Source organism: Fluviicola taffensis DSM 16823 (genome assembly GCF_943372375.1).
GTDB classification, from domain to species: domain Bacteria; phylum Bacteroidota; class Bacteroidia; order Flavobacteriales_D; family Crocinitomicaceae; genus Fluviicola; species Fluviicola taffensis_A.
Genome location: NZ_CALRYJ010000001.1, coordinates 1 through 57,671, shown reverse-complemented (window position 1 = coordinate 57,671; position 57,671 = coordinate 1). Strand labels below are relative to the sequence as shown.

The following is a 57,671-nucleotide window of genomic DNA, read 5'->3' as shown; positions in this document are numbered from 1 at the left end:
AGCTGCCCTTGAAAAAGTGAAATTGAGCGTTTCATTATCCGGTTACGGAGATGAGACTGCTACAAAATGTTCATACATTGCTCCTGATCACCATGCATTGGAATCTTGGATGGATTTCAATCCTAAAGCTGGTCATTACGCAATCGCACAACCAACTATTCGTCCTTTATTTGACACAGCTTCTTCTATGGAGTCTTTGTTAGTTTGGGCAGGGTTGAAAAACCGTGGAGGAAAAGATTCACGTGTAGCATACGAATACATTCAAAAGAATTGGGAACTATATGGTTTCCCTGGTCAAACGAAATATACAGACTTCAGTACTTATTGGGAGATGGCTATTCACAATAGCTGTAACGAAGACATGGTGATGCCTCCAATGGCAGCTCCGGCTTTCAATGACGCTTCCATGGGCAAAGTTGCTGGTAAATTGCCAAAAGCGGGTTCTATTGAAGTAGTGTTATACCAAAAAGCAGGTATTGGAAATGGTGATATGGCAGGTAACCCATGGTTGCAAGAGATGCCGGATCCAATTTCAAAAGTGACTTGGGATAACTACATTACCATGTCTCCTGAGACAATGAAGAAAGATGGTTATGCAACTACTTTCGACCAGGAGAACGGATTGAACATGGCAACTGTGAAAGTTGGAAATGAATCAATCACACTTCCTGTTTATCCATCACCGGGACAAGCTGCCGGTACTATCGGTATCGCTTTGGGTTACGGACGTGGTGAAGGGAATGAAGAAATCGGAAATGCAGCTTTCGTAACGAAAGAGTATGGAGGTTTCCAATTAGATGAGAAAGGTAACCGCGTATCGGTTGGTAAAAATGCATTCCGTTTCCTTACATGGGAAAATGGAACTTACCAAAACAATGTTGCTGGTACTTTGACATCCGAAATCGCAAAAGGAAAATACCCGATCGCAGCTACGCAAATTCACCACACGGTGATGTCCCGTAACTCAATTGTGAAGGAAACTACTTTAGATATTTATCAAAACGAAGAGCCTGGAACTTACAATCACAAGCACGTGTTACATACACATGAAGGTGAAGTTCCGATTTCAGAGTTTGACCTATGGGATGCACATCCTATTGAACACGTTGGTCACCGTTGGGGAATGGCAATCGACTTGAACCAATGTTTTGGTTGTGGAGTTTGTATCGTTGCTTGTCAATCTGAAAACAACATTCCGGTAGTTGGTAAAGACGAAGTTCGCAGAGGTCGTGAAATGCACTGGTTGCGAATTGACCGTTACTTCGCTTCAAGCGAAGAGGCTGCAGTAGGAACACGTAAGGATCCTGTTTTAGGACATTTGGATTATGTTGAATCTGAAATCCCAACTGCAAATCCTGCGGTAGTTCACATGCCGATGATGTGTCAGCAATGTAACCACGCTCCGTGTGAAACGGTTTGTCCGGTTGCTGCTACAACACACTCCAATGAAGGATTAAATCAAATGACTTATAACCGTTGTATCGGTACACGTTACTGTGCTAACAACTGTCCTTACAAGGTTCGTCGTTTCAACTGGTTTAACTACCCATCTTACAAGAAATTTACTGAAATCAATCCTGCTCAGGACGATATAGGACGTATGGTATTGAATCCGGATGTCACAGTTCGTACTCGTGGTGTGATGGAGAAATGTTCATTCTGTGTTCAAAAGATCCAATCAGCTAAATTGGATGCGAAAGTTCAAAACAGAACCGTTCAGGATGGAGAAGTTCAAACTGCTTGTTCTGATGCTTGTCCGGCCGGAGCGATTACATTCGGTGACTGGAATGATGTAAACTCTCAGATTCGTAAAGTATCTGCTGACAAACGTTCTTACCAGGCTTTAGAAGAAGTAGGTGTTAAACCAAATATTTGGTATCAGGTTAAAATTCGTAACAACGAAAACGCTGATTTGGATAAGTTGGCAGCTGCAGAGCATCATGCTGGTCATGGAGCGCATGCTGAGAAACATGAAAGTAAGTCAAATCATTAATTGCTTAAAATTAAAGTCTAATGCATAAGGAAGCTGCAATTCGTGAACCCCTCATACTAGGTCACAAAACGTATCATCAAATTACTGAGGATGTATGTAAGCCGATTGAGGATAAAGCACCACGCATGTGGTACATTTTATTCGGTATCGCTTTGGTTATCGGATTATACGGAGTAGGATGTATCTTTTACTTGTTAGGAACAGGTATCGGAGTTTGGGGATTAAACAAAACTGTCGGATGGGCTTGGGATATCACCAATTTCGTTTGGTGGGTAGGTATCGGTCACGCCGGAACCCTGATCTCTGCCGTATTGTTATTGTTCCGTCAAAAATGGAGAATGGCGATTAACCGTTCTGCTGAGGCGATGACCATTTTCGCGGTATTCATGGCAGGTTTGTTTCCGTTGATTCACATGGGTCGTTTATGGGTAGGTTACTGGACGCTTCCATTGCCAAACCACTTCGGATCATTGTGGGTAAACTTCAACTCACCATTGTTATGGGACGTATTCGCGATTTCAACTTATCTTTCCGTATCCTTGGTATTCTGGTACATCGGTTTGATTCCTGACTTCGCAACAATCCGTGATAGAGTGAAGAAACCGATTCCAAAGAAAATGTATTCGATTCTTTCTTTCGGATGGTCAGGTCGCGCTAAGCACTGGAACCGTTTCGAATTGGTATCGTTGGTACTTGCAGGGGTAGCTACTCCATTGGTATTCTCGGTTCACTCGATTGTATCCTTTGACTTTGCCACATCGGTTATTCCGGGATGGCATACGACTATCTTCCCTCCTTACTTCGTAGCAGGAGCCGTGTTCTCTGGTTTTGCCATGGTACAGACGCTTCTACTAGTAATGCGTAAGGCAATGAAGTTGGAAGCTTACATTCACACAAGACACGTGGAGTATATGAACATCGTAATCATGGTAACAGGTTCGATCGTTGGTACAGCTTATATTACAGAGTTATTCATTTCATGGTATTCAGGTGTTGAGTATGAGGCATACGCTTTCTTCAACAGAGCAGCAGGTCCATACTGGTGGGCATACTGGTCCATGATGACTTGTAACGTGGTATCTCCTCAGTTGATGTGGTTCAAGAAATTACGCAGAAGTTTATTGTTTACATTCATTATTTCGATCGTTGTAAACATCGGTATGTGGTTCGAGCGTTATGTAATTATCGTGACATCCATTCACCGCGATTACTTACCATCTTCCTGGTCTATGCACTACCCGAGTCATATCGACTTAGGTGTATATGTCGGAACGATCGGTCTGTTCTTCGTATTCTTCTTATTGTTTGCTCGTTTCTTCCCGGTATTGGCTTTGAACGAATTGAAAACAATCTTGAAATCTTCAGGTGAATCTTATAAGAACGATACCGCTCCGGTTCACCCTTATTTTGCTAAACACGGTCACGGACACGATGACCATGATAATACTCATAATCATTAATAGAGAGACATGGCAGAGAAAGTAATTTATGCAATGTATGACGACGACGATGTGCTAAAAGATGGCGCAAAGAAGTTAGTCGCTAAAGGAGTTAAAGTAGCTGACGTGTTTTCTCCGTTCCCGATTCACGGAATTGATCCGATCATTGGGGTGAAACAAACACGTTTAGGTATTATGGCGTTCTTGTACGGTTTGACCGGAACTGCATTGGCAACTTTTGGAATGAATTATTTCATGATTCATGACTGGCCGATGAACATTGGTGGAAAACCGAATGACAGCTATCTGGACAACGTACTTGCTTTCATTCCGATTACGTTTGAGTTCACGGTTTTGTGTGCTGCTCACGGGATGGCAATCACTTATTTATTATTGAATAAGACTTTGCCGGGAATGCCTGCAACGAATCCGGATCCTCGTACAACAGATGATAAGTTCGTAATGGAATTGCGTTTGTCTGACAACGGTCAATTTTCCGAAGGGGAATTGATGGCGATGTTGAATGAGACTGGAGTGATAGAAGTAGATCAAAAAGATATTCATTAATTAACTGTAGAGCGTAAGTCTTACAGCGTTTTAAAGACCAATACAGATGAAAGTAAAATTCAAGGCATTTGCACAGTTTTCATTAGTAGCGTTGCTAGCGGCAGCGTGTACTTCTGATCCTGATAGTGCAGGTTTGGAATACATGCCTGATATGTATCGTTCTCCTGCGATTGAACCATATGTTGATTATGGTGAGGTTCGTGGTCAGATCAATGATGAACTAAAAATGCGACGTTCCGCAATGGTTCCACCGCGTTATGCAATTCCTTATATGGGTACTGATTCGGCAACTGTCCATACCTTACTTCCATACCACCGTATGCCAGGTAGATTGTTTGCAGCATCACACGGTTTATACCAGTATGATCTGTCTTCGAATGCAGATGCGGATTACGAGTATAAAATGGCTGCTGCTGATGTGAATCCATTGAAGTTGACTTCCAAGGAGGTTGCTGATAAGATTTTCGCAGAAGGAAAAGCATTGTACCAAATCAACTGTAATCACTGTCATGGTGAGAAAGGTGACGGAGAAGGTCCGATGGTGAAATCCGGTGCTTATTCCGGTGCGGCTGTTTTGAGTGGTTTAGCAATCAAGGAAGGACAGATGTTCTATTCTATTTACTACGGTAAAAACATGATGGGGGCACATGCTTCTTTGTTGAATAAGAAAGAGATCTGGACTTTGGTGCACTATGTAAGAAAGTTCCAGGATGCAAAGTACGGAACGTTTGATGCAAACGGTGTTCCGGCTTGGGGTTCTATGGCACAAGCGCCAGATACGACAATGTAATATTTACTAAGAAAGAAAACGAATAAAAATGGAATTCAAAGTTTCATCAAAAGCAAAATCCCTTACGGTAATCCTGATGTTGTTAGGAGTTATCGGCATCTGTTTGGGTGTTTGGGTTGAGTTTACAGATTCTCATCATAACGGAGAACATTTTCAAACACGTTTCTTAGGGAACTTATTGGTTGATAGCTTCTTCTTCTTCGCAATCGGTTTAGGAGCCTTGTACTTCCTGGCATTGCAGTATGCAACTGAAACAGGATGGTATGCTTCTGTGAAGCGCATCATTGAAGGAGTGGCTGGTTATTTACCATATGGTATTGCTTTGATGCTTGTTACCTTATTGACTATCTCCCTTATGAAAGGTGGAGGTATCTATATGTGGATGGACAATGCACATGTAGAGCACGATCCGATCCTGGTAAAAAAATCAGCTTATTTGAACCAAACTTTCTTCTGGATCAGAACATTGGCTTACATGGGTGTTTACTTCATTTTCTGGAGAGGATTCAAAATGCGTTCATTGGAAGAGGATAAAATCGGAGGAACTGCGATTCACTTCAAAAACTACAAAAAGGGAGCTTTGTTCCTTGTATTCTTTGCGGTGTTCTCTTCAACTTCTGCATGGGACTGGATCATGTCAATTGATGCACACTGGTTCTCTACCTTGTTCGGATGGTACGTATTCGCAGGAATGTGGTGTTCAACAATGGTTGTTTTGGTGACTTTGACATTGTATTTGAAAAAACAAGGATATTTAAGTAAAGTAAATGAAAACCACATCCACGATTTAGGAAAATGGACATTTGCAACATCTTTCTTATGGTCTTATTTGTGGTTCTCTCAATTCATGTTGATCTGGTACGCAAATATTCCGGAAGAGGTAACATACCACTTAACACGTATTGAGGATTTCAAATTATTGTACTTCGGTATGTTCTTCATCAACTTCGCATTCCCGATGTTGTTGTTAATGTCTCGCGATGCAAAAAGACACGCTGGTGTATTGACTGCAGTTGGAGTAATCATTTTCGCAGGTCACTGGGTAGATGCATACTTGATGGTAATGGGAGGTTCAATGGGTAAATCCGCGTACATCGGTGCGATGGAAATCGGTATGGCTTTATTGTTCTTAGGGTTCTTTATTCGAATCATCTTAACGAACCTAACGAAAGCTCCACTGATGCCGGTAAATCACCCATTCTTGGACGAAAGTATTCACCACGAAATTTAATAGGGCACTTGTTGTTACGATAAAATAAAAAACATGACAAAGCTAATCGTATTAATAGTTATCATTTTAGGAGTTATTGCCATAGCACAGTTGGTGCGCATGTATGAGCTTTCTTCTAAATTAAGAAATCGTCGTGAGGAAGATGTTCCGAATCGCGATAACCGTTTGAATGCAACCTTATTATTGGTGTTTATGTTTGCATTTTTCGCATCTGTATTGTACCTATTCGTAGAGTATGGTTATACAGGTCGTGGAGAGGCAGCTTCGGTTCATGGAAAAGGAACTGACTGGTTGATGAATTTGAACATGTTTATCATTATTGCAGTATTCTTCTTAACGAACGGATTGCTTTTTGGATTTGCATTCAAGTACGTTCGCAAACCTGGAGTAAAAGCATATTGGTTCCCACACGATAATCGTTTGGAGTTGGTATGGACAGTTGTTCCGGCAATTGTTCTTGCTGTGATTATCATCTTAGGTTTGAAATCGTGGAACGAGCAAACAGATAAATCTCCTGATGAAGCCATTCGATTGGAGTTGTTCTCTAAGCAATTTGACTGGACAGTTCGTTTGGCTGGTGATGACAATACCTTGGGTTACTTTGATTACAAATTGACAAACGAAAACAACCCGTTGGCTTTGTTGACTACGAAAACGATCCAGGATGCAATTGACAGCATGGAAAACAGTTCAACAGGTATTCACGCTTTGGAGTCTAAATTGAATGACCCTAAATTGATTTTCGTTCCGGAAGATCATGATTTGATGGTGAAAGATTTGGCTAGAAAAGAGCGTATGATTCGTATGTTGTATCAGTTGAAAGCTCGTCACAGCAGTGCATTGGATGCGCGTGCAATGGACGATATTCCATTCAATGCGAATGATACATTGTACTTATGTAAAGGTCAGGATTACGAATTCAACTTTAGATCGAAAGATGTGATCCACTCTGCATTAATGCCTCACTTCCGTGCTCAGATGAATACGGTTCCTGGTCAAACAACACGTTTTAAATTACAGCCTACAATCGCTACTTGGGAAATGCGCGAGAAAATGCACAATCCTAAGTTCAATTACATCTTGATGTGTAACAAGATCTGTGGATCATCTCACTACAAAATGAAATTGATGGTAGTTGTTCTGGACAAACCGGCATACAATAAATGGTATTTGGGAGTCTCTTATGTTGATTCTGAGAAACAACAAGCTGAATTGAAAAAGATTTTGGGTCATAAACCGACAATGGAAGAGCGTCAGGAATGGTTGAAAAAATCGAAAGTGTTCAAGTTGACGTACGCATTGACAAAGCCAGCTGAAGTTCCGGCTGCAGCGCCGACAGATTCAATTCCTGCACCTGTGGCAGTAGTACCAGCAGTACAATAATTCAGTTAATTAAGTAAAAACAGTATAATAAATAAAATCATGGCAGCTCACGAAGCACACGCACCTCACGACGCTCATGGACATCATCACCATGAAGAGGGTTTTATTTCTAAATATATTTTTAGTCAAGACCATAAAATGATTGGAAAGCAGTTCTTGATGACTGCTGTGTTCATGGGTGTAGTAGCGATGCTATTATCCATCTTGTTCCGTATTCAGTTGGCTTGGCCAGGTGAGGAATCAGACTTCTTATCGTTTTTCTTGGGTGAAACTTGGGCTCCGGGAGGAGTAATGAAAGAAAGTATGTACTTAGGATTGGTTACTATCCACGGTACAATCATGGTATTCTTCTTGTTGACAGGTGGATTGTCCGGTACATTCTCGAACTTACTTATTCCGTTGCAAATCGGTGCACGTGATATGGCTTCAGGTTTCTTGAACATGTTATCCTATTGGATGTTCCTGATTTCGTCATTGATCATGTTGTTCTCTTTGTTTATCGAAACAGGACCAGCATCTTCAGGTTGGACGATCTACCCTCCATTATCTGCATTGCCTCAAGCAATTGAAGGTTCAGGTTTGGGTATGACCATGTGGTTGGTATCCATGACTATTTTCATCGCTTCGTCTTTGTTAGGTTCATTGAACTATATCGTTACGATTTTCAACTTGCGTACAAAAGGAATGAAAATGACTCGTTTGCCATTGACAATCTGGGCATTCTTCATTACTGCAATCTTAGGGGTATTGTCTTTCCCGGTTTTATTATCAGCTGCATTGTTGTTGATGATGGACCGTTTGGCAGGAACGTCTTTCTACCTTTCCGATATCATCGTTGGTTCTGAAATGTTAGAGAATCACGGAGGATCGCCATTATTGTACCAACATTTATTCTGGTTCTTAGGTCACCCGGAGGTATACATCGTATTATTACCGGCACTTGGTCTGACATCTGAGATCATCTCTACGAATTCACGTAAGCCGATCTTCGGTTACCGCGCAATGATCGGTTCGATCCTGGCTATCGGTTTCTTATCGTTCATCGTTTGGGGTCACCACATGTTTATTACCGGTATGAATCCGTTCATCGGTTCGGTATTCGTATTTACAACTTTATTGATTGCGATTCCTTCAGCTGTAAAAGTGTTTAACTACATTACTACAATCTGGAGAGGTTCCAATATCTACACTCCGGCTATGTTGTTCTCAATCGGATTGGTTTCTACGTTCATCACTGGTGGTGTAACAGGAATCATCCTGGCGGATTCAGCATTGGATATCGCAGTTCACGATACGTATTTCGTGGTAGCTCACTTCCACATTGTAATGGGTATGTCAGCTGTATTCGGAATGTTCGCCGGTGTTTATCATTGGTTCCCTAAAATGTACGGACGTATGTTGAACATGCGTTTGGGATATGCACATTTCTGGGTGACTATCGTTGGAGCATACGGAGTATTCTTCCCAATGCACTTTGTTGGATTAGCAGGAGCTCCTCGTCGTTATTATGATTATTCTGTGTACGGTGATTTTGATAAGCCAACACAAGATATGATTATGGACCTGAATGTGATTATCACGGTGTTTGCAATTATCGCAGCATTCGGTCAATTGATTTTCTTATTCAATTTCTTCTACAGTATTTACAGAGGTCCGAGAGCGGTTCAGAACCCTTGGAGATCAAATACATTGGAATGGACAACTCCTGTAGTACATGTTCACGGAAACTGGCCTGGAGCTATTCCTGAAGTGCACCGTTGGCCATATGATTACTCTAAGCCAGGAGCAGAAGAAGATTTTATTCCTCAAATTGTTCCTTTAAGAGAGGGCGAAGAAGGAGATCATTAATAAAAAGCTTACATAAATTAAAGGCGGTTCGAAAGAGTCGCCTTTTTTATTTTAACCACATTTTGAGCCAAGACTTTTAGAGATAGGAGTCAAGACAAATTGATTAGTTAAAAGGGAAAATCAACGAAAGAGCGAAACGTTTAAAAGCATTCTCAATTATAAATTCTCCATTTTCAATTTGTCTTGACTCATGAAGTCTTGTCTCTTGACTCCTATTTTGTATTTTTACAATCAGTATATGGAAGAGGAATCATTTGACTACAGATCCGAAGCATCGAATCCGGAAAAGGAATACGACAAAGTATTACGCCCAAAATTATTGAATGATTTTGCCGGGCAACCACAAGTGGTAGAAAATCTGGAGATTTTTGTCAAGGCTGCCACCCAGCGAAATGAACCTTTGGATCACGTGCTGCTTCACGGTCCTCCGGGGTTAGGGAAAACTACTTTAGCCAATATCATTGCCAATGAACTAAAAGTAGGATTTAAAGTCACCAGCGGTCCGGTTTTGGACAAGCCGGGTGATCTTGCTGGACTTTTAACCAACCTTAGTGAGGGGGACGTGCTTTTCATTGATGAGATCCATCGGTTGAGTCCGGTTGTGGAAGAATACCTTTATTCCGCGATGGAAGATTACTGCATCGATATTCTGATTGATTCAGGAGCGAATGCACGAACTGTTCAGATTACATTGAACCCATTTACCCTAATTGGTGCAACAACGCGTTCAGGATTGCTTACAGCGCCTTTAAGAGCACGATTCGGAATCAATTTGAGATTGGAATACTACGATTTGGAAACATTGGTTTCCATTATTGAGCGATCAGCAGAGTTATTGGATATTCCAATCCATGAACAGGCTTCGTATGAAATTTCCCGAAGAAGCAGGGGTACACCACGGATAGCGAATTCCATTTTGCGAAGAGTTCGTGACTTTGCTCAGGTAAAAGGAGATGGAACTATTACGCTTGCAATTACACAGCACGCGCTGGATGCATTGAACGTGGATAAATACGGTTTAGATGAAATGGATAACCGTATTCTGAAAACCTTGATAGATAAATTCAAAGGTGGACCGGTTGGACTTACTACGATTGCTACTGCAATTGGTGAAAATGCCGGAACATTGGAAGAAGTCTATGAGCCGTTTTTAATCCAGGAGGGATTTCTGATGCGGACGCCCCGAGGAAGAAAAGCAACTCAAAAGGCTTTTGAGCATCTGGGTTTTGATTTCGGATGGCAGCAAGGGGGATTGTTTTAAATAGTAAGGGCGGAAAATTTTCCGCCCTTACTATTTAGATAGCTGTTATAAATATTGATTGGCTACCAGCCATTTTACAATTCGTTCCAATACCAATTGATTGCGGTCAATAGCAGATGCACTGAATGTTACATTATCAGATGAAGCCATTGGGACAGTACGTTTCAAATTGTCTTTCATCGTCTGCATTTCACAATTTTTCGCATTGTTACCACCTGTAAATGTTGCTTTGGCAATAGTCACACCGGAAGGCAATTTGAATTCGTAAGTATCGTTACCTGTGCTTTTCACACTGATATCCTTAAAGCTTCCGATTACTTTTGAATCCTGTTCAATGTTCTTATCCTCTTTCAAATTGATAGGCCAGCTTTTGTTACGACCAACAAGAGTATAATTCATAGCGATCTTTGGTGCTTTTCCTTTCTTTGCAATAAATTCCTGTACTTTTTGCTCATCTAATTTTCCATCAGCAAAAATTCCACTTTTCCCTAGTAGCTTGGCAAACGACTTTTCGGCTCCCATTTTAGATACGGTGAAAATCCCAATTTGATTAGCAGTCAAAAAAGTAAGACGGTAGAAATGATCCATATTGTTGTTGGGATCTTGTTCAAATTCGCCCGCGTATGCAGCGATAATCAATTTTTCTCCGTCCATTGAACTAACTTCGAATGTACTGGTTAGACCCATGTTTTCGGTGTCTTTGATCTTGGTGATTTTAGCTACTTCTACTCCATCAATGGTTAAAAGGCCCTCAACATAAGTGTATTCGGATTTTTGAGCAAATAAGGTGGACGCAACAACTAAAGGAAGCATCAATAAAATGATTTTTTTCATAGAGATGATTTTTGTTTTCGCAAAGATATGGAATAACAACTTCGCCGAGAAAAATTAACGAAAAGTTTAGTTATTATTGGCTTAAACGGAATCAGCTCTTGTTATTTTCAAAACTCGATCGGTATGTGTAATTTTATATGCCGTTCGTATCAATAAGAACACAAACAAGTCGCTATGTTCTAAACCATGCAACAAGATCAATTAAAAAATCTGATTCGTACAAAAGCAGAAGAAATCGGCTTCTTGCATGTGGGGTTTTCCAAAGCTGATTTCTTAGCATCGGAAGAACCCCGATTGGTCAATTGGCTAAAGACTGAAAAGCATGGGAAGATGTCCTACATGGAAAACCACTTCGATATGCGATTGGATCCACGCATCTTGGTTCCGGGGGCAAAGACGGTTATTTCCCTGGCATATAATTATTTCCCCCAAACCACCCAACGAGCTGATTCCTTCCTGATTTCGAAATATGCATATGGCAAAGACTATCACGATGTTGTCAGAGCGAAATTGAGACAACTCGTAGCCGAATTACAGGAAGAAATCGGAGAAATTGAAGGGCGTGTTTTTGTGGATAGTGCACCCATCCTTGAAAAGGCGTGGGCCGAAAAAAGTGGCGTGGGTTGGCTGGGAAAAAACGGGAATCTGATTCAACCCAAGGCAGGATCCTTTTTCTTCCTGGCTGAAATTATCTGCGATTTGGTATTGGAACCTGATGGACCAATCCGCGATTATTGCGGTACATGCACCAAATGTATTGACGCTTGTCCCACAGATGCCATTGAAGCTCCCTATATTGTGAACGGCTCCAAATGCATTTCGTATGCAACCATTGAATTGAAAGACTCGGATTTACCCGAGTTGTTTCGTGGTAATATGAAGAATTGGGTTTACGGTTGTGACATTTGTCAGGATGTCTGTCCATGGAACCGCTTTTCGAAGCCCCATGACAATTTGGAATTTGAACCGAAGCTGGAAATTCTGAATTTTTCAAAGCAAGACTGGCTGGAATTGGATGAACTTACTTTCCAATCCCTTTTCAAAGGAAGTGCTGTAAAAAGAACCAAGTTTTCGGGTTTGAAGAGAAACATTGTTTTTGTCGATTCCACTTCAGAAAATCCTGATTTCACAGAAAAAAATTGATACAATTCATTTTGTTTTAATGATTTATTAAACTTTTGGTAATAGTTTGCATCTTAGGGGAAACTACAAGATGAAACAGACTCTCCTATTGGTGGTGCTTACGTGCACCCTTTTTACTAAATCTTCCCTTGCACAGGGATTCTATGACAGATCAACCGTTCAAAAGATCGAGATTTTCTTCAGTGCTTCGAATTGGGATGCACAGCTGGATGCACTTGCTTCCACAACGGAAGATTATTTGTTGGCAGATTCTGTTCGGATCAATGGAACTTCCTTCGACAGTGTTGGTGTAAAATACAAGGGAAACAGTTCCTATAATCAAAATAACAATAAGAACCCTATCCACATCGAATTGGATTATGTACACGGTAGTTACGATTATCAGGGGTATACAGATATCAAATTACAGAATGGATATCAGGACCCATCCGTGATTCGCGAGGTGCTTTCTTATGCAATTCTGGAACAGTACATGGATTGTCCGAAGGCAAATTTTGCCAATGTTTATATCAATGGAACATTGCGTGGGGTATATTCCAGCGCAGAATCGATTAATTCCAAGTTCAATGGCGACCACTATTATACATCCGATGGCTCATTTTTCAAGTGCAATCCGATTGGGGGAGCAGGTCAGGGAACCTCGGTTAATCCTGATTTGAAATATTTGGGTGCGGATAGTTCGCTTTATGCCAATGGTTACGAATTGAAATCGGATTACGGATGGAATGATCTGGTGGATTTGACAAATACCCTGAACAATAACTTTTCGACAATTGAATCCAAATTGGACATGGATCGCGCAATCTGGATGCTGGCGTTCAACAATGTATTGGTGAATCTGGATTCCTACTCCGGAGCATTTCGTCAGAATTATTATCTGTACAGGGATTTGAATGACCGATTTATTCCGACTGTTTGGGATTTGAACATGAGTTTCGCCGGTTTCCCCGGAGGTCCAACTCAAGGGCAGTCCTATACGGCAACTACACTTGATCCTTTTTCAAACAGTACGTCAGCAAATCATCCGTTGATCCAGAAAATACTCGCTAATCCGATGTATAAACGCATGTATATGGCTCATCTTAGAACCATCGTTCAGGAAATTTTTGCTTCCGGAGATTACCTGACAACAGCCAATACATTGCGAACTACCATTGATGCTTCCGTTCAGGCGGATCCGTATAAGTTTTATACCTATACACAATTCCAGAATGGGTTGACAACAACGGTTACAGGTGGTGGACCCGGAGGAGGATCCGTTCCCGGAATTCAACAATTGATGGCTGCAAGAGTCACCTATTTTCAGTCGAATGCGGACTACTTGTTGGCGGCTCCAACGATTACAGCTTATGCAGCAAGTAATAATTCACCCAATTACGGAGAAACAGTTACGATTACGGCTACCTGTACAAATGAATCTTCGGTTTATTTGGGTTACCGTTTAGAGCATCCGCTAAGATTCAACCGCGTTCAACTATTTGATGATGGAATGCACAATGATGGTGCGTCTGGAGATCATGTTTATGGAGCAGATGTCGTTTTGAATGGCATTACGATGGAGTATTACATCTATGCTGAAAATGCAAATGCAGGGATTTTCAGTCCGGCTCGCGCAGAACATGAATTTCACACCTTGAATGTTACAATCGTTTTGCCTGCTTTGGGCGATATTCTGATCAACGAATTAATGGCAGACAATGGTTCAACTGCGACCGATTCAAATGGTGAAAATGATGATTGGGTTGAATTGTATAATCATACCTCAACAGCAAAAGATTTGTCAGGATTGTATTTGACAGATGATATTACCAATTTGACCAAATGGCAAATTCCAATCGGAACTGCTGTCAATGCCAACGATGTATTGGTTATCTGGGTGGATAATGACTCCGAGCAAAGTGGGTTGCATGCCAATTTCAAATTGAGTGCTTCGGGTGAATCTGTTGTGCTTTCGGACGGAACAACCATTTATGATCAAGTTGATTTCGGAACCCAAACAACGGATATTTCCTATGCTCGTTGTCCGGATGGAGGAACCTTTACATTTACCGATCCTACATTTGATGCCTTGAATAACTGTGCTTTGGGCTTGAACGAATGGTCTTTATCAGCAGCGCGCATTTATCCGAATCCAAGTAATGCGAATTTCACCATTCAAACGGATGTTAATGGAATTTACGCAGTTTATGATTTGTCCGGACGTGAGGTTGCAACCGGTTCTTTGGATACTTCCTTAACGGTATTGGATGCCCAAATGTGGCATGCCGGAACGTATTTGATGCGAATCCAGGATAATCAGGGGAATGTGCAAACAAGTCAATTGATTAAATACTAAATCGGGGCATTTTGGTTGTTGAATAGGGGGCTTTATAGCGCAAACTAGTTGAAAATCGCAAGATACTTAGTTCATCTTGTCAGTTCCGACTTTTTGTGCTAAATTCCTCCCGCTAAAACATACTATTATGATTCCTGAAGAAAATGTACAGGAGCCCATCTCATTAAGTTTAACTCCATACACTGGCGCGTGGACAAAAGCAGAAGCTGCTCATTTGTTGCGAAGAACCATGTTTGGTCCGACTTTTACTCAGATTACACAAGCTGTATCGAATGGGATGAATGCTACCGTAGCCCAATTGCTAACTCTTCCAAGTGTTTCGCCTCCATTGGCTTTTCACCCTGATGAAGCTATCACGGCAGTTGGGTCGACCTGGATTAATGACGTATATCCGGCTAGTCCCAGTCCGACAAATAATGCACGCTTGTATTCATTGGGAGCTTGGTTCATGCAGCGCATCAATCAGCCAACCGTGAGTATTCAAGAGAAAATGTGTTTGTTCTGGGACAACCATTTTGGTGTGGACGGGACCAATGAGGCGAAAGCTGTTTACGGAATGCATGAAAAGTACCGGTTGAATTGTCTTGGAAACTTTAAACAGTTGGTCAAGGACATGACAATCGATCCGATGATGCTTTTGTTCCTGAACGGAGCGACAAACAATCTTTTCTCTCCCAATGAAAATTACGCAAGAGAATTATTGGAACTGTTTACAGTGGGTAAAGGACCTCAGGTTGGAACGGGCGATTATACGAATTATACCGAAGCGGACGTTGCTGCAGGAGCTAAAATCCTGACCGGTTGGACGGTTGCCGATCTATACAGTACCACTGTGAGTCAACCTTCCAGTGTCTTTTATTCGGTATTGCACGATACTTCAAGCAAAACCCTGAGCTCTTATTTTGGTTCGGCTGTCGTTTCCGATGCCGGGAATGCAGAGTACGCAAATTATGTAGACATTATTTTCAGTCAGCCGGATATGGCGAAGTATCTGTGTCGGAAGATCTACCGATGGTTTGTCAACTATGACCTGACAGCTAGTGTGGAAAGTACTGTAATCGCGGATATGGCTTCTACATTGACTTCGAATAATTTTGATGTATTACCTGTAATCGACCAATTGCTGAAAAGTGAACATTTTTATGATATTTCTGTTCGTGGAGCGATCATCAAGAATCCGCTGGAGTTATTATTCAGCATGCTGAATGCATCCGGTTCTGTTCCGGGTTATTCCGTTCCGATCAATTATGAGATTTATCTGAACCTTTACTACATGGCTCAAGTCATGGGAATGGAATATTTGAGAGCTCCGAGCGTTGGAGGTTGGACAGCATATTATCAAACTCCTGCCTTCACTCGATTATGGGCCAATTCCAGTTTGTTGAAACTCCGATTTGATTTGGGAGCAATGATGACCGTTACGAATGGAATTGTGGTGAGCGGAAATGCATTTAAACTGAATGCGTTGAACTTCGTCAATAATTTGAGTCTACCGTCAAGTGCACCACAGGTAATTGATGATATCCTGACGGTATTTACCTGTAAGGGAGTTTCTGTTACGGAGAAAGCGGTTTTGAAGTCTATTTTGACGAATGGACAACCTGATTTTGAGTGGACGATCCAATACAATGATTACATAGCCGATCCGGGGAATACCACTTTAAGTGGTCCGGTGCGCCAGCGGGTGGAATTGGTACTTTATAGATTGTTCCAGTTGCCTCAATCCCAAGTAATGTAAGTGTAGACCAAAATCAGAAATTATGAAAAGAAGAAATTTTGTACAGTCGGTTGCACTTTCATCCATTGGAGTGCCACTCGTTTTAAAGAACTTTAAATTTGGAGCCGTAACGGAAGATTTATTTGAAACTTCTAAATCTGCTCAAGATAGAGTATTGGTCATTATCCGATTGAATGGAGGAAATGACGGATTAAACACCTTGGTTCCACTAGATCAATATGCCAACTTATCCATTCAGCGATCCAATATCCTGATTCCACAGAATCAACTATTGACGATTACTCCTGCCAATGCATTGCATCCATCCATGTCCGGAATGAGAGACATGTTCAATAATGAGCGCTTATCTATTATTCAGAATGTCGGATATCCGGAACAAAACAGGTCGCATTTCAGATCGATGGATATCTGGACTTCCGGAATGTTAGATCAAAACGCAACGCGTGGTTGGTTGGGTCGTTACCTGGATCAGGAGTTTCCGAACTTCCCGGATGATTATCCGGATACACAAAACCCGGATCCGTTTGCGATCAGCATGGGATATGAAGTATCAGCAACTTGTCAGGGATTGGCGGCAAACTTTTCAGTCGCGATCAACAATCCATTCGACAGCTACAACCTGGTTGAATCGGGTCAAGTGAACGACGGAACCTATTACGGTTCGCACATGGAATACCTATCGACTTTGATTACGCAGGCGAATGCATACGGAGCTCAGGTAAATGCTGCGGCAAATGCAGGAAGTTCACTCTCCACGATGTATGATCCGAATGATGATGTGTCGAAAAACCTGAAATACATCGCACAGATGATTTCCGGAGGATTGAAGACAAAGATTTACATAGTGAATGTGAATGGATTCGATACACACGATGCACAGGTTGTTTCGGGAGCACCGACAACCGGAACGCATGCGAATTTACTTTCACGTGTTTCTACTGCCGTTGCGGCATTCCAAAATGATCTAAGCCTACTTGGTTTGGAAAATCGGGTTGCCGGAATGACCTTTTCCGAATTTGGAAGACAGGTTGCTTCCAATGCCAGTGATGGAACGGATCATGGTGACGCTGCTCCATTGTTCTTGTTTGGTGCATGCATCAGTAGTGGTATTGTTGGACCAAATCCGGTTATTTCCAATACGATTGTGGATCAGGTCGGTGTTCCGATGCAAATTGATTTCAGAGACGTCTATGCATCCATTTTGAGAGATTGGTTTGAGGCCGATGCAACGGAGATCCAGGGAATGTTTGAGCAGACCATCAACTTTATTCCGGTGCTGGATTCGTGTAATTTAGGATTGGATGAACATTCGAAGGAAAGTGATGTATTGATTTTCCCGAACCCTTGCGTGGATCAGACGACACTGAAGTTTAAATGCTCCGGTGAAAAAGTCACTATTCGTGTATACGATACGAGTGGAACATTGATCAGTGAAGTGTGTTCGAAAGAGTTCCAACCCGGAGAGCATCTGGTTCCAATTGATATGGAGGGGAAACCGTCCGGAAATTATATCATCACAATCCACAAGAATTCCGGAACATTTAACAAGAAGTTCATCAAATTGAAAAATATCTGATACTAAAAAGCCCCGACATTCATCGGGGCTTTTGTTTTTTAAGTTGAATGACGATTACTGTCCTCCACCCATATTTTTAAGGTCTTCTTCAGACACTACCGTATATCCTTCCGGAATAGCCATGCTAAAGATTTTTTTGTCTACTTTCTTAGTGAACTTAGTAGCAACAAAATGAATGGACATTCCATTGTTTACAGTTGAAAATTCCAATGGAACTCCAGCCAATTTGCTGTTTCCGAATTGTTGGTGTCCTTTCAATGAAGCTTTCAAATCTGTAGCGATCCACATGATTGTTTCGTTACCATCTGCATCACGGGAAATCGTTTTGGTACATTTATAACCCACGATGTCTTTCGTTTCAGAAGTCACTTCGACTTTCGGCTCATCTGTCTTCTCTGCTTGATCAGCTTTGGAAAGCTCTTTCATTTCAGTAGCAGACTTATTACCCATTACTTCCATTAACATCAAACCTTTGTCTGCTTTCACATCAACAACGGTGTTCATTTTCATGAAAGTACCCATCGTCATGTCGATTTTCGATTTTTCAGGTATGAAGTACAACTCCATTGTTGAACCTTGCATCATAGGAATAGCCATCGCCATATCAGGATTATCACTTGAGAAATCCATTGAATAGGAAATCTGACCAGTAGTTTGTGCTATAGAAGTCCCAACTACAGCAAGAAATAGAATTGATAATAGTAAATGTTTCATGTCGTGTTTTTTTGATCCTGACATTTATCGTCAGGGTGTTTATTTTTTACAAAAATGGAATAAATCTTTCAACTTACACCACCATTCGTGTATTTGGTGAATTTTAGTTGTTAAAGTGTCTAAAAGAAAAGGTGACTTGGGTCCGCTGTGGCGGAAAGTCACCTTTCAATCATATTTTCCTTAACCTTCGTTCTACCCGGTAATTGCCCCGATCAGATCTTTTCCATTTGCATAGAGAATAAGTCCCAGAAGCAAGAAGAATCCAACGTATTGGGCGTATTCCATAAACTTTTGACCCGGTGCACGACCTGTAATCATCTCATACAGTAAGAACATGACGTGTCCACCATCCAATGCCGGAATCGGAAGTAAATTCATGATTGCAAGCATCATGGAAAGGAAAGCAGTCAGTGTCCAGAAAGCTTGCCAGTTCCAACTAGTAGGAAATAGTTTTCCGATCGAACCAACTCCACCGATTGATTCAGCTCCTTTTTTAGAAAAGACATATTTGAATTGAACAACATTGGCATAGATGCTTTTATATCCTTTGCTGAAACCTGATCCGAAGCTTTCTCCGAAAGAGTAGTATTGTGTATAAATAGCACTTGTATCCGTGTTCACTTTCAGTTCCGGAAGAAATCCGATTTTACCATTTTCACCAACTTTTACTTTTTTAGTAAGAGTGGAATTTCCGGATTTGATCTCCAATTCACACTTTTTGCCTTTGTTGTGGTAAAGTTCTGTTACCAATTCATCATAAAAAACAAACTTTTTTCCATTGATCGCAAGAATCTGATCCCCCTTTTTCAAACCGATTCTTTCAGCTGCAGATTCAGCGATAACTGTGTCAAGAGGTCCTGGGAAATAACGAAAACCGAAAGCGGCTTCGGCATTATTTTCCCACATTTTATTTCCAATGTCCTCAGGAAGTACAATCGTTTCAATTTTTCCATTGTCATGCTGAACTTTGAAATGTGTTTTCCCAAAGATCATGATTTCCATTCCAAGTTTGGAAAGTTCGTCTGTTTTTTGACCATCAACACTTAGAATCTTATCTCCCGATCTGAAACCAAACTGTTCAAAATAAGGATGAACAGCTACTCCTTTCGTAAGTTCCTGTTGATTTACTTTTTCCTCTCCCCAAACAAAAAGTACCATAATATAGATCAGAAATCCAACGATGATATTCACAATGATACCACCCAACATGATAATCAGACGTTGCCAAGCCGGTTTCGAACGGAACTCCCACGGTTGCGGTGGTTGTGCCAATTGCTCCTTGTCCATGGACTCATCCACCATCCCGGCGATTTTCACATATCCACCAAGTGGAATCCAGCCCAATCCCCATTCCGTATCACCGATCTTTTTCTTGAAAACAGAAAAATACGGGTTAAAGAACAAGTAAAATTTCTCCACTTTCGTATTGAACCATTTTGCAGGCAGATAGTGCCCGAATTCATGCAATACAATTAGAAAAGAAAGTGATAAAATCAGCTGAGCTGCGCGAACCCAAAAATCCATAGTTTTTATTTAATGTGGAACAAATATAGTAATAAGTGATTAGGCAATAGGCATTAGTGATTAGTAGCCGGTGATTACGGCTAGAATTAACTATTCACTATTGCCTGTTTACGATTGCCTAAACTAAGGTTGAACGTTTTTTGTGGAATAACCGTGGTGCTCAAAGTATTCCAAAATAGCTTCTTTCATGAAAGCCTGTTGTTCTTCTTCGCTCAATGGAGGAAGTTCCTTGAGGAATTCAAAATGTGGCCAATTGTCGGTATCCCGCCCCTTGAATTCGTAATATCCGTAAGGCTCCAGCAAGGTACAGATAGCCACATGCATCAAATCCGTTTTTTCGTGTTTTTTGAATAATTTATATCCAACGCCCAGTTCTTCCACCCCAATGAGGAAAAGCATAGCTTGCAAATCGATTCCCGGACCAAAAGTCGGTTCTAGTTGTTTCGCCAGGTTTTGGTAACGTAGTTCTAATGCGTAATCCATGCTATAAAATTAGTTATTTACTACCGAATAGACATGAGAGGATAAGATATTAGGATTTCAGGACTGGATTTGGAGTCTTAAAATCCGAAAATCCGGACGTCTTAATATCTAATGAATGTATCCCGGTTGTCCCTTCTGGATCCGATCAAAGATCCAATCGTAGCTATAGACCATGTGCGAGTGAACGAAGTGTTTGTTTGGCCAATTATAGGGGGAACAGATTCGTCCCACGTGATTGGATTGTTGGGCATCGATTCCCCAAACGGTAGCTTGTGGAGCCACACCGTCCTGGTAGCAAAGTGCATCCGCATCTTTCTGACCCAAATTGGATCCGAATTGCCAGACTTCTTCAAATGTATTCCAGTCCAATCCTTTATAACCTGCATTTTCAGGAGCAAGCATATAAAATTTACCAAGAACCACGTGATCTTTAATTGTTTCGATCAATCCCAAAGTATACGCATACCCCATACTGTGACAAACAATGTCGATGGTGTCTTTTGTCAAATAGCTGTTTGGCGTGTTGTGAATTTCATTTAGAAAAGCCTTTCCTACAAGAACACCTCGTGAATATCGGTAATCAAACCCCTCCGGATTGGAGATCTGATTTAATCGTTTGTACTTTTTGCTTGAACTTCGCGCATTTACTGAAAAAAGATAGCTTAAGCCAAAACCTAATTTAGATTGATGATTGGATGTGCTTACCGGGAAACTGCCATCCAGGTAGAAACTGGTATCCGGATTCAAACGCTTGATAAATCGGTCATCAATCTTAAACCAATAATTGGTTCGGTCGTTCAGGTAAACCTCGTTCCTGCTTTCGTGTTTGTCATATTTCGGACCGCGATAACCATTCACGAAAATCAAATACCGCTTTGCCTTGGGTTGCTGCTTCTGAATAATTTGCTTGCTGATTTCATCACCGGTAAAAGCAAAAACATGTTGAAAAGCCGGGAATTGTCTAGGACCACCTGCATTGTCGGGATAGAAATAGGAAAACACACGGTAGGTGTTGTTTCTGACGGGAATGTTATCCTGGTGTGTGAGAAGAAGGTTGTTTCCGGATGAAGCGAAAGAAATTTTGTCCTGAAAGGAAAAGAAATTCAAGACCAATTTGGCATTGTAACTGCGCCAGCTTCCTTTTCGTTTGATGTAAATGACTGTTTGAGGATCCGATGGGTAAACACAATTGAACACAAATTTGTTCCCTTGAAGCTTTTTTGTAAAGTGGTCTTTCAATTTGTAATTCCTTCCGATTTCCAGTACCTGTTGCATGAAGGTAGTGTCTTTTAGCGTACATCGCTTGCTGGATTTGACTGTGTCAATTAAAACGACGCGATTCAGGCTGAAAGGAGTGTACATGGTGGACGGGGCAATGGATCCATCTTCCAACTCTTCCCAGAAGTAATAATAGACCAAACTCGTTTTTGTTTGAAATTGTGGTCTACGTGTGAATTCATTCTGACCAAGAACGGAGAGAATGCTCAAGCTAAAAAACATGAAAATTTTCATTGAGAGCTTCATTCTGTAAATATATTAACTTTTGAGTGTTTAGTTCAAAAGTTGTTTCTTACGTTAAATGCTTTTGAACCGTTTGAACATTTTTTAACTCTTTGAACATTTTGAGGATTTAACTATTTTTGCGATCATCATAAATTAACTGAAATGGGAAGAGCATTTGAATATCGTAGAGCAGCTAAGGAAAAACGTTGGGGTAAAATGTCCAAATTGTTTCCGAAATTAGGGAAAGCAATTACTATGGCCGCAAAGGAAGGAGGTCAGGATCCTGCTACCAATGCTAAGTTGCGCACTGCAATTCAAAATGCGAAGGCTGAGAATATGCCGAAAGACAATATTGAAGCCGCGATCAAAAGAGCGAATCAAAAAGATGTTGCATCATTTGCACAAGTGGATTATGAAGGAAAAGGTCCGCATGGTGTTTTAGTTTATGTTGAATGCGCAACGGACAACCCAACCCGTACGGTCGCAAATGTGAAATCCTATTTCAATAAAGCAGGAGGAGGCGTTGTTCCAAACGGACAATTGGAATTCATGTTCAACCGAAAATCTGTTTTTGAATTGGAAAATACAGGGGCTTTCGATCCGGAAGAACTGGAATTGGAACTGATCGATGCCGGATGCGAAGAAATCGAAGTAGCGGAAGACCGGATTTTCATTTACGGAGACTATACTTCTTTTGGAACAATCTCAGCAGCATTGGAAGAAAAAGGAATTCAGATCTTGAAATCGAATTTGGAGCGCTTTCCTACAACTCCCGTTGAATTTACAGAAGAACAATTGGTGGACATCGAAAAAATGTTGGATAAATTCGACGATGACGATGATGTACAACAGATTTTTACCAATATGGGGTAATCATACGAATATAAATAAACGGTCGGGGTGAAAAATTTTTCACCCCGACCGTGTTTAACAATGGTTCGTTTGTATCTTTTCAGTTCCATTGAATTCCTCCGTTCGGATTTTTCCAATTTTGGGACATGAATTTTTTGGACATCTTAATTCTTATTCCGATCGGTTACGGAGCATACAAAGGATTTAAACATGGTTTCGTCATCGAATTATTTACCTTGTTGGCCATTCTTGTGGGGATTTATGTTGGAATCCATTTCTCCGATTACACCGCGAATTGGTTAAAAACTTCCTTTGACTGGCATTCTGGGTACTTACCGGTTGTAGCCTTCACCCTGACTTTCCTGGGTGTCGGTGCAATAATTTTTTTCGGTGGAAAGATGATTGAAAAGATGATCAAGGTAGTCCAGCTATCACCACTCAATAAGTTTTTAGGAGTGTTGTTCGCAACGATCAAATCCCTTTACATCGTCAGTGTGCTGTTGGTACTTATTGAATCATACGACGAGAAGGGCAATTTTTTTCCTGAGAAGACCAAAGCGAATTCCTTACTCTACGAACCGGTAAAGGATGTTTCCACCAAAACAGTGCCTGCACTTGGTGAAAGTACCATCTTCCTGAAAAATGCCTTGCATGATGAAACAGACAGCACCGGATTGACGGTTGACCAGGTTCTTCGTGCAAAAGAGATTGCGGACAGTTTGGGAATTGATGCAAATGATGCCAAACAAATTTTGGAAGTTCATGAAAAATATGGCGACAAATAGCTAGAGCTAAGATCAGGAATGGATTTTTTAGATTTGGGACTTGCATTCTGATTGCCTGTATCCCTTTCTGTTACTGGGCTAATAGATACATGTCTATCCGTATTTTGTTAGAGATTGTGATAGATGTAACTTTGTCTCCAAGGAAATCACAATACCTGTTTTTTAGCCTAATACATCATCTAATTACCAGATTTGGAATCGATTTGATAAACAAAACAATATATTTGCCTTTTCTTAGTTAATCGTTAATCACATCGGCGCAGATTTTTCATTCGAATGAAGAAATTACATATTTTAATTTACTTAGGGATTCTTTCCTTTATATGGGCATGTTCTACTGAGAAGAATACCATGCTTAGTAGGGCTTATCATGGCACTACCGCACACTATAACGGTTACTTTAATGCGAACGACTTGCTGGAAGAAGCAATGAAAACGTATCGCGAAAATCAAAAAGAAGATTACTACAATGTGCTTCCAATTCTGCAATTGCCTAGTGAAGAGGAAGTGAAAAACATGTATTCCCCTATCGATACAGCGATTGCAAAATGTACGAAGGTGATCCAAAGACATGCCATGCCTTCCATGGAAAAACCTGCTTCCAAGAAAGAAGAGCACAACCGTTGGATCGATGAAAACTGGATCACGATTGGGATTGCCAATTTCTACAGACGTGATTACGATCTGGCATTCAAGAATTTCGAATACACCAAGAAGTTTTTCTCTTCGGATAAGTCAGCCTATGTAGCAGAAATGTGGATGGCAAGAACTTACATGGAGCAAGGGAAGTTTACGGAAGCGAATTTTGCAATCACCAACCTGGAGAAAGCACAAGAGTCTATGGAAAACGGAGACTCCAAAGATCCAAAAGGAAAAAGCTCCAAATCGTCGAAGGCTAAAAAGAAAAGCAAGAATAAAAAAGAGAAGGAAATCCCTCCCTTTCCAAAAAAACTCAGATATGATTTAGCGATTACGAAAGCTATGTTTGCTGAAAAGAGAAAAGATTCCGAAGGGGAGATCAAAGCATTGACCAAAGCTCTGGAATACGCTAAAAAATCAAAAGACAAAGCACGGATCAATTTTATTCTCGGTCAATTATATGAGAACGCGGGCGACAGAGGAAAGGCTGCTTATCATTACAATCGCGTGAAGAAATACAATGCCGGTTATGAAATGAGTTTCAATGCAAACTTGAAGAATGCCTTGAATGCCGGTGGGGAGAAAGTACGCAAGAGTTTGAAGAAAATGCTTCGCGATACCAAGAATGCAGAATTCAAAGATCAGATCTATTATACCTTGGGTAAAATGGATCAGCAGGAAGCGAACGAGGAAAATGCAAAAGCGAATTACACCAAATCGGCTTTTTATTCCACCACCAACGTGCGTCAGAAAGGAATGGCATTTGAGCGTTTGGGAGATATGAGTTTTGCAAAAAAGGATTATTTAAGAGCCCAAAAGTACTATGACAGCTGCGCGAAAGTAATTCCGGAGACCTATCCGAATTACGAAGCGATTCAAAACAAGGCTTCCAAATTGCAAAGTTTGGTAAAGGCAATTGAAACGGCTCAATACGAGGATAGTGTTCAGCAAATCGCGAAACTGTCACCTTCAGATCAGCTTGCTTTCGCAGAAGGAGTGATCAAGAAAATGAAGAAAGACGAGGAAGAGCGCAAAAGACAGGACGCAATTCGCTTGGCGGCTTTGCAAGAAATTCAATTGAAGAAACCTTCCAATGGCAATGGATCCAAATTCTATTGGAATAATGACAAAGCGAAAACGGAAGGGTTCGAAGAGTTTAAAAAACAATGGGGACAGCGTTCCAACGAGGATGATTGGAGACGCTCGGACAAGGTGGTTTTTGCAAGTTTTACGGATCCATCGGATTCCAGTGAAACAGTTGAGAATACAACACCATCAACTGAAACCGCATTGGATTCGTTGACACCGGAAATGTTGGTTGCAAAACTTCCATTGTCGGATTCAGCACTTCTAGCTTCAAGGAATCGCATGATGAATGCTTATTTCGATGCAGGTGGGATTTACAATGAGCAATTGAATGAATCGGCGCTTGCTGAACAACAATACCGAACCATGTTGGGACAGGATTTCAACCACGATATGAAGTTGTTGGCGGCTTATCAGATTTATCGCTTACACAGCCCGGAAGATCAGGCTGCTGTGGAGCAAAAAGATTATATCCTGATCAATTATCCGACATCCGATTATGCGGGTTATCTGAGAGATCCGGATTATTTCCTGAAGAAGAAAGAACGTGAGAAACTCACTCAGGAAGCTTATTTGACAGATTTGGATCGCTACGAGAGAGGTTTGTATTATCCGGTGATCATGAAAGCGAACGGGGTGATCAATGACGAAAAAGACAACCCATATAGAAGTAAGTATATCCTGCTTAAAGCAATGGCGCAAGCAAAAATGAACGAGGATAAACGCGTTGTTTTACCAACCCTGGATACCTTGATTGCGCTTTATCCGAAAACACCGGAAGCTGCAAAGGCGGAGGAAATGAAAAAGATCATCCTGAACGGGTATTCGAAAAACGAACCGGTTGACTTTGCGGATAAAAGTATTTACAAGTATGTAGAGAATGAGCCGATGTTTGTGCTGATTTTCTTGACCGATAAGATCAATAACATAGTTGCGAAAACGCGTGTGGTGGATTTCAACAAGGAATATTACGGGAAACTTCGTTTAAACGTGACCTCCAAAGTCCTGAAAGAGCAGAACGTCATCCTCTTGAAACAGTTTAAGGATGAAATCGAGGCGGCATCCTATGTTTCCATGTATAAACGGACGCGTAACCATTTATTGGATATGCAAAAAATGAAAATTTTATTTATTTCCGAGAAAAATTTACTTACCTTATTTGAAACAAGCAAACTGGAAGAATACCAGTTGTTCTTTGACGAGAAGTATTGATTCAAATAAGCGCATCATGGAAGAAAAACCGGAAGACAAGCCGAAAAAACAAGTTAAAAACTATGTCCGTCTAACTGGTGCTGCATTTCAAATGGCAGGAACCATTGTAGCCATGACATTTTTGGGGATTTGGCTGGATAAAAAATTCAACCCCGGGGGTAATATGTATACTTTGATTTGTACGCTTACCGGAGTTCTTGCTTCCATGTATATAATCATTAAAGAAGTGATCAATATCTCTAAAGAAAAAGAAGATGAATAAACGCCTAGGTGCCTTTTTGAGTTTAATTGTAATAGCCGCTGCCTACTTTGTATTGGTGGGATTAAGGTGGCAATGGGTAATTCCCAAAATTCACATTGCTGGGATTAGTGCACTTCTAATAATCTTTTTTTCCAGTACTGCAATCATGATGTCAGGATCGAATGCACCTGCTGAAACGAGAGCTCAACGATTTATTCTCGGAACTACCGTTCAGATGATCTTCGTTTTGTTCTTTGTTCTGATAGCGAAATACGCTTGGAAAGATTCCTTTAAGGAGTTTGTGTGGTATTTCATGAGCTTCTTTGTAATCATGCTTTTCACTCAGGCGGCTTGGATGCTGTTAAAGGTTAGAAAATCATAAATCCGTTACTTTTCAGTAAAAAAGCAGCCTGTTTTTAGTCGCTTATTAAATCTGGCTAGAGATTGATACCTGTTAAGTTTCTTATCCTGAATCCACTTTGGAATAAGCTGCTGAAAACCATTTTTTTTGGTCAATGTATTTTTATATCCCATGAATGCGGTAAAAAAGAATTTGTTTGTAATTTTTTCTTGGTCTTTCTGAAAGATTCACTACCTTTGCGCCAAAATTTAGGGTTTTATCTAAATATAAATAAGCGATGTCATTAATTTTCAGTGCAAAACGATTTTTCTCTTTACTGGTAGCAATACTGATTTTTTCAACGTCCTTTGCTTCAGTTCATGAAGTGGAGAAAGTGGAGAAGTTTCACGTAGGAAATATGATCATGCACCACATTTCTGATGCGCACGAATGGCATTTGTGGGGAGGTCATCACGACGGGGTTTCAATCTATCTTCCAATTATCTTGATGGATGGTGGTTTGAAAACATTTTCATCCAAACATTTTTATCACGGAGAAGCAGTTCATACAATGGATGCTGCTAAAAATGAACATGCGGAATATGTGTTAGGAGTTGGTCCTGCTGCAGGGTATGCTATGTTCGAGGAAGAAATTTACAAGTTGGGTGAGAGTGGTAAATTGGAAATTAAGAATGGAGCTGTTGTAGATGCAAAATCCCCGCTTGATTTTTCAATTACTAAAAATGTGCTTTCCTTATTTATGGGGGCAATCTTGATTTTGTTGATCCTAAGTAATGTGGCTCGTTTCTATAAAAAACACGGTGCGGTTGCTCCTAAAGGAATTGCAAAGTATTTGGAAGTGTTAATCGTAATGGTTCGTGATGATATTGCAAAAGCAAATATCGGAGAGCACAAGTACAAGAAATATGTTCCGTATTTATTGACGATCTTCTTTTTTATTTTCATTAATAACTTATTGGGATTAGTTCCATTCCTTCCGGGAGGAGCGAATTTAACAGGTAATATTACAGTTACTTTATTCTTGGCAGTTGCAACATTGGTAGTGACAATTTTTTCTGGAAATAAAAATTACTGGGGGCACATCTTTTGGATGCCAGGAGTTCCGGTTCCAATGAAGATTTTCATGATGCCAATTGAATTGTTGGGAGTTTTAACGAAGCCATTCGCATTGATGATTCGTTTGTTTGCAAATATGACTGCAGGTCACGTAATCGTATTGGCATTCATCGGGATTATTTTCATCAATGAAAATGCTTGGTGGGGAGGTTTATCAGTGCCAATGTCATTGTTTATCTCTGTGTTAGAGTTGTTGGTAGCATTCTTACAAGCATTCTTGTTTGCAATGTTGTCATCATTGTTTATCGGTGCAGCTGTAGAAGAGGCGCATCATTAATTTGTATTCATTTCAATAAATAATAGATATGACTGGAGTAGCAGCAATCGGAGCAGGTCTTGCAGTATTAGGCGCAGGATTAGGAATTGGTAAAATCGGTGGTTCAGCAATGGACGCAATCGCTCGCCAACCTGAAGCTTCTGGAAAAATTCAAACAGCTATGATTATTGCAGCAGCGTTGATCGAAGGGGTAGCACTTTTCGGAGTTGTTGTAGGTTTCTTAGGTTTGTAATTGATTTGTCTCGATTTGGAACGGTTGGTTCCGGATCGAGACATCCCTTTTTTAAAATTGAAATTTAATTATACAGCATGAAATTAATTACACCAGACTTAGGTCTTTTATTTTGGACAGGTTTAGTATTTGTCTTTTTGATGATTATCTTAACGAAATTCATCTGGAAACCAATCTTGTCTTCTGTCAATGCGCGTGAGCAAAAGATTACAGATGCATTGGAATTGGCTGAAAAGACAAAAGCTGAAATGCATGCATTGCAAGCTGCAAATGAGAATTTGTTGAAAGAAGCTCGTGCTGAACGTGATGCAATCGTGAAGGATGCAAAAGAAGTTGCAACCGGAATGGTGGAGAAAGCGAAAGCGGATGCTAAAGCGGAAGCAAACAAGATCGTTGAGTCGGCTCGTGCAACAATTAATACGGAGAAAACGGCTGCAATTGCTGAATTGAAAAATCAGGTTGCTGCAATCTCGTTGGAAATCGCTGAGAAAATCATTCGTGGAGAGTTATCTTCCGATGAGAAGCAAAAAGCGTTGGCTGAGAAAATGGCAGGTGATATTAACTTGAACTAATCGATAGAAATGAAGATTTCGAAATCAGCTTCCCGTTACGCACAAGCTTTGTTGGATCTTGCGATTGAACAGAACAAGCTCGATGCTGTTGCGGCAGATATGAAATACATGGCAACTGTTTGTGCTGAAAATCCGGAATTGGAGAATATGCTTCAAAGCCCGGTTGTGAAGGCAGATAAAAAGCTGGCCGTATTGAATGCAATATTTGACCAGTTTGACCAATTGACCAATTTGTTTGTTGATTTGATCGTTAAAAATGGTCGTGAGGCATATTTGTCTCAAATAGCAAGTTCATTTGATGTACTTTTGAAGGCGCATAAAAGAATTGTTCCGGTTACATTGATCAGTGCTCAGAAATTGGATGATAAAGTGAAGAAAGAAATCGTTTCTAAAATTCAGGCTTCCATTACAGGTACTGTGGAGTTGACTGAGAAAATAGATACAGATTTGATCGGAGGTTTTATCGTTCGTATGGGAGACACTCAAATTGATGCATCCGTTGCATCGCAAATTAATAAGTTAAAACAACGTTTAACAAGATAAGAGAAAGCGCAGCTTTCGATTTAATCAATCAGCTCACAAGCTGATGATTGGTCAAGTGCAAGTTAAAGTAAGCTCACAAGCTGATGCACTGAGAAAGCAAAAGCAATTTTCTCATTAAAAAAGAAAAACATGGCAGATGTTAAACCAGCAGAAGTTTCTGCGATTTTAAGAGAGCAATTGGCAGGTTTCCGTTCGGAAGCTGAATTGCAAGAAGTAGGTACAGTATTACAGATCGGTGATGGTATCGCTCGCGTTTACGGATTGAAAGGTGTTCAATACGGTGAATTGGTTGAGTTCGAAGGAGCTCTTCAAGGAATCGCTTTGAACTTGGAAGAAGATAACGTGGGGGTAGTATTATTGGGTCGTTCTTCCGGAGTGAAAGAAGGAGATACGGTAAAACGCTTAAACCGCATTGCTTCTGTAAACGTTGGTGAAGGAATGGTTGGTCGTGTTGTGGATACTATTGGTAACCCAATCGACGGTAAAGGACCAATCACCGGTCAATTGTACGAAATGCCAATCGAGCGTAAAGCTCCGGGGGTTATCTTCCGTCAACCGGTTACTGAACCTCTTCAAACAGGTATCAAGGCAATCGATGCGATGATTCCGATCGGACGTGGACAACGTGAGTTGATCATTGGTGACCGTCAAACAGGAAAAACAACTGTTGCGATCGATGCGATCATCAACCAAAAAGAATTTTATGACCGTGGAGAACCGGTTTTCTGTATCTATGTAGCAATAGGACAAAAAGGTTCAACGGTTGCAGGAATAGTTAAGAAATTGGAGGATGCAGGTGCAATGGCTTACACGGTGATTGTTGCTGCAAATGCTTCTGATCCGGCTCCAATGCAATTTTATGCTCCAATGACTGGTGCTGCAATTGGTGAGTTCTTCCGTGATTCAGGACGTCCTGCATTGATCGTATTTGATGATTTATCGAAACAAGCGGTAGCTTACCGTGAGGTTTCCTTGTTGTTACGTCGTCCTCCGGGCCGTGAGGCTTACCCAGGTGACGTTTTCTACCTTCACTCTCGTTTATTAGAGCGTGCTGCGAAAATCATCGCTGATGATAACATCGCAAAACAAATGAATGATCTTCCTGAGTCTTTAAAAGGAATCATAAAAGGTGGTGGTTCATTGACTGCACTTCCAATTATCGAAACACAAGCGGGTGACGTTTCTGCGTACATTCCTACAAACGTAATTTCGATTACGGATGGTCAGATCTTCTTGGAAGGTGATTTATTCAACGCTGGTATTCGTCCTGCAATTAACGTAGGTATCTCGGTATCTCGTGTAGGTGGTAACGCGCAAATTAAATCCATGAAGAAAGTTGCAGGTACCTTGAAATTGGATCAGGCTCAATACCGTGAATTGGAAGCGTTCGCTAAGTTCGGTTCTGATTTGGATGCAGCTACTAAATCCGTTTTGGACAAAGGTGCACGTAACTTGGAAATCTTGAAACAACGCGAAGGAGATCCATACCCGGTTGAGAAGCAAATTGCAATCATCTACGTGGGTACAAAAGGATTGATGCAAAACGTTCCGGTGAACAAAGTAAAAGAATTCGAAAAAGAATATTTGGATTTCTTAGAGGCGAAACATTCAGATGTTTTAGTTCGCTTGAAAGCTGGAAAATACGAAGATGCTGATACAGATCTTTTAGGAAAAGTTGCGAAAGAGATCGCTTCAAAATATTAATTAAGAATTGAAAATTGAAAAGGTGGCTGAGCGCAGTCTAAGCCCCTTTTCAATTCTAAATTATAGTTATGGCTAATTTAAAGGAAATACGAAATCGAATTACTTCAGTAGGATCTACTATGCAGATTACGTCTGCAATGAAAATGGTTTCTGCAGCAAAGTTAAAGCGTGCGCAAGATGCAATTACGCAAATGCGTCCGTATGCTGAGAAATTGCAAGAGATTTTAGGTAATTTGACTGCTTCGTTAGATATTTCAGAAAATGCATTGGCTGCTGCCCGCCCGGTTGAAAAGGTATTGATCATTGCTATTACTTCCAATCGTGGATTGTGTGGTGGTTTCAACAACAACATCATCAAACGAGTGAACCTGGCAATCACTGAAGATTATTCGAATGCAAATGTTAGCCTTCTTTGTTTAGGAAAGAAAGCGAAAGATGCATTCAAGCGTTCAGACATGTATTTTGATATTTCCGGAACCGGAATTTCAGAAGATATCTTCGCGAACTTGTCTTTTGGAAATGTTTCTTTCATCGCTGAATATGCAATGAATGCATTCTTGGATAAGAAGTTTGATAAAGTGGTTGTGATTTACAATAGCTTCATCAATGCTGCATCTCAGGCAGTGAAGGAAGAACAATTGTTGCCAATCGTTCCGACAGAACAGAAAGAGGATAAACAAGCCGGAGATTACATCTTCGAACCTTCGAAAGAAGAGATCGTAGACGAGTTAATTCCGAAATCATTGAAGATCCAATTGTTCAAAGCATTGTTAGATTCCAATGCATCAGAACATGGAGCGCGTATGACTGCAATGCACAAAGCAACAGATAACGCGAAGGAATTGCAAAAAAGCTTAAAATTAAGTTACAACAAAGCACGTCAGGCTGCCATTACAAACGAAATCTTAGAGATCGTTGGTGGTGCGGAGGCATTGAACGGTTAATAGTCTAAGAATAGATTTGAGATCCCGATTTTCTTTTGAAAGTCGGGATTTTGTTTTTTTATCAAATACCAACGCGTAAACCGACAAAGAGACTTCCTCTTGTAACCGTTTCATGCCCTCCTTTGAATGTTTTGCCTGATAATGTTGTTGAGTAATACATAAAATTCCATCTGTCATAGCTGGTGAAAAGACCGCAGCCAATATAGTAATCCACGCAGAAGTGTCTCCCCAAATTAAAGAAACACCCGGCTTCTACCTTGTAAGAAAATTCGTTGCGATTGGAACCGATCCAAACACCATTATAATCAAAGATGGCGTCTTTATCTGCATTGTAGTAGCGCCGATGATTTATCCCTAGTCCTATAAAGAAAAAATCTAATTTTCTAATAGGCAAGAAACGGAATGCGAATGAAAAACTATACCGGGTATCTTCGGGTTTATGTCTTCTGACATACTGTTCTCCTTTCCAATAGTTAATCGCATAGAGATCATCAAACGTTAAACCGGCGCCGAATTCCAGGCTCATCCGTTCATTCAGTAATTGTTCATAATAGAAAGCGAGATTTCCTCTAAAGATATCTGTAACCCCAACTTTGAACCGGTAATTTCGATAATGGAAATTTTTATTGTTCGGTTGTTCCTCCAGAAAATGATCTCTGGATTGAGAGTAACAACTTGCCCCTGGAAAAAGAAAGAGAAGGATTGGGATTGATTTCAGCAGCATAAGTTTAAGTCTTGATTATAAAATGCCCGTTCTTGCATTTGGTTGGAAAAATACCCAAAAGTTTGTAAACTCCGGACTTCAGGAAAAGAATATTCCGTCATCTAAATTTAACATCGCTTCATCTAAGTGTCAGGTTCAGTTATTAAAAGTTTAATATAGTAAATAGGTGATTTAATATTAACACTGCTAAAAAGATAAAGTCTCTTGGTTCCTTTGGTAATTAATGAAGACACGGTTTTCCATTTTTTTAGTTGTCCTATTGTTTGCTTTTGTGGGATCAATCATGAGTGTTCGTGAATCGGAAGCAGTCGTCGTTTCCACAAATTATTCATTTATCGGTTACATTGATGAGGAACTGAATGGTTTAATCAATGAACTGAAGGGTTTTCGGGAAGAAATCCAAACGGTGGAGAAATGCAAGGCACATTATTTCAAAGCACGTGAGTACTACAAACACATCGAGTTTTTTGTAGAACATGTTTCGCCCATCCAGGCAAAGTATAAAATCAATGGGGCTCTGGTTCCGAAATTTGCGGAATATGAAGAAGGGTTTGTTGTAGATCCATGTGGTTTCCAAAAGATAGAAGAACAACTTTTTTCAGGAGACGAATTGATCATTTCGGATTTGGAGAAAGAAGTGGTTCAGTTAATCGAAGTATTTCAGGAATTGAAGAATGGATATGCAACGATTCAGTTAGGTAAACACTTGTATCTGGAAATGCTCCAATTGCAATTGGTGCGGATCGCTTCGATGAATTTGAATGGGTATGACGCGACGTTTACCAAAACGAATTTGCAGGAAGTAGATTGGAATTTTACTTCCATGCAACAAATTGTTAGATGTTTTAAATCGGAAATCGGAAACAACCCGGAAGCTTCAAAGGCATTCAAGTCTGTTTTGAAAAGTATTCAGGATGCGCAAAAAACACTTCAAAAAAATAGCGATTTTGATTCCTTTAACCGATTGGACTTCATTTCGGTTGAATTGGAAGATGTGAACCGGAACCTGGTTCATTTGCATCGTGCTTTAGGTCTTCCTTGGTCTGAACACAAACAAGCTTTGAAATTGAATTCAGAACGGCTCTTTTCTCCGGAAACATTGAATCCGCAGTTCTTTTCTATTTATTACTCCGATCAATCCGATTTGGAAAGACAAGCCAGTTTGGGAAAATTGCTTTTTTACGATCCGATTCTGTCTGCCAATAATGAACGCGCCTGTAGCAGTTGTCATCAACCGGATAAAGCATTTACGGATGGATTAAGAACGAGTCAGGCATTCAATAGAGATGGATTTTTAGATCGGAATGCTCCAAGTCTGATCAACACCTTGTATCAAAAGGCATTTTTTTATGATGGGAAAGCATATCAACTGGAGCAGCAAATCCGGGATGTGGTGCATAATGAGAAGGAAATGGGAAGCAAGTTGGAAGAGGTGGTCTTAAAACTGCGGCAAAGTGAAGAATATAGCGCTTTATTCAAAGCGGCATTTACCACTCAGAAAGATGCTGCCATTTCGGAATATGCCATTTCCAAAGCAATCAGTGAATATGAAAAATCTTTGATTGCAATGAATAGCCGTTTTGATCGTTATCTTGCCGGAGACAAGAAATCCTTGAATCAACGGGAAATCAACGGATATAATTTGTTTGCAGGAAAAGCCTTATGCGGTTCTTGTCATTTTTTTCCGGTATTTAATGGAACAGTTCCGCCTTATTTTATGGATTCGGAATATGAAATATTGGGAACTCCTGCAACCAATGAAAACAAGGGTTTGGATCCGGATAAAGGACGTTATTTGGTTACAAAAGTTCAGAAGCAGATGTACGCTTTCAAAACCCCAACTGTTCGGAATAGCGAACTGACAGCTCCATATATGCACAATGGAATCTACACCGATTTAAAGCAAGTACTTCAATTCTATCAGAAAGGAGGAGGTGAGGGATTCAAATATCCCGTTCCAAATCAAACCCTGCCTTTTGATTCCTTGCAATTATCGGATTATGAACAGGAAAATATCATTCTCTTTTTGAAAACCCTAACCGACACAGCTGGCTTGAAACAGGCACCATTCAAATTACCTCGTTTCGAATCAAAACCCCAGTGGAATTCGCGTACATGGGGAGGAGTTTACTGATGATCAGAAGCAGACTGTCGGCTTTTCCGTTCCGGATTTATTTTATTAATTGAACTCTTTCCATAACAAGGGAATCGTCTGATAATACAATTTTGAGGATGTAAGTTCCAGTTTCTAATTTACTTAAATCCAGGTTTAGGTTCTTTTCACCGGAAGAAGTCTTTTCAATGAAAAGTAGTTGCCCGTTTAAATTGCAAAGTTCAATACTTTGGATGACCTTATCTGTTTGTATGGAAATGGCAGAGTTGGTAGGATTTGGATAAATCTCAAGATCGGATTCTGTTATCTGATGAATGGAAAGTGTTTGGGAACATTCTTCCGAATAGCGAGGGGGAATGGGGTTTGATACCCAGTTTTCATAGATATGTTGTGTATTTGTTTTATGGCAAAGTAAACCCGAAGATTGCTCAAATACGGGATAAATTAATGAAGTAAAGCCATTCGTTCCACCAACTCCTTCAATAACAGAAACGTAAGCAGAATCGGAAGAATTTGTTCCAAGTACCCAACGTTTGTAGTAGTTCCCATCCATTAACTGAACAGAATCACTTGCCATAACAAGCAGGTACGGATAATTGATATTGGTGATGGTTGCCGGATAAGGTTGCCCGACAATCAGGTTGCCAAAATCGTAGAGTAATTCATCCGTTTGAGTAGAGCTATTCCACAAAAAGACTTTTTTCAGTAGGGTGTCTTGACGGAAACAACCGGTTGAGTAGGATAGAACGTTAGTTCCTGAAGTTTGATTTTGCTGTGAACCCCAATTGTCAACCCAATCAGCGAAGCCATGGCTGCCTAATTTGCAGTAGGAAATCCCGTTAATTACAGTATCATTTTGGGTATAGAGAACAGAAGTAATAGTTGTGTGCTCATGTCCGATGTAATATAAAAACTCGGCTTGGATCCAGGTTGCATCCGTTTCAGGGATGGGTTTATAGTTTTGTCCCCAACCGGAATAAGATAAAAATAGGATGATTGCGAGTAACGAGTTTTTCATATTCAGACGATTTTATTTAATGATTCAGAATTAATAAATGGTTGGATTTATTTTCCTTTTGATTTCAAACAAGTATTTAGCGAGGAATTTAATGAAAATTCAATTGAATTATACGAATTCCGATTTTTTGTCGTTTTGGCTTCATGAAACGATTACTTTTAACCGCCTTTATTATCACTTCATTAGCTGGATTCTCTCAGGAGAAAAAAGGAATTTGTTCTGCTTCTGTTCAATTGTTCCATGACAATGGAGAAGTGAATAGTTCAAACGATCATTTTTACCTGGAGGGATTTAGTTTCAATAATCCATTATACTACGGGAATTTTCAGGTAGATTCCACAGCTTTATCTGATTCCTTGATTTATGAGATCACCCTGCCGTTTGGTGATTCGCTCTTGTATTCTGCCGGATGGATTGCAGACGGTATGTGCTTTGGTGTAGATACTGCGGTAGTGAATCATCTAGTAACTGTTTTGGAAGGAATCCCGTTTCCCATTGCTTATGCAGGATATTATTCCCCTGGTTATTTTAATTTATCCCAGACAGGAGTGATAACTAGTGAATGTTTCTTTAGAATCCGGAAAGATCATACCTATTTCATTCGTGTAAAATTCCAGGATCCACCAATTCCTGAAACTCCACTTGATCTTCCTGAAATCACGAATGAGATTTCGATGTGGCTAAGTGGTGAAAATACACTTTCGGTCAAAACGGATCAGGATGCTGTTTGGGATCTTAATCTGTATTCTTTGTCAGGACAGATGCTCCAAAAAAAGACCATGGAGGGTTCGCAGGATCTGGATATCTCCAATCTTCCGAAAGGGTGCTATATTGCTCGTGTTTCCGGTGAAAATGGCTTGGAAAAGCAGTTGAGGTTCATCAAATAAATAACAGATTTTAAGTAAATATTTCCTAAATATCTTCCGGAATAGTGCAGGATATATACATTTACCTCGTGAATGTCACATTCGCGATACAGCCCACCGGAAATCAGGCCACTTCCCTCAAGCTTCCTATCGGAATAGAACTATTTGTCTGCAAAGGCGGACAGTACGATGCTGAAGTGAATCAACATTAGAAGAAATAATAAGTCAAAGCAGTTTGACCAAATGGATCGTGCCTGCAGGGTATTTGAATCCGTTTTGTCAACCTGCCGCCAACGGCGCTCCCAAGTCGGGATTCATATCGATTGCAAGAACTTTTGATACAGGTTTGCGTGCATTCGAAAAAATGGATCCGACTGGGAGTTTTGAACTTATATTCTTCTAAATTTGAAACGGCAAGTGACGTGCCACACTTTTAAATTAAACAACAGAAACCTATGAAAGAAATGTTACTTAGTTATTGGTGGATCGGATTGATTGTAATCTGTTTGATCCTCTACAAATTTATTTTGCGATTCCTATTCGGAATGGTCATCGTTCCGGAAGATAAAATCGGATTGGTTACGAAGAAATTCGTTCTGTTCGGAGCAAACAAGGAGCTTCCGGATGGTCGTATAGTCGCAACGAACGGAGAAGCCGGTTTTCAAGCTAAAACATTGGCTCCGGGATTGTATTTCGGAATGTGGGTTTGGCAGTACGAAATCACGATGGAACAGTTTACCGTTATTCCCGAAGGAAAAATCGGGTTGGTGCTTTCCAAGGATGGTGCGGAAATTCCAACAGGGAATATCTTAGGTAGAAAAGTGGAATGTGACAACTTCCAGGATGCGAATATGTTCTTAACGAATAATGGGCAGCGCGGTCGGCAAACGAATTACATCACTGCAGGGTCGTATCGTATCAACACGATGTTGTTCCAGGTTTCCATTACGGATATGGTCCGAATTCAGGAGAGTATGGTTGGGATTGTAACTACCTTGGATGGTAAACCGATTGATTCGGGTGAAATTGCGGGGAAAGCGGTAGAAGAACACAATAATTTTCAGGATTTTGATACATTCCTGAAGAATGGTGGAAATCGCGGATTGCAGCCGAGTGTTATTTTGGCGGGATCTTACAACTTGAATCCATGGGCCTTACAGGTCGAAGAAACACCAATGACCGAAATTCCAATCGGATATGTGGGAGTCGTTATCTCTTACATCGGTCAGGATGGGAAAGATATTACAGGGTTGGATTTCAAACATGGAAACATCGTTGAAAAAGGAAGCAAAGGAGTTTGGTCTGAACCATTTGGTCCAGGGAAATATCCGGTGAACAAATACATCATGAAAGTGGAATTGGTTCCTACAACGAACCTGGTGTTGAACTGGGCGCAAGCGCGCAGCGAATCCCATAATCTGGATAAGAACTTATCTACGATCACGGTTCGTTCGAAAGATGGTTTCCCATTCAATCTCGACGTTTCGCAGATTATTCACGTGCCGACCACAGAAGCTCCAAAAGTGATTGCGCGTTTTGGAAACATGGTGAACCTGGTGACACAAGTATTGGAACCGACTATTGGTAACTACTTCCGCAACTCGGCGCAGGATAGTGATGTGATTGCATTCTTATCATCACGTAAAGAACGCCAGGAATCTGCAAAAGCACACATCAAGAAAGTGTTGGATGAGTACAACGTGAATGCGGTGGATACCTTAATCGGTGACATCGTTCCACCGGAATCATTGATGAAGACATTAACAGACCGTAAGATTGCAGAAGAGCAAAAAGTGACTTATGAAACCCAAAAGCAAGCGCAGGAAACGCGTCAGGGGATGGAAAAGGAAACTGCTATTGCAGATATGCAAAAAGATATCGTAAAAGCGCAACAAAGTGTTGAAATCGCGGAACGCACGGCAAATGCAACCGTGAAGAAAGCCGAAGGAGATGCGTCCGGAGTGAAACTGGCAGTGGGAGCAGAGGCAGAAGCAACCAAAATGCGTGCTATCGCAGAAGCGGAAGCAACACGGGCTCGTGCAAAAGCGGATTCGGAAGCTGTGAAATTGAAAGCAGATGCGGAAGCTGAGCGTATTTCGAAAACCGGTTCTGCGGAAGCAAGTAAGATTTTAGCGATTGGTAAATCCACTGCGGAAGCTTATGAATTGGCGGTGAAAGCACTGGGCGGTGAAAACTTTACACGATACAAAATCACGGAAGAATTATCGAAAGGAAACATCAAATTGATCCCGGATGTCCTGATTGGAGGAAACGGACAAAATGGTGGTTCAGCAATGGACGGACTTTTAGGCCTGAAATTGATGGAAATGATGGATCCGGAAAAAAAGACACCAACTCAGGAAGTCGAAAGGAAAACAAAACCTGAAATAAAACCGAAATCATCAGGCACTTCGGATAAAATCGAATAGAATAGAAGGGAGTTCGTCAATTGACGGACTCCTTTTGTTTTTACCTGTTCGAAACAAGGGTTTGATTTTTGGGAAAATACGGGTTAACTTAATACTTATACTGATTTAACAATTGCTTTTAATTGTCGGATGGTTATTTAATGAGCTGACAATAATCCGTTTAAAACGTTGATGTTTCTTTGTGGTGTCAAAAAATACCATGAAAAAACTACTACTACTACTTGTTCTGATTTCAAACATATGTTTTGTAAAAGGACAGACCATATTGCCTGCAGGGAGTACCTGGAAGTACAATGATACCGGATCGGATTTAGGTTCGTCCTGGAAGGATCCCGCATTTAGCGATAACTCTTGGGTATCCGGATTGGCAGAGTTGGGATATGGTGATGGAGACGAACAAACAGTCGTTTCTTATGGTTCCAATTCCAATAATAAGCATATAACAACTTACTTCCGAAAAGTCTTTTTTGTTTCAAATCCATCTCAATTCCAGGAGATATTGGGCGCTATTCGAAGAGATGACGGGGCAGTTGTATACATCAATGGAACAGAAGTATTCCGAACAAATATGCCCGGTGGATCCATTTCGTATCAAACCCTTGCTTCTTCAACCGTTGCATTTGGTTCAGAAGACACTTACTATGATTTTGCTTTTAGCCCCGGACTTCTTACCAATGGGAATAATCTGATTGCAGTTGAAATCCATCAGGATGAGGCAAGTAGTTCGGATATCAGTTTCAATCTATCACTAAACGGTTCTCAAAACAATCAGGTCATTCAGGTTACGAGAGAACCTTACCTCAATTCGGGAACTTCCGGTTCAATGATTGTTCGTTGGCAGACAGATATTCCATGTGATTCAAAAGTACGCTACGGTGCAAATCCGAATAACCTGAATTTGTCGGCTTCTGTTTTTCCATATACTACTGAACATGCTGTTCAAATCACCGGATTGGTTCCACAAACAAAATATTATTATTCGATCGGTACTTCCTCCAACGTCTTAATACCTTCAAGCAATAACCAATATTTCAAAACAAGTCCTGTTGAAGGCAGTAAGGATCAATACCGTTTTTGGGCAATTGGTGATGCGGGTATGTCGGATGGGAATCAGCGAGCAGTTCGTGATGGTTATCTCATCTACAATGAAAATCAACATGTAGACGGTTGGATTATGTTAGGTGATAATGCCTATGGAAACGGGATCAGTGACGGAACACAAAGTTGTTACCAAACCGCTTTGTTCAGTCAAATGTATTCGGATCTCATTTCAAAAACGGTGTGTTGGCCTGCTTTGGGAAATCACGACTATAATAACCATATTCCTTTTTCACCATCTCCGGCATACTTCGATATTTTTAATCTGCCAACCAATGGGGAAGCAGGAGGTGTTGCTTCAGGAACAGAGAAATACTATTCCTACAATTATGGAAATATCCATTTCATTGTGTTGGATAGTTATGATGAAGATCGTTCCGGAACTGGTCCGATGGCTCAGTGGCTTGTTTCTGATTTACAGCAAACAACTGCAGATTGGCTTGTTGCATATTGGCATCACCCTCCATATACCAAAGGAAGCCATGATTCAGATAATCCCATATTCATAGATGGAGAATGTGAAGACATGCGTGAAAACATTATTCCCATCCTGGAGCAATATGGTGTTGATTTGGTTTTGAATGGACACAGTCATTCTTACGAACGCAGTTATTTAATTGATTCGCATTATGGAACTTCCGGAACATTGACTCAACAAATGCTGAAGGACGATGGCTCCGGTGGTCGCTTGGATGATTGTCCGTATGAGAAAGAAACCACTTACACCAAAGCACATCAGGGAACGGTATATGCAGTGGTTGGAAGTTCAGGAAAATTAAGTTCGGTATCTTCAAGTTGGCCTCACCCGGTTTGCAGTTATGCAGATCACGATAACATGGGAAGTTTAAGTCTGACCATCCACAAAAATCGATTGGATGCTCAATTCGTCTCCACTACAGGTGCGGTTCTCGATCAATTTTCCATCATAAAAAATGCTGGTACGACACAACATATCGTAGCATGTCCGAATGAAATGCTTAACCTGAAACCTTCTTTTCCCGGAAAGGTTTTGTGGCAGCCATCTCAGATAATCGCAGATTCACTGTCGGTTTTGATTACCCATTCCACGATGTATCTGGCTAGTGATACGAACGGTTGTATTGTAGATACCTTTTATGTGGAATTGGATAATTCGATTAATTGCCCGGGTACTGCTGGAATTGCAGATCAATCAACACTTACTCCGAAAGTTTGGACCAATTCCTGGCAAGATGACCAATATATTCCGGTTCAATGGTCCGGATTTAATGGCAATGAAATAAGTATTGAGGTGTGGTCTGTCCAAGGACAGTTGGTTTATTCACAAAAAATGGATAATAATTCCGATAAGCTATTGCTCATACAAGCGGATAGCCTGGTTTCAGGTACTTATCTCTTACGGGTAAGTGATTCTGAAAACACCGTTTTTCTCAAGTTTTTACATTAACAAAATAGAATAATGATTCAAAATAAAATGCTTTTAGGGCTTTGTATTGTCTTTGCACAAACAGTAACAGCTCAATGCGATACGACAGACGTTTCAGGTAATATGATCGTTAGTAGTTCCACTTTTATGTCGGGAGTATATCGAATTACAGGTAAGTTCCAGGTAACAACAGGAACGACTGTTTTTGTACAACCCTATTCAACGAATTCTTGTGGTTCTTTGGAAATAATCGCATCTGAAATTGTGATTGATGGGTCGATCAATGGCGACTATGCTGGATTTCCCGGAGGTACTGGAGGAGCACCTGGACAAAGCGTGAACAGTTTGACGGGCGACCAGACGGCAATTAATTCATGTTCTAATAAGGATAATACAGGATTGGTCCAGTTAAGTGGAGGAGAGTCCGGTTTACCAGGTTCTGGTCCGGGCGCATCTGCTGCATCTTTAGCAGGAGGAATTGGATCAGGTCCGAAGCAAATTTGTTTAAATTCATCTGATGAGCCGGGAATGATTGCCGGTTCTGGTGGTGCCGGTGGTGGTGCCGGAGCAAGTTATGGCGGTGCGGGTAGCACCGGAGGAAATGGTGGAGCCGGATCATCTGATTATGTAGCAAGCGGATTGAGTGTTTCTTCTGCTTATCCGGTACAAGGTGGAACAGGTGGTGCTAGCGGATCTGCTGGCGCTGTATATGGAACACTTTCCGGAATGGATATCCAACTAGGTTCCGGAGGAACCGGAGCCGGAGGAGGTGGAAGATCTTTTGATATCGGATTAGGAGGTGGAAACGGAGGAAATGGCGGTGGTTCTGTCATTCTGCGCGCTTCAACTGATTTGGAAGTCTCCGGAACGATTTCGGTAGATGGTGCAAACGGTCAGGCAGGTGGCGACGGCGGTAACGGCGGTGCAACAGCTAAATGTTGTTCGGACGGATGTGATGATTGTGGTGAAGCAACGCTTTCTACCGGTTCAGGTGGTGCAGGAGGAGCAGGTGGTGGATCCGGTGGTGGAATTCTTCTTTTTGCAGATTCCAATGCATCAATTACAGGAACTCTTTCCGTAAAAGGTGGAAATGGAGGTGATGGAGGAGCGCGTGGAAATGGCGTTTCTTGTAACTACTCAGCTACTTTTTGTGGATCACAGTCTTTGACTTCAAATAATGGAAATCCCGGACAACCAGGTGGAGCTGGTGGTGGCGGTCGTATCAAAGTGTTCGTTCCGATTTGTTCTGCAGCAGTAATAAACCCTACAACAGCACTGACTGCCGGAACAGGGAATGGTTCTGCAGGTAACGGGACTTACTTCCTTGGCTGTAGTGAGTTATCGGTAATGGAATTGGCTTCTAGTTACAAATTGGATATTTATCCGAATCCGACTACTGATCAAGTATCCTTGACAACAAGCTCATTGATTGAAAACGCAGAAGTAAGACTAATTGATCTTTCAGGAAGAACAGTCTATTCAAATCTACATAGTTTATCTTCAGATCCGATCACTATTTCGTTGGAAAATTTGTCTTCAGGAACTTATCAGTTATTCCTTAACTGGGAAGGAAATTCGATTGTGAAAAAACTAATTAAGAACTAATGAAGCAAATCATTTCAACTTGCTTGATTTTGTTGGGGCTTCCATTTGTGGGAATCAGTCAACATAATCCAAAATCGGTAAATGCGTGTTTAAAACCGTTTTATCATGGAGTTGCTTCCGGAGATCCTTTGTCGGATCGTGTTATTTTGTGGACACGAATTACTCCCGAGAATGGAAGTAATTTGCCTCAGATTGTAGAGTGGAAAATTGCAAAGGATTCTTCATTTACAATTGGAATGCAAAGCGGTGTGGTATTGACAGACCAGTCAAAGGATTACACGGTGAAAGTGGATCCGACAGGATTGCAGCCGAATACAACGTATTATTATCAATTTAAATCCGACACTTTGAAAAGTGTTATCGGAAGAACGCGAACAGCTCCTATTGGAGATTGTGACAGCTTGCGCTTTGCAGTGGTATCTTGTGCAAATTTTGAAGCAGGTTATTTCAATGTCTTCGCAGCTTTGAAGGAACGAAACGATTTTGATGCGGTCATTTGTTTGGGGGATTATATCTATGAATACGAATCAGGGGGATACTCTCCCAATCCGACGGTAAATAGACAATGGGAACCTGCCAATGAAATTCTTTCCTTATCGGATTATCGAGCGCGTTATTCCACCTATCGACTGGATGATGACTTACGTGATTTGCATCAACAATTCCCGATGATCGTTGTTTGGGATGACCATGAGACTGCAAATGATGCATGGATGAATGGTGCTGAAAATCACCAGACAAATGAAGGAAGTTTTACTGCACGGAAAGCTTCAGCTAAACAGGCTTTTTTTGAATGGTTGCCTATTCGTGTTACGGGAACTACTGATCCTTATCAGATTTTCCGAGAGATTAAATACGGAGATCTGGTAGATTTGATTATGCTGGATACCCGTTTACATGGAAGAGATGTTCAGGCTGGAACAAGTGGAACAACAGTTACTGCAACTAGCAGGCAATTATTGGGAGCAGATCAGTTCACATGGTTGGGAAATCGTCTTTCTCAAAGCACAGAACAATGGAAGGTGATTGCTCAACAGGTGATGATAGCGCCATTAACCTTATTTGGTGCAGCGTTGAATGGTGATCAATGGGATGGCTATCCGGCAGAAAGAAATCGGGTTCTAAACCATATTTTGACTTATAATATCAAAGATGTAGTGGTTATTACAGGTGATATTCATTCCTCATGGGCAAATGATATTCCGGGATCGAGTTATAACGGTTCAACAGGAAGTGGTTCGGCAGGAGTTGAGTTTGTTGCACCAAGTGTTACTTCTCCCGGTATGAATATTCCGGGTGGGGCATCGGCTTTGATGTTGGCAAATTCACATATTAAATATGCAGAATTGTCTGCTCATGGATTTGTGATGTTGGATATTAATAAAGTAAGAACGCAGGCAGACTGGTATTACGTGAATACGATTGATAGCAGAAACTCGGGATTCTCTTATGCAAAATCGTTTAAAACAACTCATTTGTCCCGGAATCTGGAATTGGTGAACGCAGCGAGTCTTCCGCGGAATTCGATCCAAGGATTTCAAACGCCGAATTGTCCTTATTATCCTTATATCCCTCCTAGTACAGCAGGTTTGAATGAGGACATGCCGGTTATTCTTAGTCTTTTCCCGAATCCGGCTTCTGAAAACTTGTTTTTGAATATCAGTTTCCCGTTTCAGGAAAACAGTGAAATCTTCCTGATAGACAATTCCGGAAAGAAAATTCAATTAAAAGAAACATGGAAAGCACAAGCAGGTTCTTCGCAATGGATGTTTGATATCCGTGATCTATCGGCAGGAACCTATATCTTGTACATAAAGAACGGAACAAGTTACGTTCAGGCAAAAGTGGTAAAGAATTAGTAGTGTTCAGGAGAATAATAGAAAGAAGTCCGCTACTTGCGGACTTCTTGTTTTTTAAAGCTTTATTTTTTTGTAAAATACTTGTTTTCCTTTTTGCATTTCAATAACTGCGCTCTGATTTTCCTCATACACATGCATATTTAGTATCCGTAGACCTGCTTCGGTAGTGAAATTGTATTAGAAGACGATTTTTAAGTGGCGATGATTGCTTTTTTTAGGGAGAAATCACTTGGAAAGAAGAGTATTTTCTGTAAGCAATAGGTTTTTTCCTTTCAGACGATTATTTTCGTTTCCACAAACGGATTCATTTTTTTGAATGGGTTCCTGTATATGAAAAAACTAACTTTATGACTATTCAAAATACCTATTTGACTATTCCAGGATTGCTTAACAAGGAGCAGCTGCAACAAATTGATATGCTCAGTGCGCGATCGAATTTTGAGGATGGTAAGAAAACAGCTACTGCCGCCGCTCGGGAAGTGAAAAACAATCTTCAAATGGATATGCAGAGTCAGGAATATGGAATGATTCAACAGATCTTGCTACAGGCACTCAACGGAAATATGCTGTTTCGGAATGCTGTTTTATTAAAAACTATTTATCCGTTTCTTATCAGTACTTACCGCACGGGAATGACCTATGGATGGCATGTGGATAGTCCGTTGATGGCCAATATGATGCGTACCGATATTGCGATGACGATTTTCCTAAGTAATCCGGACGAATACGAAGGTGGCGAATTGGAATTGCAGACAGGTTCCGGAACCGTACTTTACAAATTACCTGCGGGTGACGCAGTTTGTTATCCCTGCACACAATTACATCAGGTTCGTGAAGTAGTGAGTGGAGAACGTCGGGTGGCGGTGACTTGGATACAAAGTCTGGTGAAAAGTGCTGATCAGCGCAAGATCCTTACAGATATTCAGGAAGTGATAGACGAACTCCGCAAAGAAGATTTGATTTCAGAACCAGCCAATGTACTGCAACAAACCCATAGTAACCTGATACGCATGTGGGCAGAGTAGACGATTGACTTTAGCGGTAATTTTACTTTCGGGAAAATAACAGGATCAACCCTTATCTTTCGTCATTTTTCCCTAATTTTCCGTCTGATTTCCATGGATAACGACGTATCATATAACATTCAACGCATGAATATGCTGTTTTCAACGCTGAAATGGATGATTGATTCTCAGCAAATTGGAATTTCGTTGGAAGAGTTATCCAAACAATTGGATTTGGGTGAATGGGAAACTCAACACCTTTTTCAGGAGTATTTGGGGAAAGATCCGATTCGGTTTGTACAGGATGCATTTTCACCATCTTTGGCGTTGACAAATAAGCAGGAAACACAACTTTCTATTTTTGATTCGTTTGATGATGAAAGAAAAATAACTTCTCACATTGATTTGGACATCCAGCTATTGGACGAAGCTCCTGCAGAAATATACTACTCCCTATTTCCCTACTTTTTAGGAACGGTTTTTATTGCGACTCATGAGTCCGGAATTTGCCAACTAACCTTCGAAGATACCGAAACAGGTTCGATTCGACTAAGAAGGGCTTTTCCGAAAACGACCATTCGGGAAGAACGAACGGAGTTGCAGGAATTGGCCTATCATGCTTTGATGAACTATTTCGTTAAGACGGAAGATATTCCCGTTATTCCGGTGGGAGTGAAAGCAAGCTCTTTTCAAGTTCAGGTTTGGAATGAAATTCAGGCACTGGGAAAATCTGAACTGGCAACTTATGGAACGATTGCCCAGAGTTTGGGTGATCTCAATCTATCCAGAGCAGTTGGAACAGCCGTAGGTGCAAATCCGATTGCTTTGTTGATTCCATGTCATCGGGTTATTCATAATACAGGAAAAATCGGAAACTTCCGTTGGGGAAGTTGGCGAAAACGAGTATTATTGGCGATTGAAAAATAAGAAGTTCAATCATGTAACAAAATGAACCGATCATCGTTTCTCCTTAAAACGGAAACCATGAAACTAAGCCTACTTTTCATTCTGTTAACTCTTTCAATCCAATCTGTTTTAGCTCAAACCGAAGTTCAGAAGGATTCCATTGCCGTTTTGTTTGCTTACAATCAATCGGAATTACTCGATGCAGATAAACTGATCACACAATTGCAACAGATAGATGCTTCATCACTTTCATTCATGAGATTGGTTGGCTATACGGATTCAACGGGATCTTTAAAGAGAAATAAGGCCTTGGCTGAAGAAAGAATCAAATCAGTTGAAGTCTTATTGCAAAAAACAGGACTAAATCGGATTCGAATAGAAACCGTAAATGCCAATGAACTCTCCGGATCTCGAGCAGTTCCGGATGACTTAAATAGAAGGGCAGATTTGTTGTTCTATGTGAAAAATACACCACCGAAATTGCAATATGAACTCAATAAACCACTCAACTTGAATATCAATTTCAAAGGTGGAACGGCAGACATTCTTCCCGTTTCTTATCCGAATTTGGAAAAATTGAAGAATGTGATGCTGGAAGATACAACATTGCAATTGAAGTTGAATGGACACGTTTGTTGTGCCGATGATATGCAATTGTCTGTCAAACGCGCTTATGCCGTGATGCGTTATTTGAGTTTGAATGACATCGATTACAAACGCATGTCTGCGGAAGGCTTCAGCAACAGCATGGAATTAGTTCCTGATGATTCGGAAGAGCACATGTCCATGAACCGAAGAGTGGAAGCGATTTTTTATCGGAAATAACCTCTAATACTTTGAATAGATGAACCGCTACTTACTTTTTGTTTTTATAAGTTTTTTGTCTTCAGCCTGCTTTTGTCAGAAAGAAATGCGAAAGGATTCCATAGCTATTTTGTTTCTGAACAATGATGTTAAGATCATTAATAGCAAAGTCTTGGAAAATAAATTAGCTAAAATAAAGGAACCCATTTCCAAAATTGTTCTGGTTGGCTACACTGATTCCATTGGTAAAGTTTCAGACAATCGCATTCTGGCATCGAGACGAATTCAGACAATTCAAGCCTTGCTCCAGGATTCGAAATGGAAAGAGGTGAAAGTTGAAACAGTAAATGGAAATGAAACAAGCGGATATCCGTCTCCAAATTTGGTATTGAATCGAAGGGTAGATGTATTAGTTTTTACAAAAGTTGAAGATAAACCTTTGGTCGTTGAATTAGGAAAACCTATCAATCTGAATATTAATTTTGAAAATACAAAGGCAATTATATTGGAAGAATCACTTCCTAATCTGAAGAAATTGCTCGACATCATGTTGGCAGATTCCACGTTATATGTAAGATTAAATGGTCATGTATGCTGCATGAGTGCTCATGAACTTTCTTATGAGCGCGCCAATACGGTATTGGTCTATTTAAATAAACACGGTATTGCCCGTTCAAGATTGTATGCTGAGGGTTTTAGTAATACGAAGCCATTAGTTCCTGATATATCAGAAGAAAATCGGGCAATCAACAGAAGGGTAGAAGCGATTTTTCACCGGAAACAAGAGTAGGTTTTTTCTCCCACGGAGGAAGTACACGGAAGATTTTACGAGTATCCTTATTTTCCCGATTGAAATCTTCTTTACTATCAAACAGACTTTTCTTCTGTGTACTTCAGTGCTCGTCCGTGGGAAATATTGAAGCAGAATTTACTCTTCTACATAAACCCGGTGCATCCGTTTAGACAATCCGGTCATCACTTCATAGGGAATCGTATCCATTGCCTTGGCAAAAACGTCCATCGGTTGGTTTTGTCCGATGATTTCTACCGGATCGTTGATTTTCGCATTGACGGAACTGATGTCCACCATGATCATGTCCATACAAACCCGGCCAACTACCGGGCATTTGATTCCATGGATAAAGACCGAACCTGCTCCGTTACTTAAACTGCGTCTGAAACCATCGGCGTAACCAACAGGAATAACTGCAATCGTTAAATCATCCAGCGCTTCATACGAACAACCATATCCGATGAAATCTCCTTTCGGGACAGCTTTGATCTGTGAAATCGAACTATACCAGTAAACACTTGGTTGTAAGGATGCTTTTAACTCTTTGTTTTCGGTATAACCATACATGGAAATTCCCAAACGGATGAGGTCATAACAGTATTCGGGATAACGCAGGGAACCTTCTGAATTGAGAATGTGTGCAAGAAAAGAATCGGAACTATTTGCTCTGAAGTATGAAACGATCGAATCAAAAGTTGCCAACTGCTTTTTGGTGAACTCACTGTGAATCGGATTATCGGCATCCGCTAAATGCGAATAGATTCCTTGGATCTGAACTTCGGGCTGGGAATTGATAATCGCCAGAACACGTTCCTTATCTCCCGGAGCAAATCCCAAACGATGCATTCCGGTATCGAACTTCAGGTGAATGGGATACCCTGAAATATTGCGGTGGATCAATGCTGTAATAAATTCATCCAATTGCTCGAATGAATAAATTGCCGGTTCCAGGCGGTATTCAATGATCAGATCACTGTGCTCCGGATCGGGATTCATGACTACAATGGAAGAGGAAATCCCAATTCCCGCTTTGCGTAATTCAACACCTTCATCTGCAAAAGCAACTCCAAAATTCCGAATACCGTTCTGTTGCAAAAACGAAGCAACTTTATCGGCTCCCGATCCATAGGATGAAGCTTTCACCATCGCCAATATTTTCACCTCCTTGGGCAATCGGGATTGATAGAAGGAAACGTTGTGTTTGATTGCACTTAAATTCACCTCGACAATCGTCCGGTGTTTCAATGCCTTTCCTCTGGCTACTTCGTATTCAAAAGCCCGGTCACGATGTGCCTTGACAAGAACTACAGAGTTATGAAAATTTTCCCAGGGAATGGATTTCCCTTCCGGAATAAAATGAAACTCATCCGGGTTGAAGGAAGCGATTAGTTTCTCAATCTCCAATCGTTCATGCGCATGCTTTTCAGACAATCCGATGACCACAATCCGTTTTTTATCCGGTGCCAATTGACGCTGATGAATTAAAGCTTCGCTTAAGGCATCCAGATCCAGGTTATATGTATCGTTGATAATGGTATTTCCATTAATTCCTTCAAAAACTTCCATGCGTAAGGCAAGTGTCGGAAGTGAATCAATCCGTTCTTCAATCTCTTTCAGTTCAAATTGCAGGAAAGTCAGGAATGTTTTCAAAACACCCAGCATTCCGCTATATCCACTGGGGAAACGATGATTCTCGTATGGGGGGCAAACCTGGAAATTTCCGGGTAAGCGATTTTCCAGATCGGCAAATGTATGAGGGATGAATGCTAAGCGGCATTCACGGAAGAGCACCCATTTTTCCAACAAATGTTCTTCGTTATGGGCAAAGTTTTCGCGATGTGCTTTTCCAAAAGCGGTGAAAATCCCATAATCCGGTTGGATCATGTTCTGTAGCAGGTTCATTTCACCCGGCTTCGAGATTCCGGCTTCTATAAAAGCAATGGAAGCATGTTCGTGCATTTCCAAAAGGGATAAGGCAACTCCCAATTGCGAGTTGAAACTCTTGGGACTCCTAACTACTTTAAACTTGTCTGAGATACAATGGAAAATCCATTCCTTAAAAGTCGTTTTTCCAACGCTTCCGGTTATGGCAACAACGGGATATGTGAATTGTTTCCGGTGATGTGTTGCTAATTTTTGCAATGCAATTAATGGGTCTTCCACTTGGAAGTAAAGCGCATCCGATTGAAATTTCGCTCCACTATTTTTCGCAATCACGAATAAACGAATTCCTTGTCGGTACGCATCTTCAATGAACTCGTTTCCAGATCTTGAATGACCTGTAAGAGCGAAAAAAAGAGCACCTTTTGCTTGTTGAATTTTGCGGGAATCGAAGTAAACATGTGTGATGGATTCCGAAGAGGAACCAATTACTTCTGCTTCAAATAGTGCAGCACACGCTTCAAGGGAATAATTTAATCTCAATGCTCAATTTTGTTGTAACAACTGCGACAAAGCGGTTCGTATTTTTCAACTGCTCCAACCAATACCTGCCCTTCGTCCTGGGTTGTTCTATGTGAGTACTGTGCTAAGTTACCACATGAAACGCAAATGGCATGTACTTTCGTAACATATTCTGCGATGCACAAAAGGTCTGGCATCGGACCAAAAGGCTTCCCTAGATAATCCATATCCAAACCAGCGATAATGACACGCACACCTTGCTTCGCCAAATCAGTGCAAACCTGGATCAGACCAGCGTCAAAGAATTGGGCTTCATCAATGGCAACGATGCGTTCCTTCTTCCAATGTTTGAGAATTTCCTCAGAATTGGTTACCGGGATTGCTTCCAGGGAAGATCCGACATGGCTGACCACTTGTTCTTCATGGTAACGATTATCAATAGCCGGTTTGAAAAGCAGCAATTTTTGCTGTGCAAATTCCACGCGTTTCAAACGACGAATCAACTCTTCTGTTTTTCCGGAAAACATCGATCCGCAGACCACTTCAATCCACCCGTTTTGTCTTGCTTCAGAAGGAATTTGCTCTAAAAACATCATTTTTCAAGGTTATCAACAATCCAATATAAACAACTATTCGGTTTCGAACGGAAAAACTGTTTCCTGAATTGTAATTTTATCCTACAAAAATTGTGATTTCCCGCGTCTTAAAATGAATGGGGTTTACAAGTTTTAGCAAATGTTGAAAAATTTCGAAATACTGGAAATATGGAAATGCACGCACTACTCGAAGAAATTGCAGCTTTATTGGTCAAGATAATGTCGGGAGAAGCCACTGTCAATGAGTTAGAAGCTTTTGCAGCAGCTACGAATCAATTGAATGAGCGCGCAATTATTTTGCGATATAAAGCGTACGAAGCAAATGTTTATGGAAACACAGTCTCCGAAAAATCAACTTCAGAAGCGCCGGTAATTGTCAAAGAAGAAATTGTTCCTGTTATTGAAGCTCAGGAATTTCATCCGGAACAGGAAGAAGAACCTTCTTTTGATTTGTTTGGAATGGATAACGAGGAAGAAATTGAAGACGAAGTTGCTTTTGAACTGATTGAGGACGAAGTAGAGCAGGTAATCGAAGAAGAACCGATTGAAGACGTCATTGAACCCGTTCATCATCAGGAGGTAGTGGAAGAAAAAGAGCAGGAAGCGCCTGAACTTGCTTTTGCAGCACCGATTGAAAATACGCAGGGTTTACATCCGATCTACGGAAAATTGAATTCCAACGATGGAACTTTGGCAGCACGTCTGATGTCTGTCCGATTGGAAACATTGAAAGGAGCTTTTGGATTTAATGAGCGTTTGCAAATCATTCAGGAGCTTTTTAATGGCTCAAATGATGAATTCAATAGTTTAATTGACCAATTGGAAACGATTCCTTCGAAAGAACAGGCAAGGTCTTTGGTAAGCAGTTATGCAAACAAATATCATTGGGATGCTGAAAGTCAATTGGCAATCGAACTGATTCAAAAAGTAGAACGCAAGTATGCATAAATCACTCCTTATTCTCGTATTCCTGCCGTTCCTTGGATTTGCCCAGGTGGAACAAGGTCGCTTGACAGCTGAAAAACTATGTTCTCCGGCTTTTCATGGTCGGGGATATGTCAATGGAGGAGATTCACTTGCTGCGAATTTCATTGCAGAAGAATTCACAAAAATGGGCTGTTCTTTTTTTAAGAACTCGCCTTTTCAACCCTTTCAATTCAAAGTGAACACTTTTCCAAATAAGATGGCTTGTTCTGTCAACGGAAAAGCACTTATTCCCGGAAAAGATTTTGTGGTCGACCCGGCTTGTCCGGCATACCAGGTGGATAGTTTGAAAGTGTACCGAATTTCCGTGGAGGAATTATTCAACGGAAAAAAGCTAAAGAATAAAATTAGTCAGGCGGCAATGAGCCAATCGAAAACGGCTTTAGGGTTTGCATTTCATTTCAGCTTATGGAAAGGAGACACCCTTAAAAAAGCACAGGAACTGGCTAAGGTTTTGGGAGAATCCATGCCGATCATTGAATTGGTTGATACCAAGTTTACCTGGAGCGTGAGCCAGGACCAAAGTCGCGCCCCATTGCTTCAAATCCAATCAAGCGCAGTGGATGCATCATTGGATGAATGGATTTTCCAGGTGAAAGTGGATGCAAAAGTGGTAAATCATACAGCCAGAAATATCATTGCTTACGTTCCGGCAAAGAAGAAATCAAAGAACTATTTTGTATTCAGCGCACATTACGATCATCTGGGTCAGATGGGTCAGGAAGCATATTTCCCGGGTGGAAATGACAATGCTTCGGGAACTGCTTTGTTGTTGGAAATGGCGCGTTATTATGCGAAAAATCCGGCTGAAGTGAATATTGTTTTTATCGCATTTGCAGGAGAAGAAGTTGGTTTGCTAGGAAGTAAATACTACACTGAAAATCCGATTTTCCCGCTGAAAGAAATTCAGTTCCTGTTCAATTTGGATATTATGGGAAGTGGCGAAGAAGGAGCAACTGTTGTAAACGCAACTCTATTTCCGGAGCAATTTGAAGTCTTGAAATCCATTAATGAGAAGCAACAGTATTTGCCAAAAGTAGCTTCGAGAGGACCTGCTGCAAATTCAGATCATTACTTCTTTACCCAAAAAGGGGTTCCAGCATTTTTCATGTACACGATGGGACCAAACAAGCATTACCACGATGTGTATGATACCTATGAGGAATTGAGTTTCAATAAATTCAATGGTATTTATCAGTTGCTGATCGATTTCGAGAAAGTGATTTGCTGGAAGAGGTAAAGAAGACTCAAGACGTAAGACCAGAGACAGAAGACAATGTCTTGAGTCTATAGTCTTCAGTCTTTCTAAAATTACGTCAGTTCCTTTACCTTCCAACAAGTACACAAAAACAACCTTTTCAGGTATTTGAGTAGATAACTTCTGAAGCTACTTTTGCTCTATCAGATTATACGTTGTATCTGACATCAAAACAAAGTATGCTTCCAGAAGGAGTTGTTTCATATATAGGTTAGTTTTAGGTAGGTTAGTTTTCGTTTCCTTCTGAAGCAGCTACTGCTACATAACATAGGTTACCCATAGTCGGTTAGATGAGTAATGAGACAAGGACAGTATTTCCTTGTCTCATTGCTTTTTTATTTCGCCCCAAATTTGAGTATATTCACTCGCAACTATTTATGAAAGAAATGCGATTATCACTTGTTATAGGTTTTTTAATTTGCTCGAAAGTATTGTTTTCTCAGGCGTACCAAGGTGTGGAGAAGATAAAGAAACCCATTCTGACAAAAGCAGCCAGCTGTGCTCCTGCAAATAAAACCACTTATTTGGAATACAATAATGTGCGCGCCATGGTGCATACAGCGGGAAACTTGTGGCAAGTTCCGGGTCAAAATTTCTCTCAATATGAAATTCCTAAGAATTCGAAAATCATGTGTTTTTTCACTTCTGCACTGTGGTTGGGTGGAACCGATGTGAATGGACAATTGAAATTGGCGGCTTTGCGTTATCGCCAGGGACAGGATTATTGGACAGGTCCGCTTGCCAATACAACTGCTGAAATTGATCCAAGCGAATGTTTGAAATACGATAACCATTTCACTTCAAGTAAAGATTTGGTGAGACAATTTGATGCCTGGTACAATGCAGGAGTCGCGGATCAGCAAAACGGAACAAGCTTGCAAGCGAGCAATTTTCCAAACTATCAGGTTCCCGAATTTATCAAGAATTGGCCGGCTCATGGAGATTTATCCAAAGGCCAGGATTACAATTTGGCTCCTTTCTTTGACCGCGACAATGACGGTGATTATGAATGGCAAGAAGGGGATTATCCTTGGTATGATATCAATGGAACGAAAGATTGCAAAACAGACAGAAGGGTTTCGCTTTATGGCGATTTCAATATGTGGTGGGTCATGAATGATAAGGGAAATATCCATACCGAATCCGGTGGTGAACCGATTGGAATGGAAATTCGCGCCCAGGCTTTTGCTTTTGCAACCAATGATGATGTGAATAACATGACCTTCTATAATTACGAATTGATCAATCGGGGAACACAAACCTTATACGATACTTATTTCGGAGTTTTTGTGGATGGTGCTCTCGGAGATCCGTTTGATGATTACGTGGGCTGTGATGTCAGCCGAGGATTGGGTTATTTCTACAATGGAGATGCAGTTGATGGAGATAATCAGGGTTTTTATGGTTATGGTTCGAACCCTCCTGCTTGTGGTGTCGACTTTTTTGAAGGGCCTTATCAGGATAATGATTCCATAGATAATGCATTTGGAATTGGTTCGGGAGAAGCGTTGAACGGAATCGGTTACGGAGATGGAATCGTAGACAATGAACGCTATGGAATGCGTCGCTTTTTGTATTACGTAAATTCGGGAGGTGGAGCAAATCCAAATCAAACAGATCCCACCAATGCAGCGGATTATTATAATTTCCTAAGAGGAAGATGGAAAGATAACACCCCGTTTTATTACGGAGGTAACGGACACATTTCAGATCCATCCGTTAATCCGAATGTGACTTGCGATTTCATGTTTCCGAATGATACCGATCCTTTGGGATGGGGAACGGATGGAGTTCCACAACCGATTTGGACAGAGCAAACAGCGAATAATTTACCCTATGACCGTCGTTTCTTGCAATCTGCTGGTCCGTTTATCCTAAAACCGGGTGCAGTGAATAATATTACGGTCGGAATGGTTTGGGCAAGGGCGTTAGGAGGAGATCCATTTCAATCGGTAAATAGTTTGCAATTGGCAGACGATAAAGCGCAAGCCTTATTCGAGAACTGCTTCCGTGTGCTTGAAGGACCTCATGCGCCGGAATTGACAGGTCAGGAATTGAAAAACGAATTGATTCTCTATTTATCCAATGGTTCTGCATCCAATAATAAGAAGGAGGATTACTCTGAATTTGACCCCTTTATCGTTACAACTGTTCCGAATGCGGATAAACATTATCGTTTTCAAGGATACATGATTTACCAGTTGAATAAATCCAATGTCAGTGTTTCTGATTTGGAAGATCCGACGAAAGCCCGTTTGGTAGCTCAGGTGGACCTTCAGGATGGAGTAAAGAGATTGATCAATTTTGAATTTGATGAAAATCTTCAGGCATCTTTCCCGGTAGAAAAAGTAAAGGGATCTGACCTGGGAATCAGTCACACATTCAGAGTGACGGAAGATCTATTCGCTTCGGGAGACCGCAAGTTGATCAATTTCAAACGCTACTATTTCATGGCTATTTCGTATGCTTATAACAATTATAAAACCTACGATCCAAGTGATCCGAATGCCATTGACGGGCAGAAAAAACCTTTCCTGGGAAGTCGGAAAGCAGCAATCGGTGAAGTAAAAGCGCTGGAATTGATTCCGCATGACCCGGCTCCTGAATCCATGGGAACGATGCATTTGTCTTCCTATGGAATTACTCCACGAATCACACGCTTGGATGGAACCGGAAACGGAGGAAGAGAATTGCAATTGACTACCGCATCAGAGAATGCGATTGTTTCCACTGGATTCAAGGATGAATTGGAATACGACTACAACGGTGGACCAATCAACGTGAAAGTTGTTGACCCATTGAATGTGGTAGGAGGTTACTATGAGTGTAAGTTCCGTGACTATGTTGGACCATCCGGAAACGGAAATGCAGCAACAGAGA

Annotated in this window: 44 protein-coding genes and 1 pseudogene (1 of these 45 running past the window's edge); 36 read left to right on the top strand and 9 right to left on the bottom strand. The window is 40.8% G+C overall.

Annotation, left to right across the window (positions count from 1 at the left end):
* From AAG807_RS00225 to ruvB, 8 genes are all read left to right on the top strand, one after another.
* Positions 1-1,993: the 3' portion of a TAT-variant-translocated molybdopterin oxidoreductase gene (locus AAG807_RS00225; RefSeq protein WP_341899704.1), read on the top strand. Its footprint begins 1,316 nt before the window's first position; 1,993 of the gene's 3,309 nt are visible here — the last part of the coding sequence; the start codon falls outside the window, past its left edge; it ends in the stop codon at positions 1,991-1,993.
* 20 nt (positions 1,994-2,013) lie between these two features.
* Positions 2,014-3,453, top strand: coding sequence for an NrfD/PsrC family molybdoenzyme membrane anchor subunit (nrfD, locus tag AAG807_RS00220; protein ID WP_341899702.1), 1,440 nt, complete (start codon positions 2,014-2,016; stop codon positions 3,451-3,453).
* Between the two features lie 9 nt (positions 3,454-3,462).
* Positions 3,463-3,999 carry a DUF3341 domain-containing protein gene (locus AAG807_RS00215; RefSeq protein WP_341899700.1) on the top strand — a complete coding sequence of 179 codons (537 nt, stop codon included), beginning with the start codon at positions 3,463-3,465 and terminating at the stop codon, positions 3,997-3,999.
* A gap of 46 nt (positions 4,000-4,045) precedes the next feature.
* Positions 4,046-4,789, top strand: a complete 744-nt coding sequence (locus tag AAG807_RS00210; protein WP_341899698.1) for a cytochrome c — start codon at positions 4,046-4,048, stop codon at positions 4,787-4,789.
* Between the two features lie 28 nt (positions 4,790-4,817).
* Entirely contained in the window at positions 4,818-6,020 is a 1,203-nt protein-coding gene (locus AAG807_RS00205) for a quinol:cytochrome C oxidoreductase (protein WP_341899696.1), read from the top strand.
* A gap of 33 nt (positions 6,021-6,053) precedes the next feature.
* On the top strand, positions 6,054-7,403 hold the full coding sequence (locus tag AAG807_RS00200; protein ID WP_341899694.1) for a cytochrome c oxidase subunit II: 1,350 nt from the start codon (positions 6,054-6,056) through the stop codon (positions 7,401-7,403).
* Between the two features lie 39 nt (positions 7,404-7,442).
* Positions 7,443-9,251 carry a cbb3-type cytochrome c oxidase subunit I gene (locus AAG807_RS00195; protein WP_341899692.1) on the top strand — a complete coding sequence of 603 codons (1,809 nt, stop codon included), beginning with the start codon at positions 7,443-7,445 and terminating at the stop codon, positions 9,249-9,251.
* A gap of 238 nt (positions 9,252-9,489) precedes the next feature.
* Complete coding sequence (gene ruvB, locus AAG807_RS00190) at positions 9,490-10,512, top strand: Holliday junction branch migration DNA helicase RuvB (protein WP_341900760.1); 1,023 nt, start codon at positions 9,490-9,492, stop codon at positions 10,510-10,512.
* A gap of 45 nt (positions 10,513-10,557) precedes the next feature.
* On the opposite strand, the gene AAG807_RS00185 is transcribed toward ruvB, so the two are convergent.
* Positions 10,558-11,346, bottom strand: a complete 789-nt coding sequence (locus tag AAG807_RS00185; protein ID WP_341899691.1) for a hypothetical protein — start codon at positions 11,344-11,346, stop codon at positions 10,558-10,560.
* Positions 11,347-11,532: 186 nt separating this feature from the next.
* On the opposite strand from AAG807_RS00185, the gene queG reads away from it, so the two are divergent.
* The 4 genes from queG (at position 11,533) to AAG807_RS00165 (ending at position 18,138) form a co-directional block, all read left to right on the top strand.
* A complete protein-coding gene (gene queG / locus AAG807_RS00180; protein ID WP_341899689.1) occupies positions 11,533-12,489 on the top strand; it encodes a tRNA epoxyqueuosine(34) reductase QueG in 957 nt (318 codons plus the stop codon).
* Positions 12,490-12,559: 70 nt separating this feature from the next.
* Entirely contained in the window at positions 12,560-14,824 is a 2,265-nt protein-coding gene (locus AAG807_RS00175; protein ID WP_341899687.1) for a CotH kinase family protein, read from the top strand.
* 127 nt (positions 14,825-14,951) lie between these two features.
* Entirely contained in the window at positions 14,952-16,562 is a 1,611-nt protein-coding gene (locus tag AAG807_RS00170) for a DUF1800 family protein (protein ID WP_341899685.1), read from the top strand.
* Between the two features lie 22 nt (positions 16,563-16,584).
* On the top strand, positions 16,585-18,138 hold the full coding sequence (locus tag AAG807_RS00165; RefSeq protein ID WP_341899683.1) for a DUF1501 domain-containing protein: 1,554 nt from the start codon (positions 16,585-16,587) through the stop codon (positions 18,136-18,138).
* A 54-nt stretch (positions 18,139-18,192) separates the two neighbouring features.
* Here AAG807_RS00165 and AAG807_RS00160 read toward each other — a convergent pair whose 3' ends face one another.
* The 4 genes from AAG807_RS00160 to AAG807_RS00145 all read right to left on the bottom strand — a co-directional run bounded on the left by AAG807_RS00160 (position 18,193) and on the right by AAG807_RS00145 (position 22,359).
* Positions 18,193-18,852, bottom strand: coding sequence for a hypothetical protein (locus AAG807_RS00160; protein ID WP_341899682.1), 660 nt, complete (start codon positions 18,850-18,852; stop codon positions 18,193-18,195).
* A 192-nt stretch (positions 18,853-19,044) separates the two neighbouring features.
* Positions 19,045-20,376, bottom strand: a complete 1,332-nt coding sequence (gene rseP / locus AAG807_RS00155) for an RIP metalloprotease RseP (RefSeq protein ID WP_341899680.1) — start codon at positions 20,374-20,376, stop codon at positions 19,045-19,047.
* A 123-nt stretch (positions 20,377-20,499) separates the two neighbouring features.
* Positions 20,500-20,859 (bottom strand): hypothetical protein, encoded by a 360-nt coding sequence (locus AAG807_RS00150; protein ID WP_294861100.1) that lies wholly within the window; start codon positions 20,857-20,859, stop codon positions 20,500-20,502.
* Positions 20,860-20,967: 108 nt separating this feature from the next.
* Positions 20,968-22,359, bottom strand: coding sequence for a hypothetical protein (locus AAG807_RS00145; RefSeq protein ID WP_341899677.1), 1,392 nt, complete (start codon positions 22,357-22,359; stop codon positions 20,968-20,970).
* 165 nt (positions 22,360-22,524) lie between these two features.
* On the opposite strand from AAG807_RS00145, the gene AAG807_RS00140 reads away from it, so the two are divergent.
* From AAG807_RS00140 to atpG, 11 genes are all read left to right on the top strand, one after another.
* On the top strand, positions 22,525-23,235 hold the full coding sequence (locus tag AAG807_RS00140) for a YebC/PmpR family DNA-binding transcriptional regulator (protein WP_341899676.1): 711 nt from the start codon (positions 22,525-22,527) through the stop codon (positions 23,233-23,235).
* 125 nt (positions 23,236-23,360) lie between these two features.
* Positions 23,361-23,999 carry a CvpA family protein gene (locus AAG807_RS00135; RefSeq protein WP_341899675.1) on the top strand — a complete coding sequence of 213 codons (639 nt, stop codon included), beginning with the start codon at positions 23,361-23,363 and terminating at the stop codon, positions 23,997-23,999.
* A gap of 276 nt (positions 24,000-24,275) precedes the next feature.
* Entirely contained in the window at positions 24,276-26,936 is a 2,661-nt protein-coding gene (locus tag AAG807_RS00130) for a hypothetical protein (protein ID WP_341899673.1), read from the top strand.
* A gap of 16 nt (positions 26,937-26,952) precedes the next feature.
* On the top strand, positions 26,953-27,198 hold the full coding sequence (locus tag AAG807_RS00125) for an AtpZ/AtpI family protein (RefSeq protein WP_341899672.1): 246 nt from the start codon (positions 26,953-26,955) through the stop codon (positions 27,196-27,198).
* Positions 27,191-27,559: a hypothetical protein gene (locus AAG807_RS00120; protein ID WP_341899671.1), complete on the top strand. Its 369-nt coding sequence runs from the start codon at positions 27,191-27,193 to the stop codon at positions 27,557-27,559. Before AAG807_RS00125 ends, AAG807_RS00120 begins: the two co-directional genes overlap by 8 nt.
* A 256-nt stretch (positions 27,560-27,815) precedes the next feature.
* On the top strand, positions 27,816-28,931 hold the full coding sequence (atpB, locus tag AAG807_RS00115) for a F0F1 ATP synthase subunit A (RefSeq protein WP_341899669.1): 1,116 nt from the start codon (positions 27,816-27,818) through the stop codon (positions 28,929-28,931).
* Positions 28,932-28,959: 28 nt separating this feature from the next.
* The gene (atpE, locus tag AAG807_RS00110; RefSeq protein ID WP_341899668.1) at positions 28,960-29,163 is read left to right on the top strand and encodes an ATP synthase F0 subunit C; all 204 of its coding nucleotides are present in this window, start codon (positions 28,960-28,962) and stop codon (positions 29,161-29,163) included.
* Positions 29,164-29,240: 77 nt separating this feature from the next.
* Entirely contained in the window at positions 29,241-29,735 is a 495-nt protein-coding gene (locus AAG807_RS00105) for a F0F1 ATP synthase subunit B (RefSeq protein ID WP_341899666.1), read from the top strand.
* 9 nt (positions 29,736-29,744) lie between these two features.
* Positions 29,745-30,278 carry an ATP synthase F1 subunit delta gene (gene atpH / locus AAG807_RS00100; RefSeq protein ID WP_341899665.1) on the top strand — a complete coding sequence of 178 codons (534 nt, stop codon included), beginning with the start codon at positions 29,745-29,747 and terminating at the stop codon, positions 30,276-30,278.
* A 129-nt stretch (positions 30,279-30,407) separates the two neighbouring features.
* A complete protein-coding gene (gene atpA / locus AAG807_RS00095) occupies positions 30,408-31,982 on the top strand; it encodes a F0F1 ATP synthase subunit alpha (RefSeq protein WP_341899663.1) in 1,575 nt (524 codons plus the stop codon).
* 68 nt (positions 31,983-32,050) lie between these two features.
* Positions 32,051-32,926, top strand: a complete 876-nt coding sequence (gene atpG, locus AAG807_RS00090) for an ATP synthase F1 subunit gamma (protein WP_341899661.1) — start codon at positions 32,051-32,053, stop codon at positions 32,924-32,926.
* 61 nt (positions 32,927-32,987) lie between these two features.
* Here the strand turns inward: atpG and AAG807_RS00085 are convergent, their stop codons facing one another.
* Positions 32,988-33,650, bottom strand: coding sequence for a hypothetical protein (locus tag AAG807_RS00085; protein WP_341899660.1), 663 nt, complete (start codon positions 33,648-33,650; stop codon positions 32,988-32,990).
* Between the two features lie 283 nt (positions 33,651-33,933).
* Between AAG807_RS00085 and AAG807_RS00080 the strand changes: the two genes are divergently transcribed.
* Entirely contained in the window at positions 33,934-35,784 is a 1,851-nt protein-coding gene (locus tag AAG807_RS00080) for a cytochrome c peroxidase (protein WP_341899658.1), read from the top strand.
* A gap of 37 nt (positions 35,785-35,821) precedes the next feature.
* Here the strand turns inward: AAG807_RS00080 and AAG807_RS00075 are convergent, their stop codons facing one another.
* Complete coding sequence (locus AAG807_RS00075) at positions 35,822-36,781, bottom strand: T9SS type A sorting domain-containing protein (protein ID WP_341899656.1); 960 nt, start codon at positions 36,779-36,781, stop codon at positions 35,822-35,824.
* Between the two features lie 143 nt (positions 36,782-36,924).
* Between AAG807_RS00075 and AAG807_RS00070 the strand changes: the two genes are divergently transcribed.
* The 9 genes from AAG807_RS00070 to AAG807_RS00030 all read left to right on the top strand — a co-directional run bounded on the left by AAG807_RS00070 (position 36,925) and on the right by AAG807_RS00030 (position 49,547).
* Positions 36,925-37,668: a T9SS type A sorting domain-containing protein gene (locus tag AAG807_RS00070; RefSeq protein WP_341899655.1), complete on the top strand. Its 744-nt coding sequence runs from the start codon at positions 36,925-36,927 to the stop codon at positions 37,666-37,668.
* Between the two features lie 434 nt (positions 37,669-38,102).
* Entirely contained in the window at positions 38,103-40,076 is a 1,974-nt protein-coding gene (locus AAG807_RS00065; protein WP_341899653.1) for an SPFH domain-containing protein, read from the top strand.
* A 199-nt stretch (positions 40,077-40,275) separates the two neighbouring features.
* Positions 40,276-42,600, top strand: coding sequence for a metallophosphoesterase (locus tag AAG807_RS00060; protein WP_341899651.1), 2,325 nt, complete (start codon positions 40,276-40,278; stop codon positions 42,598-42,600).
* 12 nt (positions 42,601-42,612) lie between these two features.
* Positions 42,613-44,184 (top strand): T9SS type A sorting domain-containing protein, encoded by a 1,572-nt coding sequence (locus tag AAG807_RS00055; protein WP_341899650.1) that lies wholly within the window; start codon positions 42,613-42,615, stop codon positions 44,182-44,184.
* Complete coding sequence (locus AAG807_RS00050; RefSeq protein WP_341899648.1) at positions 44,184-46,043, top strand: alkaline phosphatase D family protein; 1,860 nt, start codon at positions 44,184-44,186, stop codon at positions 46,041-46,043. The genes AAG807_RS00055 and AAG807_RS00050 overlap by 1 nt, the downstream gene beginning before the upstream one ends.
* A gap of 347 nt (positions 46,044-46,390) precedes the next feature.
* The gene (locus AAG807_RS00045; protein WP_341899646.1) at positions 46,391-47,068 is read left to right on the top strand and encodes a Fe2+-dependent dioxygenase; all 678 of its coding nucleotides are present in this window, start codon (positions 46,391-46,393) and stop codon (positions 47,066-47,068) included.
* 93 nt (positions 47,069-47,161) lie between these two features.
* The gene (locus AAG807_RS00040) at positions 47,162-47,974 is read left to right on the top strand and encodes a methylated-DNA--[protein]-cysteine S-methyltransferase (RefSeq protein WP_341899644.1); all 813 of its coding nucleotides are present in this window, start codon (positions 47,162-47,164) and stop codon (positions 47,972-47,974) included.
* A gap of 57 nt (positions 47,975-48,031) precedes the next feature.
* The gene (locus tag AAG807_RS00035; RefSeq protein ID WP_341899643.1) at positions 48,032-48,778 is read left to right on the top strand and encodes an OmpA family protein; all 747 of its coding nucleotides are present in this window, start codon (positions 48,032-48,034) and stop codon (positions 48,776-48,778) included.
* A gap of 151 nt (positions 48,779-48,929) precedes the next feature.
* Positions 48,930-49,547, top strand: coding sequence for an OmpA family protein (locus AAG807_RS00030; protein WP_341899640.1), 618 nt, complete (start codon positions 48,930-48,932; stop codon positions 49,545-49,547).
* A gap of 138 nt (positions 49,548-49,685) precedes the next feature.
* Here the strand turns inward: AAG807_RS00030 and alr are convergent, their stop codons facing one another.
* Positions 49,686-51,974, bottom strand: a complete 2,289-nt coding sequence (gene alr, locus AAG807_RS00025; RefSeq protein WP_341899639.1) for an alanine racemase — start codon at positions 51,972-51,974, stop codon at positions 49,686-49,688.
* A complete protein-coding gene (locus AAG807_RS00020) occupies positions 51,971-52,546 on the bottom strand; it encodes a thymidine kinase (RefSeq protein WP_341900758.1) in 576 nt (191 codons plus the stop codon). Before AAG807_RS00020 ends, alr begins: the two co-directional genes overlap by 4 nt.
* A gap of 177 nt (positions 52,547-52,723) precedes the next feature.
* Here AAG807_RS00020 and AAG807_RS00015 point away from each other — a divergent pair, with 177 nt between their 5' ends.
* The 3 genes and pseudogenes from AAG807_RS00015 to AAG807_RS00005 all read left to right on the top strand — a co-directional run.
* Positions 52,724-53,497 carry a hypothetical protein gene (locus AAG807_RS00015; RefSeq protein ID WP_341899637.1) on the top strand — a complete coding sequence of 258 codons (774 nt, stop codon included), beginning with the start codon at positions 52,724-52,726 and terminating at the stop codon, positions 53,495-53,497.
* The gene (locus AAG807_RS00010; RefSeq protein ID WP_341899636.1) at positions 53,490-54,773 is read left to right on the top strand and encodes a M20/M25/M40 family metallo-hydrolase; all 1,284 of its coding nucleotides are present in this window, start codon (positions 53,490-53,492) and stop codon (positions 54,771-54,773) included. Before AAG807_RS00015 ends, AAG807_RS00010 begins: the two co-directional genes overlap by 8 nt.
* Before the next feature lie 404 nt (positions 54,774-55,177).
* Positions 55,178-57,671 (top strand): annotated as a pseudogene (locus AAG807_RS00005) (T9SS C-terminal target domain-containing protein); the annotation flags it as partial.

Excerpts from the sequence above, each read along its gene's own strand:
- nrfD (WP_341899702.1), top strand. The coding sequence starts at position 2,014 with ATGCATAAGGAAGCTGCAATTCGTGAACCCCTCATACTAGGTCACAAA.
- AAG807_RS00215 (WP_341899700.1), top strand. The coding sequence starts at position 3,463 with ATGGCAGAGAAAGTAATTTATGCAATGTATGACGACGACGATGTGCTA.
- AAG807_RS00210 (WP_341899698.1), top strand. The coding sequence starts at position 4,046 with ATGAAAGTAAAATTCAAGGCATTTGCACAGTTTTCATTAGTAGCGTTG.
- AAG807_RS00205 (WP_341899696.1), top strand. The coding sequence starts at position 4,818 with ATGGAATTCAAAGTTTCATCAAAAGCAAAATCCCTTACGGTAATCCTG.
- AAG807_RS00200 (WP_341899694.1), top strand. The coding sequence starts at position 6,054 with ATGACAAAGCTAATCGTATTAATAGTTATCATTTTAGGAGTTATTGCC.
- AAG807_RS00195 (WP_341899692.1), top strand. The coding sequence starts at position 7,443 with ATGGCAGCTCACGAAGCACACGCACCTCACGACGCTCATGGACATCAT.
- ruvB (WP_341900760.1), top strand. The coding sequence starts at position 9,490 with ATGGAAGAGGAATCATTTGACTACAGATCCGAAGCATCGAATCCGGAA.
- AAG807_RS00185 (WP_341899691.1), bottom strand. The coding sequence starts at position 11,346 with ATGAAAAAAATCATTTTATTGATGCTTCCTTTAGTTGTTGCGTCCACC.
- queG (WP_341899689.1), top strand. The coding sequence starts at position 11,533 with ATGCAACAAGATCAATTAAAAAATCTGATTCGTACAAAAGCAGAAGAA.
- AAG807_RS00175 (WP_341899687.1), top strand. The coding sequence starts at position 12,560 with ATGAAACAGACTCTCCTATTGGTGGTGCTTACGTGCACCCTTTTTACT.
- AAG807_RS00170 (WP_341899685.1), top strand. The coding sequence starts at position 14,952 with ATGATTCCTGAAGAAAATGTACAGGAGCCCATCTCATTAAGTTTAACT.
- AAG807_RS00165 (WP_341899683.1), top strand. The coding sequence starts at position 16,585 with ATGAAAAGAAGAAATTTTGTACAGTCGGTTGCACTTTCATCCATTGGA.
- AAG807_RS00160 (WP_341899682.1), bottom strand. The coding sequence starts at position 18,852 with ATGAAACATTTACTATTATCAATTCTATTTCTTGCTGTAGTTGGGACT.
- rseP (WP_341899680.1), bottom strand. The coding sequence starts at position 20,376 with ATGGATTTTTGGGTTCGCGCAGCTCAGCTGATTTTATCACTTTCTTTT.
- AAG807_RS00150 (WP_294861100.1), bottom strand. The coding sequence starts at position 20,859 with ATGGATTACGCATTAGAACTACGTTACCAAAACCTGGCGAAACAACTA.
- AAG807_RS00145 (WP_341899677.1), bottom strand. The coding sequence starts at position 22,359 with ATGTTTTTTAGCTTGAGCATTCTCTCCGTTCTTGGTCAGAATGAATTC.
- AAG807_RS00140 (WP_341899676.1), top strand. The coding sequence starts at position 22,525 with ATGGGAAGAGCATTTGAATATCGTAGAGCAGCTAAGGAAAAACGTTGG.
- AAG807_RS00135 (WP_341899675.1), top strand. The coding sequence starts at position 23,361 with ATGAATTTTTTGGACATCTTAATTCTTATTCCGATCGGTTACGGAGCA.
- AAG807_RS00130 (WP_341899673.1), top strand. The coding sequence starts at position 24,276 with ATGAAGAAATTACATATTTTAATTTACTTAGGGATTCTTTCCTTTATA.
- AAG807_RS00125 (WP_341899672.1), top strand. The coding sequence starts at position 26,953 with ATGGAAGAAAAACCGGAAGACAAGCCGAAAAAACAAGTTAAAAACTAT.
- AAG807_RS00120 (WP_341899671.1), top strand. The coding sequence starts at position 27,191 with ATGAATAAACGCCTAGGTGCCTTTTTGAGTTTAATTGTAATAGCCGCT.
- atpB (WP_341899669.1), top strand. The coding sequence starts at position 27,816 with ATGTCATTAATTTTCAGTGCAAAACGATTTTTCTCTTTACTGGTAGCA.
- atpE (WP_341899668.1), top strand. The coding sequence starts at position 28,960 with ATGACTGGAGTAGCAGCAATCGGAGCAGGTCTTGCAGTATTAGGCGCA.
- AAG807_RS00105 (WP_341899666.1), top strand. The coding sequence starts at position 29,241 with ATGAAATTAATTACACCAGACTTAGGTCTTTTATTTTGGACAGGTTTA.
- atpH (WP_341899665.1), top strand. The coding sequence starts at position 29,745 with ATGAAGATTTCGAAATCAGCTTCCCGTTACGCACAAGCTTTGTTGGAT.
- atpA (WP_341899663.1), top strand. The coding sequence starts at position 30,408 with ATGGCAGATGTTAAACCAGCAGAAGTTTCTGCGATTTTAAGAGAGCAA.
- atpG (WP_341899661.1), top strand. The coding sequence starts at position 32,051 with ATGGCTAATTTAAAGGAAATACGAAATCGAATTACTTCAGTAGGATCT.
- AAG807_RS00085 (WP_341899660.1), bottom strand. The coding sequence starts at position 33,650 with ATGCTGCTGAAATCAATCCCAATCCTTCTCTTTCTTTTTCCAGGGGCA.
- AAG807_RS00080 (WP_341899658.1), top strand. The coding sequence starts at position 33,934 with ATGAGTGTTCGTGAATCGGAAGCAGTCGTCGTTTCCACAAATTATTCA.
- AAG807_RS00075 (WP_341899656.1), bottom strand. The coding sequence starts at position 36,781 with ATGAAAAACTCGTTACTCGCAATCATCCTATTTTTATCTTATTCCGGT.
- AAG807_RS00070 (WP_341899655.1), top strand. The coding sequence starts at position 36,925 with ATGAAACGATTACTTTTAACCGCCTTTATTATCACTTCATTAGCTGGA.
- AAG807_RS00065 (WP_341899653.1), top strand. The coding sequence starts at position 38,103 with ATGAAAGAAATGTTACTTAGTTATTGGTGGATCGGATTGATTGTAATC.
- AAG807_RS00060 (WP_341899651.1), top strand. The coding sequence starts at position 40,276 with ATGAAAAAACTACTACTACTACTTGTTCTGATTTCAAACATATGTTTT.
- AAG807_RS00055 (WP_341899650.1), top strand. The coding sequence starts at position 42,613 with ATGATTCAAAATAAAATGCTTTTAGGGCTTTGTATTGTCTTTGCACAA.
- AAG807_RS00050 (WP_341899648.1), top strand. The coding sequence starts at position 44,184 with ATGAAGCAAATCATTTCAACTTGCTTGATTTTGTTGGGGCTTCCATTT.
- AAG807_RS00045 (WP_341899646.1), top strand. The coding sequence starts at position 46,391 with ATGACTATTCAAAATACCTATTTGACTATTCCAGGATTGCTTAACAAG.
- AAG807_RS00040 (WP_341899644.1), top strand. The coding sequence starts at position 47,162 with ATGGATAACGACGTATCATATAACATTCAACGCATGAATATGCTGTTT.
- AAG807_RS00035 (WP_341899643.1), top strand. The coding sequence starts at position 48,032 with ATGAAACTAAGCCTACTTTTCATTCTGTTAACTCTTTCAATCCAATCT.
- AAG807_RS00020 (WP_341900758.1), bottom strand. The coding sequence starts at position 52,546 with ATGTTTTTAGAGCAAATTCCTTCTGAAGCAAGACAAAACGGGTGGATT.
- AAG807_RS00015 (WP_341899637.1), top strand. The coding sequence starts at position 52,724 with ATGCACGCACTACTCGAAGAAATTGCAGCTTTATTGGTCAAGATAATG.
- AAG807_RS00010 (WP_341899636.1), top strand. The coding sequence starts at position 53,490 with ATGCATAAATCACTCCTTATTCTCGTATTCCTGCCGTTCCTTGGATTT.